Below are 57,671 nucleotides of genomic sequence, written 5' to 3'. Positions count from 1 at the left end.
GACAGTCCGGCCGCCGGCGACTTCCCGACGCCGTCCGACGTCGTCGGCACGGATCCGACATGGGTCGGACGGGTGCGCCGGTCGCTGGACGACCCCCGGGCCCTGGAGCTGTTCGTGTGCGGCGACAACCTCCGCAAGGGGGCGGCGCTGAACGTGGCGCAGATCGCCGAGTCGGTGGCCGCCGAGTTCCCTGCGTCTGATCGAACCTGATCGAACCTGATTTGTGCGGTCTGTGAACACCCTGTGGGCAAGTTGAAGGACTGAACCCCTTGAGCTGGGGTGTCGCGGTGTCCGACGATGACCTTTCGGCCTGCTGCAACCGTCGGTCGAAAGATGCGCGTCTATGCGGTCACTTCTTGCACGGCGGGACGCATATTCAGGGCATTTGGGGAAGAGCGGGTACGTATGAGGGCATGTCGCACTGCGTCGAACGTGGTGTCGCGCGCGTACAACCCTGATGGGGGGAAACGTGTCCAACTGGCGTGGCAGAGGTTCTCGACATCACAGTGGTGGGCCCCTTGCGGGGCGCTACGGTGCGTCCGCTCAGGCGGCCCCGCGCACCCGGCGGCATGCCGGTGATCGCGCCCATGCCCGCCGCACGCCCGGCGCGGCTGTCGTCACAGCGCGAGGGCGCTGAGGAGAGCGTGGCAGCCGGAACCACCGTCGACCATCTCACCGAGACCTATCGCGCCCACTACCGCTCGCTGCTCGGGCTCGCGGCCCTGCTCCTGGACGACACCGCTTCGTGCGAGGACGTGGTGCAGGAGGCGTTCATCCGCGTGCACTCGGCGCGCAGCCGGGTGCGCGAGCCCGAGAAGACCCTCGCGTATCTGCGCCAGACCGTCGTGAACCTGTCGCGTTCCGCGCTGCGCCGCCGCATTCTCGGGCTGAAGCTGCTCTCCAAGCCGATGCCGGACATGGCGAGTGCGGAGGAGGGCGCGTACGACCAGTTGGAGAGGGACGCGCTGATCAAGGCGATGCGGGGGCTGCAACGACGCCAGCGAGAGGTGCTGGTGCTGCGCTACTTCGCGGACATGACGGAGGCGCAGGTGGCCGAGACGCTGGGCATATCCCTGGGGTCGGTCAAGGCCTACGGGTCACGTGGCATCGCGGCGCTGCGGGTCGTCATGGAGGCACAGGGATGAGCCGGCGCGACGGTGGACACGAGAACGGGCACTCGGACGCGAACGTGAACGCGGAGGCGAAGGTGGACGCGGGCGGGAGCGCGGGTATGGGTCCGGACACGAGCGGGAACGCGGACAGGGAGTCCGGCGGGGGCACGGACCCGGACGTGGGAGAGGGCGTCGAACCGGGAGCAGGCGCGGACTCGGATGTTCCTCCGGATACGTGCGCGCGTTCCGTGACGCCCATGCGCGTCGGCGCACGCGGCAGCAGTGGCCCCGGCGGCAACGGCCCCGAAGACGTCGGCCCCGAAGACGGTGGCCACGGCGGCGGTGGCCACGGCGGCGGTGGTTCCGGTGACAGCGGCCTCGGCACGACGGACTTCCTGGACGAGGTCGCGCTGCGTCGCATGCTGCACGGGGCCGTCGATCAGATCGAGCCGGCCGAGGGCGTCCTCGACCACCTGCACCGGGCCGTGCCCGTCCGGCGCGCCAGGCGACGGCAGGCCGTCGTCGGGATGGCCGCGGCGGCACTGCTCATCGGCACCGCGGTCCCCGCCTTCGTCCACGTCGCGAACTCCGACGGCTCGAACGCCGCCAACCCCGCGATGGCCGGGCACGGCGAGCAGGCGCAGGGCGGCAACGGCATGGAGAGCGGTTCCGGAGGCGCCGGGAAGGACGACGGCGGCGGAACCGGCGAGCAGGGCGAAAGCGACGCGAATCAGCCGGCGAGCACGAGCAGCCCGTCCGACGGCGGCGGTCGGGCGGGCGAGGGCGACCCGGTCGGTGGGGCCTCCGACCCGTCCGCCTCCATCGCCTCCTCCGTACCGGCCTGCGACCCGGAACAGCTCGGTGTCGCCTCGGCCGAGACGGGAGCGGCCGGTGCCGACGGCACCGTGTACGGAACCTTCCGCATCGCCAACGTCTCCGGCACGGAGTGTTCGGTGAGCAGCGCCGGAAGCGTGGGCTTCCAGGCGTTGGGCGCGGCCGACCCGGCCAAGATCGCGGTTGTGCAGCACGCTGCGGGCGACGCGGCGGCCCGCCTGCCCGACCCCTCGCGGGAGCGGGCGGCCGTGGAGCTGAAGCCGTCCATGACGTACGAGGTGAAGTTCGCCTGGGTACCGAAGGACACCTGCCCGGCCGTCGGCGGTTCGCCGAGCCCGACGCCCACGGAGGGAGCGGGCGGTGCCGGGGGCGTGGGTGGTTCCGCCGCCGGAGGTGGTGCCGGCTCGGGTTCCGGCGACGGTGCCGCGGAGACGGCTGCGCAGTTCGGCAGCGACGGGGGCGGCGGGATGCTCGACGGCAGCATCGCCGTGACGCATACGCCGCAGGCGGGCGCGCCGGTCGCGGAGGCGAAGATCGCCAACGCCTGCGCGGGCACGATCTACCGGACCGGGGTGCTGGCCCCCACTCCGTGAGGCAGGGGCAGAGGCAGGGCACGCAAGTGCGTCTGCGGGGCACATGCCGACGTCGGCGCATCTTCGCGCGCATACCTGTTTGGACACCCGTCCGGGCAGCGGGCGTGTGTCGTCCGGGCGCGCGTCGTCCGCGGGCGGGCGCTTGTGAGGAGCCGGTCCGGAGTGCCGGAGGGCTCAGACGGCGCCGGTCCTCACATCGGGGCCGGACCGGACGCCGGGATCGGCGGGGTCGGCCTTCGCACCGGCGTCCGTCCCGGTGCCTGTCCCGGCGTCCGTATCCGCGTCGGTACTCGCGTCGGCTTTCGCGGACGTACCCGCGTCGGTGACCGTGCCCGTCTCCGGGACGAGGCCGAGTTCGAGGTCGCGCGCCGCTTCGGCCTCGCGACGGACCAGCCGGAACCACATGAAGAGCACGAATCCGGCGAAGACGAACCACTCGCCGGTGTAGCCGAGGTTCTGGAATGCCTTGAGGTCCAGACCGGTGCCCTGTGCCGCTGCGGCCGGTACCGGCCGCAGCCCGCCCACCCCCGTGTCCTGGAGCGTCACCCATGCGTCGTAGACGTCGTACGGGACGAGGTTGACCAGGGTCGCGGCGCTGATCATGCCGACCTGGCCGGTCGGAAGGCCGCCCGCGGTGTGGGCCCCCGCGGTGCCGGCGTTCTCCGATGCCTGGAGGTCGCCGGTGACCGTGACCGTGCCGGTCGGAGCGGTGGGCACCGCGGTGCGGCCGGGCTCGCCGGGCAGCCAGCCACGTACCACCGGCAGGGCCTTGCCACCGTCCGTACGGAGCATGTTCAGGACATAGAAGCCGTTCTTGTCGTCCAACTCCCGGCCGGGCACCAGGAACTGGTCCGCGTACCGGCCGGTGGCGGTGGCGGGACGGCCGGAGGTCTCCGTATCGACGGGCAGCAGCTCGTCGATCGGCTCGGCGGCCCTCGTGCCCGGCGCCGGCTGCTTCTCGGCGGCGTTGTGCGTCTGCACGCGGTCCTCGAAGCGGCCGAGCTGCCAGGTGCCCATGAGCACGCAGAAAGGGATGGCCAGCACGACGAACAGGTTGATCCCCCACCACCGCGGGGTCAGCAGGAACCGGTACACCCCTCCACGGTACGGTCCCCGCTTCCGTTCCCCCGGCGCGGGGTGCCGACCGACGCGCCCGCCCCACCGCGTTCCGTCACCTCGTCGGCCCTCCCCGACGGCCGCCCTCCTGCCGCCGCTCCCGTTCAGCCGCCGGACACGGGGCCGGGGGTCTCGGAGACCGGGCCCAGGTGTCGGCGGGCGAAGTCGAGCTCCAGCCGGAACTGCTTGATCCGCTCCTCCACGACGAGCGAACCGTGCCCCGCGTCGTAGCGGTAGACCTCGTGTGCCGCATCGCGTCCCTTCAGCCGGTCCACGTAGTTCTCGATCTGACGGATCGGACAGCGCGGGTCGTTGACGCCCGCCGAGATGTAGACCGGCGCCCGGACGGCGTCGACGTACGTCAGCGGGGACGACGCCTCGAAACGCTCGGGGACCTCCTCCGGTGTGCCGCCCAGCAGGGTGCGGTCCAGTGCCTTCAGGTCCTCCATCTCGTCGTGGTAAGCCGTGACGTAGTCGGCGACCGGGACGGCCGCCAGGCCCAGGGCCCATGCGTCGGGCTGGGTGCCGAGCCCCAGCAGTGTCAGATAGCCGCCCCAGGAGCCCCCGGCGAGCACCAGCCTCGCCGGGTCGGCGAGCCCCGACGCCACCGCCCACTCCCGCACCGCGGCGATGTCCTCCAGCTCGATCAGGCCCACGCGGTGCTTGAGCGCATCCGTCCAGGCGCGGCCGTACCCGGTGGAACCGCGGTAGTTGACCCGGACGACCGCGTAGCCGTGGTCCACCCAGGCGGCGGGGCCGGACGCGAAGGCGTCGCTGTCGTGCCAGGTCGGGCCGCCGTGGATCTCGAACACGGTGGGGAACGGCCCCTCGGCCGGGGCGGCGGGCCGCTGCACCAGCGCGTGGACGCGCCCGCCGGGCCCGTCCACCCACACGTCCTCCACCGGCACCGACGCCGGGGCCTTCGCACCGGGCGGGTCGAGCACCACCGCACCCGAGGTGGACCGGATGACGGGCGGCTGCGCGGCCGACGACCACAGGTACTCCACTGTGCCGTCCGGCCGCGCCGTGGCACCCGACACCGAGCCCGCCGGCGTCTCCACCCGGACGGGAGCCCCGCCCGCCCCCGGCTCGTAACGCCAGAGGTCGCTGCGGGCCTCGAAGCCGTGCACGATCAGCAGGGCGGAGGCGTCCGGATACCACTCGGCGGCCACATCACCGGGCAGATTGAGCGCGAGATCGGTCTCCGTGCCCGTCACCGGATCCCAGATCATCGGCTCCCAGCGGCCCCGGCGCTGGTGCCCGACCAGCAGCCGGGTGTCACCGGCGACGGGGGCGAAGCCCAGCACCGACAGGCCCAGTTCCTTCGTCCCGCCCTCGGTGTCGTCCAGTTCCGCGACCGTGGATCCGTCCGGCCGCACCACACGCAGTGCGGAATGCATCGCATCGCCGTGCTCGGTGTGCTCCAGGGCGATCAGCGTTCCGTCATGGCTGAGATCGCCGACCCCCGCCGACTCGCGGTGGCGGTAGATCTCGATGGGAGCGGCGCCGGGCCGCACGACATGGACCGTCGTCCCGTCCTCGTCGGTCGAGCGGCCGATCACCGCCGTCCCGTCCCGGCCGATCGCGAGCCCGGCCGGGTACGAGGCGGTGAGACCCGGAGCCGCCGGTTCGTCCACGGGCTCCTCGCCCTCGGCACGGTGGAACGGCTGACGCATCCACACTCCGAACTCGTCGCCGTCGGTGTCGCTGAACCACCAGATCGACTCGCCGTCCGGTGTCAGGACGCCGTCCGTCGTCCCGTTCGGCCGGTCGGTCACCTGGCGCTGCTCGCCGGTGACGCGGTCCCACGCGTACAGCTCGTACGTCCCTGTCGCGTTGGAGACGAACAGCGCGCGGTGCGGCGCGTCCTCCGCCCAGTCGGGCAACGACACCCTGGGTGCCCTGAACCGCTGCTCCCACGCCGGTACGGACGCGTCCGCCGACCCGGATCCGGTGGTGGACGTGGGCCCGGATCCGGTGGTGGACGCCGGGCGGGACCCGGTCGCGGGAGCGTCGGCCTGTGTGGTGGGGGGCGTGGATCCGGTGATCTCAGTCATGCCCCCATTCTGCGTCGGGGCGCGGACAATTGGTTCGCGCCGTCCGCAGCCTGTGGATAACCTCCCGGGCATGCATGCAGAGCCCCCCGCCGACTGGCGCCAGGCCAATCGAGCACTCTGGGACGAGCGGGTCCCCATCCACGTCACGAGCGACTACTACGACCTCGAATCCTTCCGCGCCGGCAAGGACGCCCTGCGCGCTTTCGAAGTCGCCGAGGTCGGGGACGTGATGGGCAAGTCACTGCTCCACCTCCAGTGCCACATCGGCGTCGACACCCTTTCCTGGGTCCGTCACGGCGCGGCGCGCGTCGTCGGGCTGGACTTCTCGGAACCGGCCGTCGAGACCGCGCGCGACCTGGCCCGCGAGATGGGGCTAGGACAGGACCGGGCGGCCTTCGTCACCGCCGACGTCCACGAAGCGGCCCAGGCAGTCCCCGACGCGTCGTACGACATCGTCTACACGGGAGTCGGGGCGCTGAACTGGCTTCCCGACACCCGGCGCTGGGCCGAGGTCGCCGCGTCGCTCGTCGCGCCGGGAGGGTTTCTCTACCTCGCGGAGTTCCACCCGATCACGGACTGCCTCGACGACACGAACGGCAGGGAGATCGTCCACGACTACTTCAGCCGCGACGCATGGGTGGACGAAACCCCGGGCACGTACGCGGACTCCGACGCGCCGACCGTCCACAACCGCAGCGTCGAATGGCAGCATCCGATCGGCGACGTGGTCTCGGAACTCGCTGCCGCGGGCCTGCGGATCGAGTTCCTGCACGAGCATGACGCCTCGCTCTTCCCCCGCTTCTCGGCACTGGAGCGGCAGGCGGACGGCTTCTACCGTTTTCCCGCCGACCGCCCCCGCATCCCGCTGATGTACTCGATCAGGGCCTCGCGGCCGGCCGCCGGTTCCTGATCGCGGAACGTGTCCGGGGCCCGTTGTCAGTGGTGGGCCTCAGACTCGGACCATGACCACGACTGCTGATCTGCGTGCCGCGGTGGAGACGTACTGGGCCGCGGCCGGTAACCGAGACTGGGACGCATTCGCCGCGACGCTCGCCGACGAGGTGCTGTTCGACCTGCCGCACGTCCGCGAACGCATCCGGGGGAAGGAAAGGTACGTGCGGTTCAACCGGGAGCACCCGGCGGGCCGGGACGTGCGCGTCGAGCGCATCACGGTCGACCGGGAGGGGCAACAGGCCGCCACCCGGTCCCTTTTCACGGTCGGCCCGCAGGAGTTGCACGCCATCCATTTCTTCACGTTCGATGCGGAGGGGCGGATAAGCGCAATCACCGACTTCCGGCCCGAGCAGTACGAGCCCCCGGTGGGCCGGGAACACCTCGTCGAGCGCTACTGAGACTCGGCGGCACTCCTGCCCGTCCGCCGCTCCCGCCCCCGGGTATGCGGGCGGCGGCGAGTGGTCCGGGCGAATACTCCGGCGAGGACGTGTGCCGGGCCGCCGTGGGCTCCAGTTGCCCCGGCGGCCCGGCCGGGCCCCGGTACGGACGGCCGAAGGGGCACGTTCCTCGTGTTCCCCTCGGCCGTGTCCTACGCGGCCGAGCGGAACGCCGGGAGGTAGCCGCCCGACTGTCCGGCCGCCTTGGGGTGGTACGAGTTGTAGACGGGGATGGAGACGCTGTTGAGCCATGCGTCACCGGAGCACAGCTCGTGGCCGGTGAATTCGTCCACCACGCTGGAGAACGTGAACCCGGCATTGGCCGCCTGCTTGGCGATGACATCGTTCAGGACGTCGGACGCGTTGTTGATGGCCTCCCGCTTCTTCTCGGAGAGGCCGGCGATGCAGCTGCCGCTCAGCTTGTAGAAGCGCGGGTATCCCAGCACCACCACATGCGCCTGCGGGGCACGGGACTTGATGGAGCCGTAGAGCGAGCTCAGACTGGACGGAAGGGAGGTCTGCACCTGCGTCACGGCCGAGTTCACGCTGCTCAGGCAGCTGGCCTCGCTGGACAGCACGCAGTCCTGCATGACGGTGGCAAAGCCCACGTCGTTGCCGCCCGCGGTGACGCTGACCAGGCCGGTGGACGAGTTCAGCGCGCCCAGCTGGGTGCTCGCGACCGAGCTCGTCGTCGCGCCGGAACAGGCGACGAAGGAGAAGGACGAGGGCGAGTTCGCAGCGGCCCAGAGGTAGGGGTAGGCATTGGTGCTGCGGCGGCAGTCGCCACTGTCGGAGAGGTAGCTGCCGGCGCCGACGCCGGACGAGTACGAGTCGCCGAGCGCGACGTAACCGCCCGCTGCGGCTGCGGAATTCGCCCAGGCCGGCTGGGCGACGCCCAGGGCGGCTGCGGCGGCGAGGACCAGAGTGGATGCGGACGCCCAGAATCTCCGTACTGACATGGCGGTCAGCCCTCCGAAGTGTGGGGGGTGGGTGGGGGGATGATGGAGCGCCATGTTTCTAGCAGCTGTTGGTACTCGCCGGTAATGGCTGAACAAGAACTGGTCTGATATGCCCGAATGATCGCCGGGTGTGCGAGCTCCGCGCGTAGACCGGCACCGGCCGAGCCCGCGTCGGGGCAGGGTTGGGAGGGCGGCGGGAAGGCAGCGGGGAAGCGGCGGGGAAGCGGCGGGGAGGCCGCGAAGGGGTGGGGGGAAGGGCGTGGGGGGAAGGGGCTGGGGCGGTCCGCGAGGGGGTGGGAAGGGGTGGTGCGGGCACGAAAAAACGCCCCCTGCGGTGGCACCCCGGTGAGGGGAGCCGCCGCAGGGGGCGGTGAGTCTGGTATCTACGGGATCAGTTGTCGTGGCCTCCGTCGGTCATTCGCGGGGCGTCGTGGAGATCAGTTGTGGCCGAACCTCCGCTGTTTCCGGTGGGAGACCTGCTCTGAGATCGAGCGCACCGGATCCTGGGTGGACGGTTGCTGCGTCTTCTCCGTCTTCTCCGTCGTCTCCGGAGGGGCGCTCCGTTCGTGACCGCCGGTGCGGGCGCCGCGATTCTGGCGACTCTGCTTCTTGCCCACGATCGTGCCTCCTGTAGCGGATCTCGGACGATGGGCCACCACCAGACTCGCATGTGCGAATGAAAGGTGCATATCGGATGCTCGCTGCCATGTGCGTATCCGGCAGAACGGTGGGACGGCGGGATGACCGTTTGGCGGAATGGCGGAATGGCGGAATGGCTGAAGCGTGCGCGCGGATCTTCTTGATCTCCTCCGCATCGGCCGATGCGGTCTCCTCCGTCGCACCGGCCCCGTCGTGATCTTCCGTACCGGCTGCCTTGGCCATGCACCGGCTGCCTTGGCCATGCACCGGCTGCCTTGGCCATGCACCGGCTGCCGCGAACCCGCATCGCCCGACTCCCGCATCCGATGCGTATCGTCACCGTCCGCATTGGTCACCACTGCATTGGTAACCGTCCGCATCGGCCTTCGCGTGCATCGGTTCTGCCCTCTCCGCGACAGGGCCCTGTTCGCGACATCGCGCGCGAACTGCCGGGCGGGAGTCTTGGTGCGGGAGCCGCTTATATTCGGATGCGGGCCTTTCGTGAGCCGTTCTAAAGTCGATATTTGTGGAACCGCTCACTGAGAAACAGATCCGTTCATCCTTTGTGAACTGCACCAGGGGCGAGGCCGCGCGGCTCCGCTTGCCGCTCGATTTCGCCGAACTCCCCTGGAGTGACCTGGACTTCCTGGGGTGGGTGGACCCGGGGGCGCCCCTGAGGGCTCATATCGTGCTGCCCGGGGCGCAGGGGCCACTGGGGATCTCGCTCCGAGTGCCCTCCGTGCGGCGTACCAGCGCCGTGAAATCCAGCCTCTGCCGGATATGCCTGACGGGCCATGCCTCCTCCGGTGTCACCCTGCTCGCCGCCCCGCTGGCGGGCGCCCGGGGCCGCGAAGGCAACTCCGTCGGCATCTACGTCTGCGCGGACCTCGCCTGCCCGCTCTACGTGCGCGGCAAGCGGCAGCCGAAGCTGCGCGCCGGTCGGCACGAGGAGAGCCTGGACGTGGACGGGCGCCTTGAGCGAATGAGGGACAACCTGAACGCCTTCGTGGCCAAGGTCACCGAGTCGTGAACGTGCGGTGAGCGCACCGGGACGGCCGGGGACGGTGACACCCGGCCCCGTCTCCGACCGCCTCCGTCTCCGGCCCGGCCCCCGGCCGCCGCGTCGTATGCCCGAACCCCGGCCACTGCGTCGCCGCGCCGCGCCGCGGCCCGGCCGACCGGCCGGGGGCCGGGGCCGGGGATGAGCGCCAAATGAGCTTCCTGCAAAGGGAAATGACGCAGTGAATCCTCTGCTGATCCGACCCGTTCGTGGCTATAGTGACGAGGGATTCAGCAAGGGGGGTGTTCGGGTGTCGCAGGAGGAGTCCCGGGCCGAGGCGGCGAAGGTCGCCTGGCAGATCCACGCCTCGCTCCACGAGACGACCCGTACGGTGGACGCCAAGGCGTCCTTCGCCCTGGCCATGGAGTCCGCCGCGCTGGCCGGAATCGCCGCGCTGTCCGGCACCGGCCACTCCCTCCACCACGTGTCCGGGTTCGCCGGAGCGGTCCTCTGGGTGGGAGTGGCGCTCATCGGGATCGCCGCGGTGCTCGCGGTTCTCGTCGTCATCCCCCGCCACAACGGTCAGGGCCGTTCGCCCCAACCCGGTCAGGACGAGTTCCTCTTCTACGGCCACCTGCGCCACTGGGCCCCCGACGACCTCGCCCAGCGGCTCGCCGGTGCCGATCCGCTGCCCACGCTCAGCAGCCAGATCGTCGTCATGAGCGCGATCGCGTGGACGAAGCACAAGCGTGTCCAGCAGTCGTTGGTGCTGGCCGTCACCGGCAGTGTCCTGGTCGCCGTCGTCGTCGCCTTCGCCTGAAGCGGCCCCGGTGGACAGCGCCCCCCGCCCCCCTCTGCGCCGGATGCCCTTCTGGTCGCTGCTCGACGACGCGGCAAGGGCCCATTTGCGCGCCGTCGGCGACATGGTGGTCTTTCCGCCCAAGGACACCCTGCTGCGGCAGGACGACCTCACCGACCACCTGCTCGTCATCCGGCGCGGCTGCGCCAAGGTCGCCGCGGACTCCGCCGCGGGCTACCAGGCGGTGCTGGCCATCCGCAAGGCCGGGGACCTGCTGGGCGAACAGGCCGCACTGGACGGCGGACCGCGCTCCGCCACACTCACCTCGCTCACCCCGGTCGAGGCGTTGATGATCTCCTCGTCCCTGTTCCGTGCCGCGGCTCAGTCCATGCCCGTCATCGCGCTCGCGCTCCAGCAAGTGCTCTCCGAGCGCCTGCGCGAGGCGGACGGCCACCGCGCCGCCGCCGGTGCCGAGGCCGTCCAGGCCAGGCTTGCCGCACTGCTGCTGGAGCTCGGCGCGGAGTACGGACGCCCGGACGGCAGTGGAGCCGTCCTCATCGCCCTGCCGCTGTCGCAGGACGAGTTCGCCGGACTCGTCCTCAGTTCGCGGCGGACGGTCAGCCGGGTCCTCGAACAGTGGCGCGGGCGGGGCTGGGTGACGACCGGACGCAACAAGGTGACCATCGACCGGCCGGACGAACTGAAACGGCTGTGCGGCACCGGGTATTGAGGAGCACCGGCGGGCGCCGGCCCGGTGGCCGGCAGCCTCCGGGCCGGACGCCCCGTGGTCACAGCTCGTCCCAGGACACCGTGTCCAGCCCGTGTTCTTGGGCCAGGTCGTTCCAGGCGGAGGCGAAGTCCTTCTTCGCGCCGGTGGCCCGGGTGTTGGCGCGGGACGCCTCCTCCCACTGGGACGAGGACGTCACGTCCTCGGGCGTGCAGTCGTACTGCACCTCGTCGGAGAGGCTCGCGTAGGCACGATCGGCGTCGGCCGATGCCCGCCAGCCCGTTTCCAGGCTGTCCACCATGGAACCGGGCAGCAGATCGCGGTCGAGCGCCGCCAGGTCCCGCAAGAGCTCGTCCCGTTCGGTCGCGGCCTTCTCGAACACCGCCTTGGCGTCACGGAGTCCGGAGCTGCCGGGACACGTGGTCATCTGCCGGACGGCCTCGCCGACGCCGCCACGGTTTCCCTTGTTCCGGTCCAGCAGATCGCCGAGGCCGCGTGCCTGGTCCAGTTCGGTGCTCCGATCGGACGTGTCGGTTCCGTCGGTTCCGTCGGTTCCGGTGTCCTGGCCCGGTCGGCCGGACTGGCTCGACCGGCCCGACTGGCCGGAACCGTCGGATCCGAGCCCCTTCTCGGCCTTCTCCAGAAGACCGGGGCCGAAGAGGAGCGCCAGGATGATGAGCACGACCACGAGGAACCACCGGCCGGCCCCGGGCTTGGCTCCCGTCGGCGGCCCTGCCGTGCGGGGCGTCCGCGGCGGAGTGTTGGGCACGGCCTGCTGCGGTGGCGGCGTTCCCGCCGGAGCCGGTCCGGGACGCGTCCCGTTCGGGGGCGCGGGCGTCTGCGGCGGTGCGGCCCGCGGAAGCGTGGTGGGCGCCGTGACGGCTGCTGTGGCAAGGGCGCCCTGCCAGTCCTCCGCGGACGGCCGACCGGCGGGATCGGCGGACAGGCTCCGCTCGGCGAGTTGCCCCACCGCCGGGTTCGCGGCACGCAGATTCGTCAGGTCCTTGCCGTCCTGTTGGCCCGCGAAGAGACGCGCGGCGAGCAGCCCGAGTTTGTACACGTCCCCCGTCGTGCTGCCCAGTCGTTCGCCCGACGGCAGATTCCATTCGGGCGTCTCCAGGGTCGGCAGGGCCGATCTGCCGTTCAGCACCATCGCGTCGCAGTCGATGAGGAAACAACTCGGTGTCCCCTCCAGGGAGAAGAGCACGTTGTTCGGCGACACATCGCCCACGACGACGCCGAGGGAGTGCAGCCGGGCCAGAGTCCGGGCCAGGTCCAGGAGCAGCTCGAACCGCTGGCGGACGGTGATGTCGATGCCCGCCGTCCGGAAGTAGTGCGGCGGGTTCAACAGGTACTGGAAGCCCGCGGCATGGAGTTCGTCCGGTGCGAAGTCGAGCCGCCGGAAATACTGATCCGGGATCTGCCGCATCAGGAATCCGCTGAGTCCCTCGGAGTCCTTCACCAGTACGGCGGGCCAGGCGGTGCACTCGGCGAGCCACTGCCCGGTGGCGTACGGCAGGGACGGGATGAAGGCCACCATCGCGGCAAGGACATCCGGCTTGAGCTCACGGCGGATAACGCTGTGGTACTCCTTGTACGCCACTCGCCAGGATCCGTTCATGACCCGGCCCTCGACCGCCCACACGGCGCCCTGACCACCGGAGTTGAACTTCTTCCCCTTCGCCACCCGGCTGACGTCGAGGGCGTCCGCGTGCACGCCGTTCATCCCGGCGCCCCGCCGGTCCGGGGCGTCATGGCACGGGGACCGCCGCTCTCGTCGAGCAGCCGACGCGGCCAGACCGCGAGCAGGGTCCGGTCGTCGTCGAAGGTCTCGCGCGAGAAGTCGAGCAACTGCGCCAGCGCCTGCGGCTCGCGGGGCGGGCGGCCCAACTCGTAGGCGATCACCGACCCGATGCGGCCGGTGCCGTCGCCCAGCGGATCGCCGAAGCCGTCCGTCCCGATCAGCAGCACCCCGTCGTCCGGGACGGTGTACCAGGTGCCCTCGACGTGCGGCGGTACCCAGGGCAACGCCCGTACCGCGGAGGAGAAGACCCCGTCGGCCCGTTCCTCCTTGCCGCCCAGCAGGGGGTGGAACCCGTTCCCGCGGAGCACCCAGGCGCCGCTGTCCCCGACATGCACCAGATTGGCCGTCAGCTGATCCCCGGCGAGCCGCACGAGGCCCGTCACCAGGGTGGTGGCCAGCTGGGACTGGGCCTCCTGCTTCTGCTCACGGGTCGGTTCCGCGCCACGGCTCATCCGCATGACCAGCTGATACGCCGCCGCGTTGACGGTCCGGTTCCAGTCGACCTGCCGCCGCTCCTCGTCCAGTTGCCTGAGTACGTCGGCGACGGCGGTACGGCAGGCCAGCGCGGCACCCACATGCGACTGGGGTGCCGCCGAGACGCCGTCCGCCACCGCGAACACGACGGTGTCGGTCGGCTCGTGCACCGACACCACGATGTCGTCCTGGCGCGGCTGCCCGCCGAAGCGGTGCGCGTCGCCGCGCACGGATGCCAGCCGGACGGTGAGGCCGGGTGTGGACCAGCCGTCGAAGAGGGTGTCGGGGCGGTAGGGATCGGAGGGGGGCGGCCTCGGTTCGAAGCGGGGGCTCGGCACGCCGAACACGAAACGCGACCAGGCCGGTACCTGGGCCCCCGGCAGCCGGGGTTCCCGCGTCGACTGCACAGGCATCGGGCAGCCGTGGTTCGGTCGCCGGTGCGGCGGCGACGGCCGTGCCGGTGGCAGCGCTGGCGCCGGCGCCGCCGTCGGCGGACGGGGGCCGGCGGGCGGGCCCTGGCCGGCAGGCGTGGCCCGCCCGGGAGGGAGCGCGTGCCGTACCGGGTACCCGGGGCCGCGCCCCGGAAAGTCGGGCCCGCTTCCCGAGAAGTCGGGCCCGCGCTCCGGAACGCCGGGCAGGGTCGGGCTCACGGTGGGCGGGCTCATGGTGGGCGGCCCGTCGGCCGGGAACGGAGCGGGAGGCCGCCCGTCCCCGGGCACGACCCGGTCCTGGTCCCGGTCCCGGTCCCGGTGCTGTCCCCGGTCGCGGTCCCGGTCCCAGCGCTCCGGCATCCGGTCCCATCCCCGGTCCTCCGGCATCCGGCCCGGGTCCCGGTTCCGGTCCTGGCCTCGGCCCCGTTCCCGGTCCTCCGGCGTCCGGCCCCCGGCCGGGGGCCCGTCGGCGCCGAAGTACTCGTCGGGGCCGTCATCGTCCTCGTTGTTCCGCCGCCCGAACAGAGGCGTCACCGTCACACCTCGTCAATCGCGAGCCGGAAGCCTTCCGGTCGTTCCACGTGCAGCTCCGCCTGGCCGGAGGCCATCGCGTTGCCCGACTCCACCACGCTCTTGGTGAGCGCGGTGAAGAACCGGGCGATGGACTCGCCGAGCTGGGCGCCGGGCACCGAGATGAAGGCGAACTGGGACTGCGTGGCGACGCCGAGGATCGTCTCGGCTTCCGCCTCGCCGATGCCGCAGGCGATGATGTTGGGCGCCGCCTTGGTCACCGAACGGTCGGTGAGCTCCCGGTGCCTCTCCTGCCAGGAATCCCCGAGGTTCGGCTGTCCGTCGCTGAGGAAGAACACCGCCGGCCGGTGCACCCGGTAGCCCTGGCTCTTGAGCGTGTCCACATCCTGCGGAATCCGCCGGAGCAGGGCGGAGAACGCGGCCTCGTAGCTCGTGCCGCCGCTCGCCGAGAGCCGCGGCAACTCGTTCTCGGCCCGCAGGTCGGCGAGCAGCAGTCGTTCGGTCACACTGTTGGCGAACCCCAGTACCGAGAAGCGGACCTTCGCCGCCGCCATCGGCTGGCCGAGCATGGCCCGGTGGAGCGAGGCGAGTCCGGCATTGAGGTCGCCGACATAGGGGTGCATGGAACCGGACTCGTCCGCCAGCACGTACACGGGCAGCAACTGCCCGAGAGTTTCCGCCATTTCCTTCGAATCTCTCTACTCGACGTCTTCGATGGGACTCAGCCCCTGCGGGCGGTCCAGCCTCAGCTCGGAGGAGCCGGCGACTGCACTCCGCCCCAGATGGAGCACGGTGTTCTGAAGCAGCATGGAGAACTGGACCGCCGATGCCGCGAGGTCCGCGTGGGGGTGCGCCGCGACGGCGAACCCGGAGTGGTCGGCGATCCGGACCACCGTCCGCCGGTCCGCCGCGCCGATGCCGCAGGCGACGACGTTCGGCCGGTACTGGTGTCGCATCAGCTGCTGGTGCACGGCCGGCCACCGACCGCCGTCCTCCGGGGTCCCCGCGGCGAGGAAGAAGACGGTGGGGCGGCTCACGCGTGCCGCCTGTTGCTTGAGCCGTTCCGTCTCCAGGGGGATGAGCTCCAGCAGCCGGCCGAAGACGGGTTCGTACCGGCAGCCGCTCCCCGCCCGGAGGTCGGGCACGCCGGTCTGCCACGACACCTGCGTGAGCGGCATGCGGACGTCGGCCGTGTCGGAGAAGGTCAGCACCGACAGCCGAACGGCCGACGCCACGTCCGGGCTGTTGGCGAGCAGGGTCTGCAACGACCGGAGCGAGTCCCGGAGTTCGGTGACACAACCGGCCGCGGACGGCGAGGTGTCCAGGACGACGTAGACCGGGGCGAGACCGACCGCCGCCGCGGTCCCACCGGCCGGGAACCCGGAGACGGGCCCACCGGCCGACGAGCCGGGGACGGAGTCGGCGGGCTGATGCCCGGCACCGGCCGGAGCCCCGGAGTCGGGATCGGCGGACCGGCTCCCGGCAACGGCCGCGGAACCGGAGGGCGGCTGGCCCGAGTCGGCCCGGGTGCCGCCCCACGGCGGAGACGCCGGCGGTCGGGGATCGGACGGAGCGGCCGGGGGCACCGGCGGCAGCACCTGCGCGGCCACCGGAGGCGTCGGTCCCGGCGTCGAGGCGCCCGACGGCAGCATCCCGCCGAAGACACTGGTCGACGGGCCGAGCACACCCTCGCGCAGGCCGGGCAGGTCCACTTCCCGCACGATGCCCTTGTCGATCATGTACCGGACCATCTCGACCTGCCGCTGCTCCTGGTCCAGGGCTCGCGTCTGCCGTGCCTCCTCCCAGGCCAGCAGCACACCCATCGCCTTCTCGGTGTCGTCCGGGTGCTTCACCAGGTGTTCGAGGACGAGATCGCGGAAGTCGAGCCGCACGGAGGCGAGGGCGGCGCGTTCCCGCCGCTCCCGCTCGATCCGGGCCTGCTGCTCGATGTCCTTGATCACCGCTTCGTGACGGGTGTTCCCCACGGCGGCGCTGTGGTGGAGACGGCCCAGCTCCGAATCGCGGCCCGCCCTGGTGCGGCCCCGGGTGAACTCCCGCGCCGCCTCGTCGATTTCGAGCTGCACCTGGCAGTAGTAGAGCGTCACGCCCTCGGGCAGCGGGAGGGGCAGTACCAGTGATCCGTTGATCCTGGTCTGGGCCTCGAACGCCTCCTCGATCGCGAACTGCGCCGCGATCGGACGGAACTTGCTGATCAGCTGCGGATAGACGGCGCTGAGCACGTCGGGGAGATTGCTCCGCACCACCGCCACCGGATCGTGCACCCGGAACCCGACATCGATCGTCGCCTCGAACCGGTGCGCCTGATCCTTGCAGGTCAACCGGGTCCTGGTGAGCTTGGCGGTGCGCCGGTGATCGCCCAGGTCCACGACGTAGCAGAGCTTGTTCCTGCCCAGCAGCCGCTGGGTCATCGTCCGGTGCTTGGGCGTCTCGACCTCCCAGCCGCCGCCTTCGAGGGAGTAGACGACGGCGAAGTTCGGCGGGAGGTTGGGCAGCGAGTCGAGTTCCCCGCGCGTGATCGGACGGTTGTTGAGGATGAGTGGGACGGTCACGTCACACCCCTTCCAGATCGAGCTGGGCATGGACGACGGCGGCGGTCAGGGGCAGCGGTGCCAGCTCCTCCGGATCGATCCAGTCGGACGCGCACCTCCTGAGAATCCGGCCGGTCCTCGGGTCCCCGTACGCGATGGCTCCCACCATCAGCTGGAGCATGGAGCGCAGGGCCGGATCGCGTTCGGCGGCGGCCGCCCAATTGCGCAGCACCTGCTGCGCCTCCTCGGCGAACTCCGCCTGGTTGAGCGACTCCCGCCACAGCGCGATGAACGGAGCACGCAATTCCTCGCGCCGGTGGGCCAGATGGAGCAGGGCCGGCCACTGCTCCATGGTGCTGTCGGCCTCCGGGCCGTCCCTGCCCACGACCACTTGGGCGGCGATGATCAGGAACGAGATCAGTGCCGTCGGCCGCCTCCGGTGATCGGCGGACCGCTCGTGCAGGGTGTGGAGCACGAGCCCCGTCGAGTCGGTGTCCTGCGCGAGCAGATCGGTGAGGCTGCGGCCGACGGCCACGGCGACGGCCGCCCGGTCGACGACCGCGAGCCGGGCCAGGGCGGCGACGGCGGACTCGGTGTCCTGGCCCATGCCGTGCACCCGCGCCGCCGTGGCCTGGACGAAGGGCCGGGTGCGATCGGCGAACCAGCCCTCCACCAGCATGTCCGCCCGCTCCTTGATCCAGGGGTCCTGCGAGGCGATGTGCAGGGCGTAGGCGACGGCGTCGCGCCGCAGCGGGCTCTGGCTCTGCGCCCACGGGTGGAAGACCTGGTCGCAGAGGTAGGTGTACGACTCCGCGCCGATGACCCCGAGGGCCGCTGCCGCGTACACGCGGACCTCCTCCGCCGGATTCACGACGAGGTCCGACAGCCAGTCGAGCAATTCGCTCTGGATCTCGTACTGGACCCAGGCGTGCCGGACGATCCGACGCGGGTAGGACGAATCCTTGTACTCCAGGGCACGGCCCGGCTCACCGTCCTCCTTGCCGATGTCGCGGGCACGCAGCCGGGTCAGCTGGGTGCGGCGCGGCACGCCGAACGGATCCTTGGCCCGGGGCGGTTCACCGTCCGGTCCGGGCATCAGCACATGCGGGCGGTCGTCGTCCTCCAGCCGTTCGCGAAGAGCGCGGGCGGCCGTGGCGATGTACTCCTGCGGCAGGCCGTTGAGCACGGCGAGCGCGATCGCGAGACTCCGGACGGCGGGCTCCCGCAGGCTCTCGACCCAGATGTCGAAGTCCTCGTCGGCCTGACGGGCACGACGCTTCTTGATGCCCTCGGAGTCGAGCCTGCCGGATTCCCACTCCTCGACGATCGCCGCCGCGAGATCGGCCGCCTGCTTGCAGGCGGGGTCGCCGTCGAGCAGTTCGTCCAGCAGGCTCGCGATGTCGTCGTCGGCGAGCAGCCGGTCGCGGACGGCGTCGCCCAGCCGCCAGCGCAGGTGCGAGGAGACGATGCCGTGCTGGTCGGGAGCCTCGGTGACATCGACGACCGCGGTCAGGAGTTCGCTGTCGGTGATCTCCGTGCTGGAGACGGTCATCACCAGCCACGCTCCGGCGAGGGCGAGTGCCCCCTGCACCTTCTCGTAGACCTCGCCCCGCAGTCCGCCGATCGCGGACGGCTGGTCGAGCAGGAACGCCGCACCGCGCTCGATGGAGTCCCCGCCGCGTTCCAGCAGGTCGACGAGGGAGGCGAAGTCGACATCGCTGTCCAGGTGGTACTTGGCGGTGGTGTCCATGCCCTGGAGCAGGCGGACGGCCATGGCCGTCTTCCCGTGGCCGGGGGCCCCGCGCAGAATCAGCAGATGCCGGTCCGCCAGCGCCTCCCGGGCGGCGGGCATACCGGGATGCTCCTGGTACGCGTAGCGCACCCGTTCGTCCAGCAGCGGGGAGATGGCCCGCAGGCGTCGCTGGGCACCCCCCAGGAGCAGGACGTACTTGTCGCCGCCGACGACATCGCCCTCGACGTTGGCGAAGGCATTGCGCACCCGGTCGTGGCGCAGGGACCCCTGCCCCATCCGGCTGGTGGCCTCGAAGGACTCGGCTCCGGGTCCCGAACGCGGCGGCTCCCCCCGGCTGCCGGCGTCCCCGCCGTCCTGCGCACCCGGCGCACCGTCCGCGGGCTGCTCGCCGGCGCCCTGCGCCGGGCCGGGCGGGGCGGTGCCACCCGCGTCCCCGCCCGGCCCGCCCCCCGTACCGGCCGCGGCCGGCGCTGCTCCCGCAGCGGCACCCGCAGCCGGCGCTCCCCCCGTCGGTGTGGTCATGGCCTGATCGGACCGTTCGTATGAACGTTGACGGTCTTGTCGCCCTGGAACACGTCTCCGTTGACGGTCCCGACACTGATGCCGGAACCGTTCGGCGGCGGCCGGTTGCCCGGATCGCCCGCGGCCGCACCTCGCCCGTCCGGGGCCGCCGCCGGGGAAGCACCGGCCCCGGGCCCGTCGTTCCGAGCGGGACCGGCCTCTTCCGGGCCGTCCGGTGCCACCGCGGGCAGACCGAGCGGGGCCGGCGATCCGGGCACGGTCACCCAGCTCTCGATGAGCTCACCATGCTTGGTGCGGAACGGCATGGGCAGATACGCGGCCGGGTCGATGGAACGGTGCCCGTGCCGGACGACCGCCCGATGGATCTCGCCGGACACGACGAACACCATGCGCGACGAAGCCGCCGCGGCCAGAACCTCGCGCAACGGCCCTGCGTCGACCAGCCGGCACGCGGTGTTGACGGCGTCCCCGGACCAGCCCTCGCCGTCCCGTGCGGCGAGGCCCTGGTGCAGGGCGACCCGGAACCGCATCGCGTGGGCCGGGCCGTAGACCATCGCCTTCTGCTTCAGTTCGTCGTCGAGGGCGTGTACGAAGGATCCGGCCAGCACGATCGGCGACACCGTCGCGGGGACGATCATGAGCACCCCGTCGCCGCGGTCCTCGGTCACGATGTCGTCGACCGGAAGCCCGGCCCGTACCAGCGCTTCCCGAAGCACTTCGTACATCCCGCTGCGCAGCGATCGCTGGATCGGATCGGGCCGTGAGCTGAAGTTCTCGATGTCCAGCACCACGATCCAGCAGTGCGCGGAGTCACCGGACATGGCGTTCTCCCCAAGAAATGTGGGCGTCAACTACTCGATGAAGGGCTCCAGTTGTATGACATCGAGGTCGCTCGGGTCTACGCCAATTGACCCACAGCGGGAAATCTGCTGCCCCGTACGGGACTCGCTCGGCTTTCGCGCTCCGCCCCCGGGAGCCCGGAGAATCCGCAGGCCGGGCAGAACCCCGGTTCGATACGATGACGTCGGCTCGCAGACCCGTTTCGTCACCTCGTGTGACGCCCATGTGCGGTCCGGGTGACCGCATCGGCTGCAGCTTCCCGACCTGGGCCCGCCGTGGCACCGCCCCCGGCGCCGTACGTACGAAATGGAGCATCCGAGGATGGCTCGACACCTGATCACCAGCGCGCTTCCCTACATCAACGGGATCAAGCACCTGGGCAACATGGTCGGGTCGATGCTTCCGGCGGATGTGTACTCCCGGTACCTCCGCCTGCGCGGTCACGACGTCCTCTACATCTGTGCCACGGACGAGCACGGGACGCCGGCCGAGCTGGCCGCCAAGGAGGCCGGGCTCTCCGTCGCCGCGTTCTGCACGCGGGCCCACGACGCCCAGAAGGCCGTGTACGACGGCTACGGGCTGGCCTTCGACTACTTCGGCCGGAGTTCCTCGCAGCAGAACGTCGAGATCACCCAGCACTTCGCGCGCAAGCTGAACGAGAACGGCTTCATCGAGGAGCGCGCGATCCGCCAGGTCTACTCGCCGGTCGACGGCCGCTTCCTGCCGGACCGGTACGTCGAGGGCACCTGCCCGCACTGCGGCTACGACAAGGCCCGCGGCGACCAGTGCGAGAACTGCACCCGCGTCCTCGACCCGACCGACCTGATCGACCCGCGCTCGGCGATCAGCGGTTCCACGGACCTGGAGGTCCGCGAGACGAAGCACCTCTTCCTGTTGCAGACCAAGCTCCAGCAGGAGGTCGAGGAGTGGATCGCCACCGTCGGCGCGAAGTGGCCGCACCTGTCCTCGTCCATCGCCCGCAAGTGGCTGACCGAGGGCCTGAACGACCGAGCCATCACCCGCGACCTGGACTGGGGTGTGCCCGTCCCGGCCGACACCTGGCCGGAGCTGGCGGCCGAGGGCAAGGTCTTCTACGTCTGGTTCGACGCCCCCATCGCGTACATCGGCGCGACGAAGGAGTGGGCGGACGCCGCCGCCGACGGCGAGACCCGTGACTGGAAGTCGTGGTGGTACGCCGCCGACGACGTCACCTACACCGAGTTCATGGCCAAGGACAACGTCCCCTTCCACACCGTGATGTTCCCGGCCACCGAACTCGGTGTCCGCGAACCGTGGAAGATGGTCGACTTCGTCAAGGGCTTCAACTGGCTGACGTACTACGGCGGCAAGTTCTCCACCTCCCAGAAGCGCGGCGTCTTCACGGACGCGGCCCTGGAGATCCTTCCCGCCGACTACTGGCGCTACTTCCTGATCGCCAACGCCCCCGAGTCGGACGACTCGTCGTTCACCTGGGAGCACTTCACCGCCACGGTCAACAAGGACCTCGCCGACACCCTCGGCAACTTCGTCAACCGCGTGCTGTCCTTCTCCCGCAAGCGCTTCGGCGACGAGGTCCCGGCCGGCCGCACCGCCGGCGAGGCGGAGGCGAAGCTGGGCGCGGAGATCGCGCGCCTGCTGGCCGAGTACGAGGAGCACATGGAGGCGCTCCAGTTCCGCAAGGCCGCCGCCGCACTGCGCGCCCTGTGGTCCGCGGGCAACTCCTACCTGGAGGAGAAGGCCCCCTGGCTGGAGATCAAGACCGAACCGGACGGCGCCGCCCTGACCCTGCGCACGGCGATGAACCTGATCCACCTGTACGCGGTCGTCTCCGAACCCTTCATCCCGGCCTCGGCCGCCGCCATGCGCGGGGCCTTCGCCCTGGAGAACGACACCGCGACCTGGATCGGCGCCGAGCAGGCCAGGGCCCTGGACACCATCCCGGCCGGTACCCCGTTCACCGTGCCGCCGGTGCTCTTCGCGAAGATCACGGAGGAAGACCTGGAGTCCTACCGCGAGCGCTTCGGCGGCGCCCCGGACGCCTGACCACGGTCCCCGCCCCCGTGCCATCCCTGGTCTTCCCGGCGTCGGGCTGTCGTGGTCTCGGGTGGTCCCGAAGGGGCACGGGGAGCGAGTTGGCTCCCAGAAGGCTCCCGGGGATCGGCAGCGCGAGCGGGACCGAGCCAGGTCGGGCACTCCGTCTCCCCCTACGGGGGATCCGACAGATCGTCCACCAGCAGGTCAAGCGTCGCCTCCTCATGGAGCGCCACCCCGAGCGCAGCCATGGCAGGGGCGAGACCCGCGTCCCACTCCGCGCTGACGGGCTGACCGACCAGCGGCAGCTGAGGGATTCCTTCGGCCTGGCTGCGAGTGGCCAGGTGCTCGTAATCCTCTGCACCCATGCGCCATGGCTGGGCTCCGTAACGGCGCATGACCCGGTTCGCCAGAGCGATGCCCGGCCAGTCGAAGTCGCCGTGGTAAGCGAAGTGGCAGCCGGTGGAGGCGAGGGCGTCGAGAAGGGTGAGGACCACCGTCGCGGCGCTGCCGGATGTGCAGACAAGGGTTTGGGAACAGCCCGCCTCCGCTGCGGCCTCCACCACACGTGGGTTCTCGCAGATGTGGACGACGGTTCCGGCGCGCAGGTGAAGCCGCACGTCGAGCAGGTCCCGGGATGTCAGGTGGGTCTCAGCATGGTGATCGGCCCGCTCCCGCAGTGACCTCGCACGCCAGTCCTCGCCGAGGGGCCGTAGGCCGTAGGTCAGCACAGTGCTGGAGACCTCGTCCGGTGTGACCGAGACCAGCCGCCACAGAGCCCGTCGGCCGGCCGCGTCGTCGGGAAGGTGCGTGCCGTGGGCCAGGGCGATGCCGCGCTGGACGAGGCGGGCGAGCCAGGTGCCGTCGTCCAGCCCGTGCGCCGAACCCGTTGCCGACGCGGCAAGTTCGCCGCGGCCCCGGGTGCCGGTGCGTTTCGGGTCGAGCAGCACGCTGAGTACCTGGACCGCCTGCTGAAGCGTCCGTACCGCTGCTTCCGGTGTCACGCCTTTCGGGACGCCGGTACGGCGCAGCACGTCCGACCACTGCCTCGTCCACTCCAGCCCGGCGAGCGGGGACGCGTCGAGGGATGCGGCGAGCGATGCCCGGACATGCTGCCGCTCTGCCGCGTTCTCCTCGCGGGCCGCACGACGGTTGACGAGCGGAGGACCGAGTTCCTCCAGGATCTGCCCGAGTCCGAGCCCTGCTGCCGAGGACCGCAGGCGTTCGTCGAGCGCGTCGAGCCTCACCGACACAGTCGTACCCGTGAGGGGCTTGCCCAGCAGGAGTGACAGGTCGGTCCGTTCCTGGGCGCTCACCCCTGTCAGCCGGAGGGAGCCGGTGGACTGCACGCCGTTGCTCTCCAGCCGTTTGCGTGCCGCACTCCAGAGCCGGACAAGACCGGGGCCCGCCAGCCAGTCGCGCGTGGCGGGTGGAAGGGTGCTCATACCGACGCCAGCCGCCGGTGGCGACCGTTCCATGTGTAGTGCAACGTGGCCACTCCGCGTACATGAGGGTCGCGCAGGCACTCGTAGATGTGCAGGGACGGGACCTCGGCCCAATTGCCCATCAGGCGCTCGCTCGTGAGGACGAAGTCGAGATCCAGATCGACCAGGATGCGGCCCAGGCGCCCGTGCGTGGGTTCGTCGACCTTGGCGAAGGCGTCGTCCAGGAGGATCAGCCGGGGCGCGTGCGGGGCCGAGTCGGCGAGGCTGGTGAAGTGGGCGGCAGCGGCGGCGAAGAGCACGAGGTACGACAGCACGCGCTGCTCTCCCTGGCTCAGGCCGGTGCGGCCGGTCAGCTTCCTTCTGCGCCCGGGGGCGGAGTCCTCGACCACGAAGGTGTGGAAGGTGAACCAGGAGCGGTAGTCCAGCGCGGTGCGAAGGTGGGCGGTGTAGCCGGCCGACGGGTCGGCGCGACGGGCGTCCTCGATACGGCGTTGCAGTACGTCGCGGAGTTGTTCGGTCTGCTCGCGCGTCCGGAGGCTCGACGGGCTGCGCAGCAGTTCGATGGCCACCCGCACGTCGGCGTCGATGTCGTCGCTGAGTTTCCAGAGGAGTTCCACGCCGAGGCCGTGCGAGGTGCGTACGGTTCTCAGCGTGTCGTTGAGTTCGGCGACCAGGTTGGCCGCCGTGATGACCTGCGCGGAGAGGTGGTCGCCGAGCTCGCCGGTCAGGAAGCGCTGGAACACGTCGCTCTCGCGCTCGGTAAGCCTTCCTCGCGCCTCCGCGGCCTCCACAGCGATCCGCTCGCCCACGACCGCGACGTCGTGCGAACCGTGGTCGTCGAGCAGGCGGCACACCTTGATGCCGTCGCGTTCGTCGAGCTGTGCGTCGTAGCCGCCCGCCAGTTGGTCGCGCAGCGTTGTGTGCCGTCTGAGGAGGAGGCCGTCCGATACCTCCTCCCGGTCACGGCCGAGACTCTGATCCACCGCCTCCGCCAGTGCCCGCAGTGCGCGCAGGCGATCGCGTGCGTTGGAACCCGGGTCGTCCGGCACCCGGCCCGGGAGGGACGAACGGTCCAGCCCCGCTCCGTTGACGACTTCCGTACGGCTGAGAGCACCGCGCAGAGCACGGCCGGTCTCGATCACGGCTGCTTCCTGGTCCGCCAGTTCCTCGCGGAGGCGTTCCTCCTTCTCCTCCGCTCGCACACGTTGGTCGCGCAGTCCGTTGTGGGCACGCTCTCTCGCCGGGATGGCTCCCACGGCCGTCGCGATACGGTCCTTGGCCGCCTGCTCGTCGGCGAGGATCTTCTCCTCGGATGATCCGACGGCGGTCTCCCGGGTCCGAAGATCCTGCCGCGCGGTGAGCAGTTGTCGGTGGTGCAGCCGGTAGGTCTCTTCGGCCTCCGTGCGTTTCTCGCGGGCTTGCGCGTATCGCCGGTCGTCCGCCTGGCTTCCGCCGAGCCGAGCCGCCGTGCTGTTGACAGCTCTGCGCAGGTGGCCGACGCCGGTGAGCAGGGAGGCCAGCGCGGTTCGTACGCGGTCCAGGGCGACGGCGTCGGCCGGCAGGTCATGGGCGGTCGCGGTGGCGTCCGCCTCTGAGCGCGCAGAGACGGCCAGAGCGCGGGCCTCCTCGGCCCGGCGTGCCGCATCCGCCGCCTTGGCGGCGAGTGTTCGCGCCGTCTCCTCCGCCGAAGCGTGCCTGTTCCAGGCGGCTGAGAGCCGCTGTGCCCGAGGGAAGTCGCGTTCAGCGAGCGTGAGGGCCCGTCGCCGGGAATCGGCTGCGGCGAGTTCGGTACGGGCCCCGGCCAGCCGCCGTTCCGTCTGGCCGAGCCGGTCTTCCAGCTCGGCCAGTGCGCGCCGCCGGGTCTCGGCCCGCACCGCTGCGCCCACATACTCGGCGACGCTCTTGTGGTGCCGGCCACGCAGGGCTCCCAGCCGCCAGCTGCCGTCGAAGTGGACCGCGCTCGCGGCCGTGGTCCCCGAGGCCGGTGCGAGCGTGATCGCTGACAGCAGGCGCTCCACCTGCTCGGATGTGATGCCGCTCTCCGTCTGCGCGACCGGACGGAGGGCTGAGGCGAGGGTCTGCGGCACTGGCAGCGGTTCGTGGGCCGGGGCCCCGTGGAGGAGGGTGTCCCCGGTGAGCGGGTCGAGAAGGGCGCCGCCCGTGCTGACCCACGCGTCGAGGATTCCACTCGCCTCCAGTGCCGCCTCCAGACCGGCTCGTTCGGCGGAGGCCAGGTGCTCGGCGAAGTCCACCAACCGGTAGAAGGGTGTGCCGTCGGCCGGGTTCCTTGCCGCGCTGCGGTGGTGCGGAGCCGGAGGCTCGGGGTCCGTACGGCGCTCCCGGGCCCGCCTCTCCTCGGTCAGGCGGCCGATCTCCTCACCGAGTCTGCCGACGCCGAGCGCCAGGGTGTCGCGGTGCCGGGTGAGGGCGTCCGCGTACGGCTCCAGGGCCGCGTGTGCCGTCTGCCGCGCGTGGGTGTCGGCGCCGACCGGGAGGGTGCGGTCGGAGAACGGCGCGTCGGGGTCGGCCGTGCAGGCTACTTCCGCGAGGACGGCATCCAGCGGCGGGCACTCGGGGCCTGCTGCGGTCCGCGTCTCCCGCACCCATACGGCGACCTCGTCGGCGTACCCCCGGCTCTCCTCAGCGACCTTCTGGCGGCTGCCTTCGAGACGGTCAGCGGCTTCCTCCGCTTCGCCCTCCAGCCGTTCCCGCTCCCCGTCGGCCCGCACCGCGCCGCTCCGTGCCTCGTCGGCCCGCACGGAGAGCCGGGCCACCTCCTGGACCATCCGCTGCCGGTTCCGTACGACGATCTCGGCGGCTCCCAGCTGTCCCTGCCAGGACCGCAGTCCAGCCTCCGTCGTCGCCGTGTCCACGCGCACCACCGGTCGGTGCCGTACGGTCTGCGGCTCTCCGTCCGGGCCGGCCAGCTCTGTCTGTGTCGACGGGGAGTGGGCCGTACGTGGAAGGGCGACCGCGTCGCCGAGATGCCCGGTGGAAAGCCTCGCCCTCTCCGCCTGGACCAGCAGTTCCCGGTGCTCGGTGGCCAGTTCGGTGAGGCGGGCGCCCACGTCCTCGACGCCTTCCTCCAGCCGTTCGGCCGCGCTCTCCTCGGCTTCGTGCGCGCCGCGCAACGCGCCGAAGGCGGTCATGGCCGTGGTGTGCAGGGCCTCCACTGTGCTGCGGCGCTCCGAAAGCTCGCGCAGGCTGCGGTAGGCGTGGCTGTCGTGCAGGGCGGCAAGGTCCGTCCGGGCGGACTCCTCCTCCTCGCGGAGTGCCCTCAGCCCCTCCTCCGACTCCTTCTCCTGTTCCTTCAGGGCGCTCGTGTGCTGCGCGGCGTCCCCGGCGTTCCGGCGGCGCTCGGAGAGTGCGTCCACTTCCCGGTTCACGTCTCGGGCCGAGGAGCGCAGGACCCCGGCGAGGTAGCGGCGGTAGTCGGCGAGGAACGTGCGCAGGGCCGCGTCGGTGCGCTCCAGGCGACCAAGTTCGGCTCGCACGGTGTCCAGGTCGTGGAGGTTGCGCGCCACCTTCTCGACCACGTCCTCGTCGAGCCCCGGCAGGGTCTCGCCCAGCAGGACGGCCAGACCGCCGTGCTCGATGCGGTCCCCGACCGTGGGTCGCCGCAGCCGGTGCAGGAGCTGGGTGAGGTTGCGGTAGCGCGTTGCGTCCGTGATCCCGAAGAGGTCCCGCGCCACGCGGGCACGGTGCTCGACCGCTCGGTCCGTCGTGTTGCCGGAGCCGACGATCTCCTTGAGCCGCTCGACGGCAAGGGGCTTGCCCGCCTCGACCAGGTGCAGGTCCTCGCCGACGCGCAGCGGGGTGACGAAGAAGGTCGGCACCGCCTTCTGGGTCGACTTCGAGGCACGGACCGCGGCGCCGAGCGTGAGACAGCGGTGAACGCCGGCCTCGTCCATCCCCCGGAATTCCACCCACAGATAGCCGAGCCGGTTGGTCTGCTCGAAGCCGTCCAGCATCAGCCAGGCGAGCGTCGTCCGTCCGGTGCCGGTGGCATCGAGCGCCCGGGAGTCGCCGTCCAGGAGGTACGGGAGCAGCATCTCCAGAGCCTTGGACTTGCCCGCTCCGTTCTTGCCGCGCAGCAGCAGCCGCCCGTCGCCGAAGGCGAACTCCTGCTCGTCGTACTGCCACACGTTCCGGATGCCCGCGCGATGCAGCCGGAAGCGGGTGCTCGCCGTCGGCGTGCGACCTGAACGCGGAAGGGGAACGAGCCCCCGGGCATCGGTGGTCATAGCGGCAACTCCTGCTGAACATCGGTGGAATCGTGTCGTGCGCTGTTCGTCCGCACGGTGACCCGGGTGGCGTATCGGGCCGCTGAGGCGAGCAGCACCCAGCCCTCGCCGTCGCTGGGCCGGGCCGCCCGGACGTCGGTGACCTGGCGTCCCTCCGGCAACTCGTCGGCGTACTCCTCCGGCAACCCCGCTCCCTCGGATCGCAGCGGGCCGGCCGGAGCGATCAAGCGCATGCGGGACAGCAGGTCCAGCACAGCTTCACGCAGGGCGTTCAGGTCTTCGAGGTAACCGCGCTGCCAGTTGCTGCGCCGGCCGTACTCGGCGACCAGTTCGGCCAGCAGCTCATCCACCGCGCCGTCCGGAACGGCGACCCCGACGACGAGTACGCCGCCGGTCGCCGGATGTCCGGGCTCCGGCGGGCGGAGCCGTTCCACCAGCCGTTCCACCAGCAACAACGCGGCCTGGGCGACGGTCCCCGTGCCGGGAAGGTGGAGATCGGTGAGCTCCTCCTCGGGGTCGACCAGGGCCACTCCCTCGGCGCGGATCTCCGTCTCCAGGCCCAGGAGTTCGAGAAACGCCTGGGCCTCCCGGCGCTGGCGGGTGCGGAGCCAGTCGCGTTCGGTGTCGGTCAGCTCGTCGAGGTGGACGACGGGGGTCTCGACGAGCATCCGGCGTACGTAGGTACGTGGCCCTCCGAACCCCGGGTCCGCCGCCCGCCGGACCAGGTCGCCGCCGTTCCGCGACTGGGCGAGCGGTCCGGCAACGACGACGCGGGCGAGCTCCCGGTCGACCGTGATCAGCGCCTCTCCGTCGGCCTCCTGGGCGATGACGCCCACGTGGCCGTGGGTCTCGATCAGGACGCCCCACTCCACGAGCTGCCGCAGAGCCGCGACCAGCGTCCGCTTCCCGGCGGCCCGGCCGGTCTCCTCCAGCTCGACGTCTGCGTCGGCCGCCGCGGCCCGGATGTCGGCGACGAGCTGCGACAACAGCAACTGCTCCGGCGCGGTGACCAGCACCGAAAGAGCCAGCGCCAGACAGGCGTAGGTGTGCGGGGTGAAGGGCGTGCCGGTGGACCGTACGAGCCGGTGCCCAGTCCGGGCTCCGAGCCCGGCCTTGAACAGCCGGGCGTAGGAGCTGTCGACCAGGAGGCGGTAGCCGAGCACTTGCTGGAACCGGCCGCCCAGCCAGTCGGCGTGCCTGCGGACCAGCGGAAAAAGGTCGGCGTGCGGGCCGTCCGACGTGATCAACGGGTGGGCGAGCAACAGCCGTGCCGCGGTGCGGCGTTCGGTTGCCAGAGCCACGTCATGGGCGGAGGGAAGCGTCACGACGCGCTCATCTCGGCCCCGTCGGCGTGCTCGCCGCGCGAACGCGGGAGAGGCGCTTCGCTCCCCGTCGGCTCCGCTTCAACCGCCCGACCGTCCGCCGTGACAGCCGTCCTGTGGACGACCAGTTCCAGGTCGTCCAACAGCAGGTCCCCGTCGGCCGAGCGGAGAAGCGTGCGCGCTCCCGCCGTACGGTGCACGGTGAGCCGGACGCCCAGATCAGCGTCCTCGCTCCACGCCGCGTCCAGCCCGAAGCCCCGCTCCTCCTGCCCGTCCGCCTCGGCGCGTCGCCCGAGCTGCGCGTTCCCGAGCGCCGTGGCCAGTAGTTCCAGGAGCAGACTGAGCGCCGCCGAAGTGAGCCGTACGCCGTCGAAACGGCCGGAGGCGCTGCACAGCTCGTCCGTCGCAGCGCTTCTGTCCGCGGCGTGTTGACGCGCCGCCTCCCGCAGCCGTTCCTTCTGCGCGGAATGGTCCTCCACAGATGCCGTCCGGCCTCGCTGGGCGCGGCTGCCCCTCTCGCGCAACGCGACCGGCACCTCGACCACCGGGCCGGTCCACCAGCTGGTGTAGGCGGGCACCACCTCGTCTGCTGCGGGCGCTATGCCCAGATGGCGGGCGCCGTACAGCCCGAAGGCGGCGACGGCGATGTCGTGCGCGTCCTGCGGAGCGGCCTCGTCGAACCACCGGGCCAGCCGCAACAGGTCCCGGCGCCGCGACATCTCGCCGGTGGCCGAGCGCAGCATCCGCTTGGCGTTGGCCAGCAGCGACTGAAGGGCCCGCAGGGTGGCGTCGCGCAACTGGTCGACCTGGCTGCCCTGCCCGTCGGTGTCCCGGAACCAACCCCGCAGCCCCTCCCAGTCCGCGAGTTCGCGACCCCGGCTGCGCTGCACGCGGGTCTCCGTGCGGCCCTCGCTCTGCGCCGGCAGCCCGGCGAGCCCCTGCGCGTGGGCGTCCAGCTGCTCCAGCAGGCCCGGGAGGCGGGGCCAGAGCGCGTCCAAGGCTGCCGAGATGCGGGGGGCGCGGAAGGACACGTCCTCCGTGATCGCCTCGACGTAGTCCAGGAGGAGTTCCTTGAAGCCCTGGTACTCGCCGCTGTCCAGGTCGTACCGGGCGAGCACCTGGCCGAGATGGGCGTAGAAGTCCCGGACGGAGTCCGCGAACCCGGTGAACTGCACGAACAGGGTGCTGACCCGCTCCAGCCCGTCCTGCGGGGAGATGCCGCCCGGTTCGGCGACCAGTTCGGCCAGCTCCCGCAGCCCCCGCTCGACGAGGGCGAGCAGTTCGTTGCTCACCTCACGGGCGGCGTCGGCCTCGGCCAGCACCCCGTCGGCGTCCCGCTGGACGCGCTCGCCCAGCCGCGACAGCTGGTAGCGGGCGCGGGAACGCTGGTACTCGGTGATGCTGGACGCCTTCACGGTGTGGCTGCCGCGCAGCAGGTTTCCCCACTTCACCAACTGCTCCAGCCGCGCCGTGAGGGGGTCGGCGTCGAGCCCGGCGGCCGTCCCGCCCCCCTCGCGCAGCTTCGCAATGACGTCCGGGACGGCCAGGTCGGCCAGGAGCGTGCCACAGAAGACCCGCATGATCGCGAGGTACTCCAGCCGCTCCGGCGCGCTGAGGTACGCGTAGGCGTCGAGGCGGCGGCGCGTCTCGTCGGCGTCGGGTGCCGAAGGCGCGTCGTCGGAGCGCGGCCGGGTGGCGAGTGCGGGTTCCTCCATGTCCGCGAGGCTACGTGGAGGGGCTGACAGGCGATGCCGGGTGGCCGGAACTGGTAACCAGCTGATCAACTCCGGACACGTGGCGTCAGGCGTACGGACTGGGAGTGTCCTGCCTGGCCAGTGGCCGGGGCCAGAGGTCACCCTCGCCGCTCGTCGGTGTCGTACAGCCGCCAGGCCGGCCAACGCGCCGCTTCGACCTCGCCGTCACCGCTGCCCAGCAGGTTCCGGCGGTGCAGCATGAGCCGGAGGTGGCGTGCCGCGTCGCCGTCCTCATCCATGCCCCGGTCGAGAAGCACGGCTTGGGGGGCTGCCCCGCCGACGCCACGCACCATGGCGTCCGCGGCATGCCCGTGGACGGTCTCGCCCAGCGCGACAGTGGCTTCCTCCGAGCGGGAGAGGTTCTGGTACAGGCGTTTGAGCAGCACGTCCTCGTCTCTGTCACTCGGGGGCACGCCGTCCCGCTCCGCAGCCTCCAGCAGTGCGGCGCCCACGCCTCCCCGCTTTCGCCAGAACTCCTTGTCCCCCACCACGATGAGGTGACCGCGTGCCCGGGTGATGGCGACGTTCCACAGGTTCAGCTGTCCACCGACCCACTCGGCGGCGCCCGGATGAATGCCTTCGCCGGCGACGAGGGAGAGCACCATGACGTCGCGTTCGCCGCCCTGGAATGTGTGCACCGTACCGATGCGCAGGCGCTCCTCGTCGTACGGTCGCAGCCGCCTGCGCAGCGCTTCGGCCTGCCCCGTGAAGGGAGTGACCACGCCGACGGTGGCATCGGGCGGCAACTGCTCCAACAGGTACGTGACGCTGGCGAGCACTTTGCGGATCTCGTCCTCGTTGACCCAGGAGCCACCGAACGGAGGGCGGGCGGCCCGTCCGGTCACATTCGTCCAGATGACAGCGGGGCGGCGCGCCAGAGCAGGACGGCCACGGGTGTCGGTGAGAACGGTCAGCCCACCGTCGTAGAAGAACTCGTTGGAGATCCCGGCGATGTGCGGATGACAGCGGAAGTGCTCGTCGAGAAGCAATGTGCCGCCCGCCGACTGTTCGGCAGCGTGGAAGGCGGAGTGGCGCCGGTAGGCGAGGTGGTGCTTCTCCAGCCAGTCGGACCGCAGCCCGTTCCCGCGCCGGATGAGAGCCTCGCGGTGCGGGCTGGTCTGCGTGATGTGCGTGAGCTGCATGGGGTCGCCGATGACCAGGGCGCGCCGCGCGCGGAACAGCAGCGGGAGGACGTGGGGGATGGCGCACTGGCTGGCTTCGTCGACGACGACGAGATCGAACAGGGCCGGGCCCGGCGGGAACCGCCGGGCGGAAAGGCTGGTGACAGCCCATCCGGCCACCGCGGGCGCGTCCGTGGAGCCGTCCGAGCGACCCAGAACCCTCCGCATCTGGGGCCAGTCGCTGCGTTTGCCGTCCCGAGCCGCCAACAGGTCCAGAATGCGGCGGCGTCCGGCCCGGGCGGCGGCTTGGACCGTGGTGGCGAGGAGCGTGCGTGAAGCGTCCTGCGCGGCGCTCTCCGCATCGCGCAGGACGCGCGTGAGCGCTGTGTCGTCCACCGACGCAGCGTGCCCGCGCCTGTCACGCCACTCCGCCTCGGCCGCGGCGAAGCCGGCGAGCGCGAGGCAGCCCGCGGCGGGATCACCGGTGCACCCCTCCAGACCTGCCTTGCGCAGGAAACGGGTTCGGCGCCACGATCCGAGGAAGCGCGCGCGGGAGAGGCGGTGCGCTTTGTCCTCCAGCTCCTTCGGCCTGGGCGCGCCACCGAGCAGGTCCTGGAGTTCGGTGACGCTGATCCCGAACTGTTCCACGTGGTGGGCGCGGGCTTCGCCTGCTCGGCGAAGCCGCAGTTCGGTCTTCGCGATGTGGGCCAGACCCTGCCGTACTTCTGCCAGGCGGTCGGTAGCCAGCGTGGTGGCCATGGACGCCGTGGGCACAGTGGTGGACGGCTCCGGACCGGTGCGCAGCGCGTGCAGCGCGGCGGCCTCGTGCTCCGCGTTGCTCTTGCCGTTCTTCCGCGCCGAGCCGGTGCGCACGACGCTGCCGGGCACCAACTCGTCGCAGCGGCGCCAGACCTCGTCCACGGCATCGTTGTTGGTGGACGCGACCAGCACGGTCTGGCCCGCCGCGATCGCCGTGGCCACAAGATTGGCGACCAACTGGCTCTTGCCGGTGCCGGGCGGGCCCGTGGCCACGGTGAGGCGGCGGGTCATGGCGGACCGGAGAACCGCGGTCTGCGCTTCGTTGCAGGGCAGCGGCGTCACGAGGCGCGTCGGTTCGGGGTCCGTGTGGGCGAGGGATCGGGCCCGCTGCGAGGCGTCGGGCGCGAGGACACCGAGGGCGGTCTTCCCGATCTGGTCCGTCTGTCCGGCGATGTCGGCGAAGTCGTTGAGAAGACCCTTCGTGAAGCCTGTCTGGGGGCGTGCCGCGAACAGGACCGCGGTGTTGCGGGCCCCGTGGCCGGGCGTGCGGACGTCGATGCGGTCGGCGAGCTGGTCGGGGCGGAGCTCCTGCACGCACGGCAGCTCGAACTCCTGCGTGAGGAGGTTGCGCACCTCCACCGCCATACGATCGTGCTGTCCTCGATGCCAGGACGGCTGAAACGTGTCGATGAGCTGGTTGGCCTCGTCCTCGCCCAGCCAGTCGAGCGCCAGCTGAGGATGCGGCTGGACCGGGCCGTACGGCCTCAGCCGCACTTCGCCCTCGTCCTGAACGATCTCGACCCGGCGTACCAGCAGGGGCGCGAACTTCGGCTGCCGCCAGGGGCGCCCGGTGCGAGGCCCGGTGAGGACCACGGCCGGGTAACCCGCCCAGAGCTCGGCATCCTCCTCGGCCGCCGAATCCACCAGCGGGGCCGCTTCCTCGGGGAGCGCGACGCAGCCGTCGTCATCGACGTCGCCGGAGATGAACTTCTCCGCACCGCCCAGGCACACGTACGACGTGTCCTGATGGCTCACTTCCATCAGAGGTGTCTCGGCGCTCTCGGCCAGGACGCACTCGCGGTAGTAGTCCAGCACATTGGCCCAGGCGGGCTGTGCATGAGCGGACTTCGTGGCACGCGGTTGTGCCGGCTCTCCCGCGCCGGGTCGGGGCCGAGGGCTCAGAGGATCGAGGACGGGGGCCCGGCCGAAGGGGCTGTCCGCGATGACGATGCGGTCGTCGACGCCGTGTGTGGACTGCACCGGCACCTGACGCCCGCCGTCCTGGGCACGCATGCGTCGGTTGACGTAGTGGAACAGGTCGCTGACCGTTACCGCGCTGCCGCCGTCCTTGCTGACCTTCCCCGTGCGCAGCGCCTCGATGACCTCGCCGGTGAATGCCGACGGCTTCACGTCATCGCCGCCGCCCGCGTCCGCGTACGAGTCCTCCCCGGCCCGTGAGGACGACAGGACGTACACACCCCTGCTGGTCAGCGGGGGCTGCTCGCCGGACTTGGACACGGAGCTCTCGGCCCGCCGGTCCGACGTGCGCAGACCCATGGCGAACCCGCCGCTGCGGCAGCAGTCGATCATCACGATCTTCTGCGGGGCGACGCACTCCTCCAGTGCGTCGTTGAGGAACCCGGCGCTGACGCCGGTCGCGGCCACCCGGTCGGAGTCGGTGTCCTTGGTGACGAAGTGGAACTCGCCGCCGTCACGCACCGTGCGTACACCATGCCCGGAGACGTACACGAGGGCGAGTTCGTCCTCGTCGCGCTCCTGGAGGAACTCGCCGATGACCGCTCGCATGTCGTCGGCGGTGAGATCGGATTCGGTCTGGACGGAGGCGAAGTTGCCGATGTTGCGGTGCTTCAGGACCTGGGCGAGCCCCCATACGTCCGCCCGTACGGAAGCCAGCGGCGAGAAGTGGCCGTCGTCGTAGTGCTCGTTGCCGATCAGGAGAGCCCGGCGCTTGTGGAGGCGGGTCATGCCGCGCCGTCATCCGGTTCGGGACCGTCGTCGCCGACGACCCGGTCCTGGAACGCGCGGACCATGCGCTCCTGCGCGGCGTCCGGACGCCCGGTGATCTCGACGGAGTCGTCCCCGATGGTGACCACGACCTTGCGGTGCCGCTCCTTGGCGCACCACTCCTTGATCAGGGCGATCAGGACCTGGGACGCCGGGCGGGCGACGGCGGCGGTGGCAGCCCAGAGAGCCAGCTCGCCCACGCCGGTGCCCTTACGGCCCGGTTCGGTGGGCCCGTCGGCGTCATGGAAGCCGACGACGAGACCGTCCGCCCTGTGCAGGGTGTCGTGCAAATCCCGGGTGAGACGCTCCTGCCGGAGTGTGTCGCCGCCTGTGGGCACGGTGAGTGTCCACGGCGATCCCCCGTCGCGCATGTGCTGCTCCTTGCTTTCGCGTATGTGCTTGCTCGGTCCGTCCGGCGACTTTGGCACGCGGGCCTCCGTAAGAGACAGCCGAGGCCGAACGGGAGGGACGGCATCCGGCCACCTCCGAACTGCTGAGGAGCAGTGTCGGACCAGCCGGCCGGCTGGCTCCCGGCCTGCCCCGAGCCGGTGCGGAGCGTGACGAGCCCGGTCCTCTCCGCCGGGAAACGCGCCGCGTGGCCGGTGCGGTGGCGCGAAGGATTGCGGCCGAGCGGAGACCTCTTCCACGAGAGGGCGGGCGACTTCCACGAGAGGGCGGGCGACGCCTTGCCTCCGGGAATCAGGGTCCGAGCTCGGATGAATGAGGCAGAGCTGCTGCGAAGGGCCTCACACCGTACGGCCTGCGCCAGCTCCACCGCACGAAGACGGAGGACCTCGGTCATGGTCCAGAGCTTGGGCCGGCGCCCCGGGGACTGCGCGTTCACGCTTCTCGACCCACCCGCCGAGGGATCCGCCTCGGCGCAGCTCGCTGCTTGAGCAGCGGGAGATCCGGGAGCCGGATCCGGGGATCGGCTCCCCAATGGCTCCCAAAACGGTTGCGGAAACCATTCAGGGCCACCGACTCGCGTGAGTCGATGGCCCTGACCTGGTGTTTCAGCTGTCGGGGTGGCGGGATTTGAACCCACGACCTCTTCGTCCCGAATGAGGTTCGGGCGAGATCCTGAACAGCCATGATGGGTATCAGTGCTGGTCAGGGGCTTGGTCCCGAATGCTTTCGCGTGGTCTCGGCGGGCTTCCAGATGAAGATCATCTCCCAGATTTCTCCCACGCTGGGCGGCGATGGCGTCTGGGCCGCGATCGTGCGCAACGTTGCGTGAGCAAGTTTGCGCCAGGTGCGGTGATCCTTGACGTGCTGCAACAGTGCGGTTGCCCTCCGGAGAAGACGGTCGACTTGCATCCAGCAGTGATCACGGGGCGTGGGAGGAACCGGGCAAAGCCCAGAGTTGATGGAGCGGCCGGTGGAGGCTACCAGTTTGATCGCGTCCTGCTTGAACTCTTCCGAATACCGGGCTGTACCCACCACGACACCTCCATGCCAGATCCCACGATCTGACCCTCAAGAGATGTCCACAAACGCGGGCAAACCCCATCGCTCAACTACACCTGCGTCCTCTTCAGCCCGGGAGAGCCGCAGTAGCCATCGCGACGGTACGGAACGTGACCAGCCGCCATCCAATTTCGTGTGCCGCGTCGAGCACGGACTTATCTGTCATTTCGAACTCCGTGAGGAGTGCCTCGGTCTCGGTACGGTCACTGCGATATAGAGCATCGAGGAGGCGGAGAACCAGCAGCTTCAATGGTCCGTCAGCCGCTCTGTCCAGGTGCTCCTCGTCGACATGGGCGATGATCTCCGTCAGCCTGTATAGCGAAGGGAGAGCATGGGTCTCGTTCTGGACGAGGGCCATGCCGACCTGCAGACCGACGTTGTGCACAGCAGTTGCGATTGACTGAGGGTTCAGCTTCGATGTGGTCGCGTAGCCGTCGAGTGTTGCGAGCTCGATGGCGACCTCGGTCCAGCGGCCCTGGAATGCTAGGGATTCCGCAAAAAGGGCAACAACGTTGATCCGCTGGACAATGGGCAATTGCGCATTGTCCAACAGCGCCCGACACCGAGTCTCGATCTCGGTGTCATCAACACTTCTATCGCTCAATGCCTGCGTGATATATCCGATTTCAGTAAGGATCTCGGAGACGTTTGTATCCGGCAGTCGTGCGCCAAGTGCTTGCAGGTCGGCGATAAGGCGGACGACCGCTTCACCTGGAACCTCACGATGCGTTGCTGTACGGAGTGTTGTCAGGACGTTGGCGACCGCGTTGGCTGCATCGGTTGGACGGGAGCCAGCGAGTTGTAGAGCTAGCCCGTAGATGCGCTTCAGATGTGGGAACAAGTGGTCCAGCGGCGCGCCCTGCTCCCGCATCACGGCAACGAGCGGAAACAGCGTCTTGATCTCAAGTGCGGGTGCCGGAGCGGTGCGGGCCCTGATGACATTGAGCTCTGATTCGAAGCACGATCGTGCTGCTGCCAGACTCCCGATGCGGAAGTAGGCGCCGCCGAGGTTGCCGTAAAGGACTGCAAGGTCGTCGGAGCTGATCCCGAGCCGCAGGGCATGGCCGGCGATGCTCTGTGCGTGTGGAACCAGCCGATGCATGCGGTGCTCATCCTCATCATCGATGAACTCAGCAAGCCAGCCCTGTGTGTGAAAGGCGGCGCGGCTCAGAATCGGCTCCACGCTGCTGGAGCCTTCCAAGGTGGCCCGTACTACGTGCTGCACGATCTCGTTGATGCTGATCGTCTCGTCGAGCTCGTCAGGATGCTCCGACTTCGCCTGCCGGTGAGGCCCGCCTGCGCTGAGCGGCTCACCCCGCTGCACGAGGGACTCGGTCCGCAAGGCACGGTGGATCTCCAGGACGCTGAGAGGATTCTGGCTCGATTCCACCATGATCAGCGGCCCCTTCAGGCCACTGCGCATGACGGACTCCTTGGGCACCACGGCTGCGGCGACCAGGAGCTGGAGCGGAATCTGGCGAGAGGCCAGGTAAGAGGCGGTGCTGATCGACGCGATTGCCGCGTTCGATATGTCGTGCTGTCGAACGCCTCTCGTGGCGCGGCCGATTCGTTGCAGGGCTACCCGGATTGCCGCGACGAGCGTGCGCGGATACCCAGGCGGGACAGACTGCTCGTCGTCCAAGGCACGATCGCGGATGAGTTTCAGATAGCGAGGTACCTCCGCAAGGCCGAGCCCGCAACTGGCCAGGTAGCCACAGGCCAACTCGATGGCTAGAGGCCAGTACTCCAGGTTCTGCGCAAGCTCGGCTGCTGCCTGTTCGCTCACCTTGTCCCAGACGGAGCCGTCGTCGGATAGACGCAGGCGGATCAGCGACACGGCCTGGTCGGTGGTGAGGTGAGTGATGGGTACTCGTCGGGGGTGGGTGGCCCAACTGCTCTGGTTGGTGGACGTAATGATCAGATGCCCACGCCCGCTGGTGGGCAGCCACGGAAGTAGACGGCGACGGTCCGAGGCGTTATCGACGACCATAAGCCAGCGGCCTGGGAAGGCACTCAGGAGCGCGTGTACGCGGTGGCGTAGGGCAGAAGAGTCCATGTTCGCCTGCGCTTGCTGCGGGGCGAGCCAGTCATGCAAGACGTGATAGGAGGCGGCCAGGCTGGCGTCGCTCTCCGCATCAATCCAGAAGATGTGGTCGTAGGAGTCCGCGACGTCGTGGGCATACGCAGCTGCTGCACTAGTCTTTCCGATACCGGACAATCCCAGCAGTACGCAGGCCCGCACCACTCGATCCTCGGGTGCTTCCGTGAGTGCCTGGTGAATGTGCGCCAACAGGTCGGGCCTTGGGAGATCCGGCGGCGACGGGACGGGGCCCACCATGATGCCCCAGTCGAAGCCGCCAAGGTCATGGGCGAGGTGAGCGGCCTCTGTCAAAAGTTCGAAACGGAAGTCCGCCAAGGTGAGCACTCCATCGAACTCGCCACAGGCTCTACGGAAGATCTCCGAGACCAGGTGATTGGTCATGCGTCCTGCCGAGCGAAGCCCTAGGCCGCTGCGCTGCTGCGAACGGAATTTCCTGATGCGTTCCCTTAGTTGCTCGCGCAGCTCATGTGGCTCGCGGGTATCCGGCACGATGCGGGCGCGATGCAACCGCAACAGCTCGTCATGGTTAAGACCCTTGGCGTTTTCTTGCTGTTTTGAGCTCCGCTCCAGGAGCGCGGTCAGCTCCTGTTGGAGCTCATCGGGATCGGTGAGGCACAGAACCCGGTTCAACTGAACTGCCTTGGAGTGCAGTCTCATATTGGTGATCAAGCTGTAAGCCTTGGCGCTCGGTCTGGCCTTGATCATCCGCATCAGCACAGCGAAAGCAGCCGGAGCAGACAGCTCGGTACCCGGTCCTCCTGATTTCACTTGCGCGGCAAGCACGGGGGACCGGTCGCCATCTACCAGATCGAAGTCGATGGCGTCCGGGTCGTCCACTCCCTGTGCGTCGGTCTCAGTCGGTTCGATGACCGCGGCGTGTACGCCAGGTTGGAGCCCCTCGGCAGCAGCCAGCAACCCCTCCAAGGTGACCAGATACTGGTACTGAAACCCGAAGGCAGCAGCCTGCCCTCCACGCTCCGCCATGCCGCCGCCTTCGTCTCAGTGCTCAAGTCTTCTTGCCGTGATCAACGTGGTGGCTGCTGTGGATGGTTCCGTCGCTGCCGGGGCCTCATGACCAGCCTGACCAAGCACGGAAGGGCGCGCTCGACAGTCCTCTCAGCGCCCGCCTGGAGTCAATCACTGAGAGTGATACCTGGAGCCAGCCTCGACGGCTGGCTCCAGGCAATTCAGGCGCCAAACACGGGCCTTGACCCCGGATCTTGAACACGTCTATGCGGCTCGGGTCAGGGTAGTTGCTGTTGAGTGGAAGGTGTTCTCGTAGGTGATCGGGGATCGCTGGCCGAGCCGGGAATGCCGGCGTTGCGTGTTGTAGCGGGACAGCCATCGGAAGGCGTCGAGTCGGGCCTCACGTTCGTTTGACCAGCCCTTTCGCCCCTTCAGCGTCTCTCTTTTGAAGGTCGCGTTGAACGATTCCGCAGCGGCGTTGTCCGCGCTGCTGCCGATCGCACTCATGCTCTGACGGACACCGGCGAGGCGGCAGGCTTCGGCGAAGGCCCGACTTGTGTACTGGGCTCCGTGAGCGGTGTGCATCACGGCTCCGGCGAGGCTGCCGCGGGTCCGGATCGCGGCGGCGAGGGCGTCAGTGACGAGTTCGGAACGCATGTGGTCGGCGATCGCCCACCCGGCCAGACGCCGTGAACATAGATCGATGACGGTCGCGAGATAGCAGAACTTCCCGCCGCCGACGCTCAGGTAGGTAATGTCGCCGACGTACTTCGTGTTCACCTCGGTCGCTGTGAAGTCGCGGCCGATCAGGTCCGGCGCCTTCACTGCGACCGGGTCGGAGATGGTGGTGCGATGCCGGCGCCTCAGGCGGACCCCTTCGAGGCCGATGGTCCGCATGATCCTTGCGACGCGCTTGTGGTTGACCACCTGGCCGCCCTCGTCGCGAAGCTCGGCGGTGATCCTCGGGGCGCCGTAGGTACCGTCGGAGTCTCGATGGGCCTTGCGTATCCGGGCCGCAAGGCGGTCGTCGGCGGCCTGGCGGGCCGCCCGGTCCGGGGCGGTGCGGCGCCAGTAGTAGAAACTCGAGCGCGCGATCCCCAGGATCGAGCACAACCGCTTCACGCCAAACCGGCGCTGGTGATCGTCAACGAACTGGCAGCGGTTCACCAGCGCGTCTCCCCTGCGAAATACCGAGCCGCCTTGCGGAGAATGTCCCGCTCCTCCTCCAGCTCGCGGATCCTCCTCCGCGCGGCGGCCAGCTCCGCCTGAACCGCGTCACCGTCAGGCTGCGGCGCCACCGCGGGTACGGAGTGGGCACCGGGGCGACGTCCGTCGGCGGCCCGGATCCAGTTGCGCAGCGTCTCGGTGTTCACCCCGAGGTCGGCGGCGACCGACTTGATCGTCGCTCCCGGACGGGACCGGTACAACGCAACAGCGTCCGCCTTGAATTTGGTGGGATAGTGCTTCATCCCCACGGGGACTCCGTTCTCCTGGACCATCAAGATCCAAGTCTCTCCGGTGTCCAGACTCCGGGGTCAGGGCCCCGTCGCCGAACCCCAGAAGATCAAGCTCTGAGGCATCACACAGCATGTGGCTCATGATGAGAGCCGCGATACGCTGCTGGAAGTCGATCCCGGAATGTGTCGCAGCACCGCCGCTGTTTCCCACTGAAGCTCCCCTCCTCGGAACGTGGATGCCTTCATCGTCGGTCAAATCCACTACCTCTTGATTCTGGACGAGGTTCGGTGAAGGTCCTCATCTTCGGATCTTGCATACGTGCAGGTTGGTGGATTGGCGTGCGACGGCGTGACGGGGCGTTGGTTGCTCTCTGAGAGAAGGCCATCTCCCAGGATCCCCCCACGTTTCTTGTTTGATGCAGCGTTTGGTTCATGGGTGCGGGCGGACTGCGATGCACTCGCGGCGGCTTGCTGCACAGAGTCTCCGTCTTCCCCCGGGCCGCGAGGGCCCGGAAGAGCTTGCAGCCTTGAGGTAGACGGCACCCTCTAGGATGCCTGACTTTCCCCCTTCGGGATGAGTTGGCTCCTGCCCCGACCAGGCTCACCGGTCCACCTGGTCACACATTGGCCTTTGCGAGCGTGATCTACCGACCGCGAGAATCGAGGGGAGACGAGTGTGCGGGTGGGCGGGGGCAGAGTGCAGGTCGGAGATCATGCCGCTTGGGAACGGGGCTTCCCGGTGAAGTACCTGCTGGTCCACCAGGACGAAGACGACCAGGATGAGTTCTGGGGACGGTGCGCGGGTGTCGAGGGCATGTTCGTGGACAAGGTGCCGCCGCCGCGCGAGGTCTTGACGCTGCGGGGATGTGATCCCGAGGGGCTGCTCCGCGATGCGCTGATGCCGAGCCGGCCATCAACCGCCTTGCTGGGTGACGTATGCATCGAGGTCTGGGACGAAGATCAGGCATTGCAGTGGTGGTCATTGCTCGACTGCGTCGTCATCGCTCATCAGCCGAACCGGGACGATCAGGCCCTGGTGGACATTGTGGTCGGGGCGGGCGTCGAGGAAGAGCACGCCTGGACACACACCCTTCCGACGCCGCCGCGGTTCAAGCTGTTCGCGGGGCCTACGGGGACGCCCGGTTCGGTCGGCCAGTGCCTGGCTGTGGACGGGCTGTTCGTGACGCGAGGTGCCCCGGCGCCCGTGCCGATGAGACTCGTTGGCTGCGAGCCTGCGGAACCCCTACTTGCTGTCCTGCGACGGCCACGTAAGTGGGACCGGGACTGGGTGGGGCTGTGGGCTTTGGACCGCGCCGGCCGAGTGATGTATCGCCACAACGTCCACCTGCGCATCGAGACCGCCCGGCCGTCTGTACTGGGCGGCAGTCTCCTCGACGTCAAGCTCACCGACGGCGGTGAGGAGAGGCCGCCGCTACTGGCCCGCTCGATCTGGGAGACCTGGTACAGGGGCGCCCCGGATATCAGTAATCAATGGGCTCCGCTCTCCGCCGAGGGCAGGTCCGAATGGCTCGACCTGACCGCCACCGGCATGAGCGGACAGGGCCCGGACCGTTCGGGCGGTGTCCACCATCTCGACGGTGCGTACGTCACGGACGTGCCTGGCCTGCACTGCGCGATGGCGGAGGCGCTGGCGGGACCTGGCGGCTATTACGGCCGGGAATGGAACGCCTTCAAGGACTGCCTGCACGGTGGCTTCGGTGTGACCGCACCCTTCACTTTGATCTGGCACGACGCCGACGTCGCTCGCCAGGCGCTGGCGGACGACATCTGGGACGCCGAGAAGGGGCTGAGCTACTTCGAGGAGATCGTGCGGCTCCTCGAATCCTTCGGCGTCACGGTTGTTCTCCAATGACAAGGGCGCGACGTCCCGGCCTGTTCGCACTCTCACCCGCGGATCTTGTAAACGCGCAGTCAGGGGCTGATCGGCCGCAGCCACGTTCACGTTGGGCGGTTAGGGAACGCTGGCTGCGCTCACGGCGGCCCGGTCACCTCCGTGGGGTCCTCCGGGAGATGGCCGTGCAGGCGATACCCCATCTCGTCGGGGTGCCGGGTGACGCGGGCCAGTCGCCAGGCCGCCTCGTACGACATACGTCCGTGGTTTTGGGCACGAAGCCGCACCGCCAGCAAGCTGGTGACCGGATCGAGAAGCCAGCGCAGGAGCATCAGGTTCACTGGAACTCGCCGGCGATGGCGGTGAGGGCACGGGCGGCGTCCTCGTCACCGAATGCTCTTACGGTGCCTGCAAGTAGGACGAGTAGTTCCTTGCAACCTTCAGGGGTCAGCTTGCCGACGAAATCGTGGATCACCTGAGCGATAACGACCCACTGCTGTCCGGGTTGCCACTGCCTGACCGTGCGGACCAGATCTTCGAGATCCGTACCCGCCGGTGGGCCGCCCAGGCGGGGCCAGTTCTCGGCCGAGCCTTCCAGGGCTGTGTAGAGACGGGCGGCAGCGGGGTTGGCGAGGATGTGTTCTTGGAGAAATTCCTCGCGCGCTTTGGCCTGGCGACGGGCCAGCTCGTCCAGCTCGAGTTCGCGACGCAGCAGTTCTTCCTGGCGACGGTGGTTCTGCTGGAGCTGTTCCGCGGCGAGCGCGGCCTTCTGTGTTGCTTCGTCCACCTCGACACTCACGGTGGCGTCCACGACGATCACCCCCACGCCCCCGAGAGGCAGGGCTTCGGCGAGTGCAGTGCCGATGTCCTGCTCAGCGGCGTCATGGCGCAGGACATCGCAGGCGGCGGCTGCTTCATCGATCACGGCCCTGACGAGTTGCCCGGCTGCGTACGGGGCCGCGGGGATGTCGGTGTCGTCACGTCGCCGCCATGTCGCTCGGACATGCGCGCGGAAGTGGAGCGTCGGGTCCGCGCTGCGTGGTCGGTCGGAGAAGATGGAGACCCAGGTGGCGCCGCCCGGTTGGGCGGCGCCTTCGGGGGCGGGGCGACGCTTCATGCGGCTTCGCGCTCCTCTGACGTGTCTGCCTCGGGGTCTTCCTGCAGCAGGAGGCGCTGGACCTTGGCGAGGTCGGCGTCTAGGAGAGAGGAGAGTTCGAGTTTCAGGTTGGCCCGGTCGTGCGAGTACGGGCGATCTTCGCTCTGAACCCATACTTGTGAGCAGGTACGCAGAGCCTCGCGCAGGGTCGGGCCTTCAGGGCCGCGGACGTCGACGGCCCGCCGAAGGGTGTCGAGGATGATCCGTCGCAGAGGCGGCCGCTCAAGAGCCGCATCGAGCCACAGGAAGATGGCTCGGTCGAGTTCGCGATCCCCCGCCGCTCCGGTTGCCTGACGTAGGAGAGTGCGCCACCCGGTGACAAGGCCGGCGACTGGAGGCCGGAAGTCCTCCTCTTCGTCGGAGTCCGGCGTGGTGTCGCTGTGGAGCACCAGCGGCACTCGGTCGGCTTCTGGCGCAGACGACGCGGCGAGAGCGGTGAACGTACGGTGGCCAACGGTGTCCCGGATCTTCTCGTCGCCGCACCAATCGACGACGTACCCGAAGAGCGTCTTCCGCACGGAGGTGTCCGCCCACAGCACCTGGATCGCTTCGCGCAGGCTGTCCACGACCTCCGGCAGCCCGCTGTTGGCCACGCGCTTCAGGCGGCGTAGCGCCTTCCCGGTGTGACGTCGTCCGAACTGTCCGGTGCAGACCTCGACGACGGCCTGTTGGAGGGAGGCATCCTTGCGCTTGGCCCAGGAAAGTAACAGGGAGTGCACGTACGGAGCACTGGCTGCATGGATCGCCGCGTTGTCGAGCAACTTCACCGCTAAGGGCCACAGTTCTTTGTCCGTGCCATGTGCGTACCACGCCGTGACGATCGCCTCTAGCGGTTCTTGTCTGCGATGGCGTACGGCCCAGCGCAGCGCGAACTCACCGATGCGGGCTGCCAAGGCGCGACGGGCGTCCTTGGTGATGGTCTCCAGGGCTTCCTTGTTCGTCCCTGTGTCATCGATGGGGACTTGGGCGAGCCACTTCAAGAAGGAGGTGCGGGCCAGCGGACGGTCGTTCCAGAAATACTCGATCGCGGCGTCATCCCAGTGCGGCCGGTCGAAACGGAGGGTCCCGTCCTCCTCGCGGCGCGCTTTGATGGCCTTGGTCATGGCGATCACGCCTGGTGCCTGTTGCCCGTGGACAGGGACAGGCGTGTCGCGTTTGTCGAGCGTGTCGGTCAACTCCGCTGCCTTTGCGTACACGTGGCCTACCGGGTCACCGCGCAGGACCGCTGCGGTGAGGAGGAAGTTCCGTTCGAAGCTGGTCCGGACGCGGCCTTCTGGTTCGTGCCACTCGTAGAGTGCGTCTTCCCAGTTGCTGAGGACAGCCACGACATTGGAAATCTGGTCGTCGAGGGAGCGGCGCCGCTCGGTAGGCGTTTGCTGCGCCGAATCCCGAGTTACGTCCGAGAGGGCATCGGCTGCGAGTTGCTCGGCGGTCCGGTGCTCATCGAGCATGAGGGGAGTGACGTTCAAGATGTCCGTGGGCGTCATACCGTCGATGAGCCGGCGTATGTCGGCGCTGCCGAGCCAGGCATTGACGGGGAACGACGGCTCCTGCGCCAGCAGCCAGCGCGTGGCGATGTCGTGAGGATGGATCTCGCCCAGATCTGGCGCAGCACTCGGCGGCGCGCCGTGGCTGATTCGTCGCCACTGTTCCGGTCGGGTCAGGACGATGAGTCGGTTGTCTCGTCGGGCCAGCTGCTCACCGAGCTTCCCCAGGCCGGAACCAAATGTGTCGGCTACCTGGAATTTGTCTTCGTCTGGCGGGAGTTCGATTAGGAATCCGCACCGACGGTCATGAGGCAGACGTCGGGCGGGGAAGTGCTGGGATCCACCGAAGGAGAGGGGCCGTACTTCCGAGATCAAACCTTCTGCCACTAGCTGGTCGAGAAGGGCGTATGCGGTTGTGGTTCTGCTGCTGTTGGGTGGGCGGTTGATGACCAGGACGGAACCTGAAGGTCGCAGGACCTGAAGGGCCTGGGCGAAGGGGCTGCGGGTTCGGTCTGTGTCTTCAGAGCGGGGCTTGGCATAAACCCTGCGGATCACTGCCAAGTATTCGGCGTCGATGGGCGCGTCGGCGTCCAGCGTCTGCTCGAACACGTACTTCGTGCCGATCATCTCGCCCAGGTTGATCAACGCGCGCTGGAGCGTGGCCGCCTGCCCGACGGCTTCGATCGCCTCGGGGGACGGTTGTTCCGTCCTGCCCCGCTCAGCTTCTCGATGAGCGGCGGGTTCCGGGCTGTTCGGTGGGATGGCAGGGGCAGGGGGATACAGCGTGGGCGCGGATCCTGACTGTGAGCTCGCCGACCCGATCACTTCGGGACGAGCGGGCACTGTTGACTCGGTGTCGGCCTCGGAGACTGGGGTGGGCGTGTCGGCGGAGGCGGCGGCCTCTGTGTGTTTGGTCTGGTCTACGTCGCTGTACTGGTCGAGTAGCGGTGGACGTCCGCGCAACTCTTCGGCAGCGCTATATGGGCTTCCGGTAGCCGGAACGGACTGCTGCTGGATGAAGTCCTGCTCATCGTCGAGAGCCATCGGTTGGGCCGCCTCTCAGCCGATGGTTCCGTCGATCTCGACGCCGACCTGTTCCGCTGCCGCCTCGACGACCTTCGCGGACTGGTCCACGCGAACGCGGCCCGTCCTGGAAATTTCCTGCGCACGTACACCGACCTGGTGGCCGGTGAGTTGTTCCGCGCGCTGCGTGACGGAGACGCCCAGGCGCGCGGGCCGCTCCTCCTCGTCGCCGAAAGGTAGCTGGCGCCCGTAGATCTCCTCCAAGTCCAGGCGGAGCGCACCCAACAGATCCCTGAGTCCCGCATCGTCTCCCTGCAGCAGCGCCGGGCGGGTCAGATACACCTGGAGCGCTCCCCGAGCCTCGGTGATGCGCTCGATCCGCGCAGAGGACAGTTCAGCCGGGCGGACGGTCAACGCCCCGATCTGTCCATCGACTTGCTCCGGTTCCTCCACGGGAACCCGACCAGCGCGCCGATCAAGGACCGCTCCGGCCCGGTCGAACAGGAACTTGACCGCCTCGGTGAGTGCGGTGCCGACGAGCATCGGAAACGTCAGTGGATCCACGGATGTGCCCTCCCCGTTGATTGCGCGACCCGCTGTGTACGCGCGGGCGCAAAACCTGACTGACGGTACGGTTGCTGTCACTCAGAGAGAAGGAGCTTCCCGGTCACCCATGGTGATGTCCCAAACACTCCTGGCGTTCATGTGTGCGATGCCCTTGACGTGGGCGCAGTCAGTTGGCGCCCGGCTGGCGCGCATATGGCAAACGCACTTCCAGCCGGAACTATGCGGAATGGCTCAGGCGAGAGCTTCCCGGTATGGCCGAAATATGCAAAAGGAGCGCCCGACTCCGCGTGCCCTCAGGAGGGACGCTGTAGCCAGTTGGCATGACTCAGCGATCGTCGAAGGTCTCAATTGAGGCGCAGAAAAAAAAGCAGTTCGCCGGGGGCAGGCAGAACAGATCTCGAAAGGACTGGTGCGCCGCCGCACGGCATGTGAACGTACAACGCCCTGCTGCAAGAACGACCGTCGAGCTACGGAGGCGCCGCAGTACCCGCATCACCCCGACGAATCCTCCCGCCCTTCCTCATCGGACCCGATGTACTGGGTCACACCGTGCCACTTGGCTGGTGACGGTGGCGCCCTCGCTGAGCGAACCGGCGAGACCCTGGCCGCCGTCGGTTGGCGCATGTGGCCCACAGCCCGTAACACCCTGCTGCACGTGAGTCCGGACGAGCTGTCGGCGTGCTTTGAACCGTGACCCCCTATCGGTCGATGAAAAGTGACCCCTTCCGTGATCGAGTGATCAGTCTGGCTCCATGGGAGTCAGGTGGAAGAGGTGATCGGTGTGGAGGACTGGGCTGAGATCCAGCGGCTTCACCGTGCGGAGGGAATGTCGATCAAAGGGATCGCGCGGCATCTGGGGATCGCCCGGAACACTGTGCGGCGGGCCGTGGCCAGCGACGATCCGCCGAAGTACCGGCGGGCGCCGAAGGGCTCGATCGTGGACGTGGTGGAGCCGGCGATCCGCGAGTTGCTGGCGGAGTACCCGCGGATGCCCGCCACGGTGATCGCCGAGCGGATCGGATGGGAACGGTCGTTGTCGGTGCTGAAGCGGCGGGTGCGGGAACTGCGGCCGGTCTACCTTCCGGCGGACCCGGTCTCGCGGACGGCGTATCAGCCCGGCGAGCTGGCCCAGTGCGATCTGTGGTTCCCGCCGGTGGATATCCCGCTGGGCTTCGGGCAGACCGGGCGCCCGCCGGTGCTGGTGGCGGGATATTCGCGGGTGATCACCGCGAGGATGCTGCCGTCGAGACAGGCCGCCGATCTCGTGAGCGGGCACTGGGACCTGCTGTTCGGTTGGAATGCGGTGCCCCGGGCGCTGGTCTGGGACAACGAGGCGGCCATCGGGCGCCGCCGGGAGGGACGGGTCGTGCTCGGTCATGAGTTCGCTGCCCTGGCCGGGCTGCTGGCCTGCAAGGTGATCCTGTGCCGGCCCCGCGACCCGGAGGCCAAGGGTCTGGTCGAGCGGGCCAACGGCTATCTGGAGACGTCGTTCGTGCCCGGCAGGGTGTTCACTTCCCCGGCCGACTTCAACACGCAGCTGGCCGCGTGGCTTGAGGTCGCCAACCGACGGGTGCACCGCACTCTGGAGGCGCGTCCGGCCGAGCGGTGGGAGGCCGACCGGGCCGCGATGGTGCCACTGCCGCCGACCGCGCCGCCGCGCTGGTGGCAGACATCGGTGCGGATCGGCCGGGACCACTACATCCGCCTGGACACCTGTGACTATTCCGTCCACCCGGCCGCGATCGGGCGGATCGTGCGGGTCGAGGCGGACACCGAAACGGTGCGGGCTCATCTGGACGGCCGCCTGGTCGCCGAGCATGCGCGCTGCTGGGCCCGCCACCAGACGCTGACCGACCCGGACCACGCCGATGCCGCCACGGCGATGCGGCGCCAGTACCGCCAGAGCGGGGCCGTCGCCGCGGCGGTGGAGGTCGCACAGCCGGATCTGCCGGCCTACGACCGCGTCTTCCATCTGATCGAGGGCGGAGGAGGAGAGGAGTGAAGCCATGGCCACCCGCCCCACCACGTCCCGGGACATCGCCGCGGAACTGGCCTTCCTCAGCCGTGCGTTGAAGGCACCGGCCCTGCTGGACGCTGCCGACCGGCTCGCCGAACGTGCCACCGCCGAGTCCTGGACGCATCAGGAGTATCTGGCCGCGTGCCTGCAGCGCGAGGTCGCCGCCCGAGAGGCCCACGGCGGAGAAGGCCGCATCCGCGCGGCCCGTTTCCCCGCCCGCAAGACCCTGGAGGAGTTCGACTTCCATCACCTGCGCGGGCTGAAACGGGAGGCAGTGGCCCATCTGGGCACCCTGGACTTCATCACGGGCAAGGAGAACGTGGTCTTCCTCGGCCCGCCCGGCACCGGCAAGACTCACCTGGCCATCGCGCTGGGCATTCGCGCCTGTCAGGCCGGTCACCGCGTCGCGTTCGCCACCGCATCCCAGTGGGTCGACCGCCTGGCCGCCGCCCACACCACCGGAAAACTCCAGGACGAGCTCTTGCGCCTCGCGCGCTTCCCCGTTCTGGTGATCGATGAGGTCGGCTACATCCCGTTCGAACCGGAAGCAGCGAACCTGTTCTTCCAGCTGATCTCCGGCCGCTACGAACGCGCGTCCGTGATCGTGACCAGCAACAAGCCCTTCGGACGTTGGGGAGAGGTCTTCGGCGACGACACCGTCGCCGCCGCCATGATCGACCGTCTCGTCCACCACGCCGATGTGCTCTCCTTGAAGGGAGACTCCTACCGGCTGAAAGACCGGGACATCGGCCGCACCCCGAACGCGGCAACCGGCTGAACAACTGCACACGGGGTCAAAAATCACCGACCCCAAAGGGGTCCAGGTTCGAAGACCGCCGACACCAGACACGTGAACTGAGTATCTGAGAGGTGTGATCCCGTGAAGTCAGCGCCTCCCGTCCGCACCGCCGAGATATTCGATGCGGAGCGTGTTGACCTCATGGCGGTACGTCGTGAGGAAATCTCGAAGGGTCACGAGCTTTCCCCCGTAGGTGTTGAGCTGCCAGGCCATGACGAACTCCGGGGCGTGGGATGAGTATCGGGTCGCCTGCCCGTCCTCGACCAGCCAGAGTCCGCGTTCGTCTTCTGGGGCTGGCGGCCCGGGGCGGTCGCTGATGATCTCAAACATCATGTAGCGCAGCCCGAGGCGGCGAACAAGATCCAGATCAGTCATCCAGGTGGTGCCGCCGTGTCGAGTTGCCATCCAGTTCCCCAGATCGCGGTACACCTCGTGGACGTAGTGGTGAAAGCCTGGCGCACCCCCGGTGCTGTTCGCACACAGCCTGCCCTCGGCGACGGAGCGACTGCCGTCAGGGAAGCGGGCGACGGCTTTGATGCGTGGTTCCCACAGGGTGAGCTCATCCGGCCATCCATAGATGACGGTCTGAATCAGGTCGCAGGGGTTGTAGATCCACAGGACGACGTCGATGTCGCCTGGTTGCTCGGCAACTCGCTCCAGCCACGCCCGGACGAGCATCTCCCACTCGGGGTTGCCGCCGAGGCTGGTCATGGCCTGATCTACAAAAGAGTGCCACCGGCTGGTGATCCGGGGGTTGGCAGAGCCGATGTACTTGAATTGCCCGTCCCCGCGATCATGGCCAGCCAGCATCTGCAGCCAGTCGCGTTCCTCATATGCCCCGTTACCCAGGGCAAACGCTCCGGTGCCCCGATACCCGGTGATCTCCCAATCGGAATTGCCTAGGAGGGTGCCCAGCACTCCCGGGTAAGCCGACTCGACTTTGACGCATCGAACGCGCGCGTTGATTTCGCACCACGCCTCGTACTCGGCCGGGTGCTCCGCACCGTACCCGTCTACTTCCGTGGAGTCCGACAGCGCGCTGCCCCACTCCACGGTGCCGACACCCAGGTACAGGCCGTAGTGCGCGATGACGCTGTCTTTGGCGCTGATGCGTTCAAAGTCGGCAGCAAGAAGGTTGGGCGCGCCGATCTCCGCAGCGATCTGCCGTATGTGTTTCCATCCGTGGTCTCGGTCTTGGGGGCTCGCGTAGAGGTAGATGCCGTGCACCGGTGTGATGTACTGCTCAGGGGACAGTGGAAGCATCGCGACGCGCTCAGCGCTGAGCGTCCCGTCGTCATGCACCTGGAGTTCGTAACCGCGAAGATCATGGCTCCAGTCACGGGCCATGTTGCTCACCGGGACGAGTAGTTCGCGCCAGTCGGTCGACACGATGAGGGCGCGGATGCGGTCAGGCGCGACCTGCTTGTCGCGCTGGAGAAGCTCTGCGTACTTTGCGACCTCGTGCAACGCCTCACGGGACGTGGAAGTAGCACGCTTCAACTCGATGATCACCCACAGACCGTGTCGGTCACGAGCAAGGATGTCGATCCAGCCCCTCGTACGGAGCGGCGGGTCGCTCAGCGCAAACTCGCATCGGACGAGGGTCAGTCCTGGTTCGAGAACGTCTAGCTGCTCCGCCAAGAGGTCCCGGAGCTCACGTTCGAGTAGCGCGGTCATGAACGAAGACAGTAGTGGTGCGGGCTGACATGGACCCCAAGGCGGCGGGAGCTCACCATTCGGCGGCTCCGCCGGCACGGCGGAGCCATCAGGCGCGGATGAGGTACGGTCGCGGTCGAGTCGACGACTGGTCGTTCGCGAACGTGCAGGTGTGGGTCGGCGCAGCCGAGGCATGTTGCTACTGCTCGACGATCACCTGCTGGGAGACCCCGACCAAGATCTTCTCCCAGATTTCTCCCAAACGATCTCCAGAGACGCAGGAAGGGCCTGATCCTCGGTGAGGATCAGGCCCTTGACCTGGTGTTTCTCTGTCGGGGTGGCGGGATTTGAACCCACGACCTCTTCGTCCCGAACGCGATTTCGCGGTATCTGGGCTTGTGGGGTCGCGAGTTTGCCTGGCCGGGTGGCTTCGGAGGTGTCCGTGGTCGTCCATAGCGGTCCGTCGTCCGCTGTGGCGTTTGGCCCCCTGTTTGGCCCCCTGGGATCTGCTGGCGCACCCGTCGGGCCGCACTGACGAGAAGAGGAGCATGGCAGGCTTGAGGCAACTACGACGGAGAGAGGGAAGACGCGTGTCGCAGCAGGCCAGCCCTCGCGGGACCTTCCTGAAAATCGCTGATGTTGTCAGAGCTCAGATCGAAGACAACAAAGACATGACCGAGTTGCCGTCGGCCGCGGAACTGATGCGTGACCACGGCGTGTCCCGCGGCGTCGCGCTTCGGGTCTTCGGCGCTCTCCAGAAGGAGGGGATCGCGGAACCGGTGCCCGGTGGGCGCTGGCGGGTGGTGCGGCGAGGAGAGTCCATCGACCGCCGACCGTTGGCTGAACGTCTCGCCGACGTGATCACGGATGACGAACTCTCCGTGGGGGCGGCTTTCCCCAGCGCGTCGGCCTTGTCCGCGCGCTTCAACGTCTCGCGGCCCACGGTGAGCAAGGCACTCGACAAGTTGCAGGCCGCCGGACTGGTATCGGAAGGGAAGCAGGGGAAGCAGCGCACAGTGCTGGCCCTGCCGGGAGAGGAGAGTGTGAAACCTTGAGTTCCACGACGCTGACCGACTGGGCCTACCCCCTCGCCGAATCGCTGCTCTCGGAGCCATTGCCACGCCGTTGGGCCCATTCGCAGGGGGTGGCGGAGCGGGCCCGCACGATCGCCTCGATCCTGGGTCCGGACGCAGACCTCATGGAGGCGGCCGCGGTTCTGCACGACATCGGCTACTCGCCCGACCTCGCCAAGACCGGCTTTCACCCGCTGGACGGGGCGCGGTATCTCCGAGACGTCGCCCACGCCGACGAACGCCTGGTGCGCCTTGTTGCGCACCATTCCTGCGCGTGGATGGAGGCTGAGGCACGCGGCATGCGTGACGAGCTGGAAAACGAGTTCCCTCGGGAGCAACCTCACCTCGCGGACGCTCTCTGCTATTGCGACATGAACACCACGCCGGACGGCACCCCGACGAACCCTGTGGACCGGGTGAACGAGATCGCAGGCCGCTATGGTCCGGACAGCTTGATCGGGAAGTTCATCAGGCGTGCCGAGCCCGAGATCCTTGCCTGCACGGCACGCGTCGTCGATCGGCTTTCCGCTGCGAAGCGTCAGCCGATGTAGGGCGCGGTGCGCGTCTGGTCCATCGCGTGCTCGATCCTGAGCCGCATGGTGGGGTGGATGTCGAATTCTGCGAGGTCCGCCGGGGAAACCCAGCGGACCTGTGTCGTTTCGTCGCTCGTACGGACCGCACCACCGACCGGGCGGGCCCGGAAGCAGATACTGAACTGCTGCCGGGCTTCGCCGTCGTCGTACAGCATCACGTGGCCGGGGTCGGTGTAGATCCCCGACATGTCGACGACTTCGGCCCTGATCCCGGTCTCTTCCCAGACCTCGCGGACAACCGTGTCGCTGATGGACTCGCCCACGTCGTGGCCGCCGCCGGGCAGCGCCCAGCGTCCGTTGTCCGAGCGTTGGATGAGCAGGATGTCCCCGGCATCGTTCTGTACGAAGGCGACGACAGAGGGCACGACCGAGTTGGCCGGCGGGGCGGCGGAGTCGTGGAGGTAGTCGATGCGTCCCATGCTCAAGCTCCCGCGATGTCGTGTTCCGTGACCGGGCGTGCGCCGACCCACGCCTGTTCGATGCTATTCGCGTAGGTGTCGAAGAGACCGCCGCCGGGCAGTCGCCGCAGGTGCAGGACGGGTGCCATGTACGCGCCGATTCCGTAGACGTGGGTGTTCACGAGAATCTCGTCATCGGAGCGGAAGATCGAGTTGTAGAGGGTTCCGTCGTGCAGACGGAAGCCGATGCCCGGGTGGCTGGTGAAGAGCGGCCGGTAGTTCACCAGGGCGTTGCGGATCTTGCCGTCCATGATGCGGTGACCTTCGTCTATGCCGCGCTGCTGCACCGCAGCGCAGCCGGGGTCGCCGAGCAGGATTCGCACCTGGACGACCCCCTCCGCCTTCCTCTTCAGGAGGTCATGGAAGAGAGGGTCCTCCGACAGCCACAGCCCGGAGTAGACAAGGGCGTCGATGCGCGATTCGGCTTGCTCGTAGAACTCGCGCCACAGGGTGTTGGGCACCATGTGGCGGTGCGGATAGATCGTGACGATCTCCGCCTTGCTCAAGTCGGCCGCCGTATCGACGGCACGCGAGTCGTTCCACAGCGTCGTCACGTCGACGCCGAGCGCGGACGCCGCGGCGTACTGGTGCCTTCGGTACGGAACCTTGCCCTGGGTGATCCACCGCTCGACGGTCTTCGGGTTGACCTCGATCGCGTCGGCCAGGTCCTGCACGGTCATGCCCTGTGCCAGCAGAGCCGACCGGAGGCGTTCGTTGGACATCTCAACCTCCGGGGACGTCTTGGGACCTCTTGAAGGTATCCAGATGACTTCAAGGTGTCCACGTATGGGGTAACCAACGCCCCTGACCAGCATCGATGCTGATGGTGCGCCAGGAAAGCCCCGGCGCGAACCCAGGAAGTTCGGCGCCCCGCTTGACGAACCCCTGATGTAGGACCTGTAATACAGGTATCGCATCGGCTGTGAGGCGGAAGCGAAGAGGGAGCCCTGTTTGGGCTGCTTCGAACTGTGCCCGGAGGGCCCCGGCAAGGGAGTGAGCCCGAAGGAAGCCCTGTTGTTTGAGAACTGAACAGTGAACTGAGGCGAGGTGAGAGTCCTCGCTCCCGTGACGGCCGGGTGATGTCGTCGGCAGTGGTGCGGCGCGTCGGCGCTGTACGCACGATCCTGCGGCCCTGGAGAACGCCCCCGGGCGCCACCCGCAGCGAACTGCCCTGCTGAGCGCCAGGCAGAGAGATGGCGCACCGATCACAGGCTCGGGACCGATCGGCCGTGGCAACGGCCGACCGGCGAAGCCCCTGGTTCTCCGTCCCTTCGATCTACGGAGTCCTGATGTTTCTACGAATACACAGGGCGCTGTTCGTGCTGGACCGGCACGGGCGGTGATGCCCTTTGCGTCTGCCTGATCTGCGGAGTGCACCGGCTATCCCGGTGATTCGCGGACTCAGGGTCACCCTCGCAGCCGATGGCTGCGCCGGTTGCCTCCCCCAGCCGTCCGCCCTGTTTTACGCGGGGCGTACGGCCGGGCGGCGGGGAGCCGGTCCCCGGTCGACTCCTGCTGTGGAAGCAAGTGCAAGGCACGGCGGGTCCGGTGTTGCAGCTCCGGACCCGCACCCCACACACATTCCAAAACGGCCGCAGCCCCGGTGGTTGGACACCGGGGCTGCTGTTCGGGCCGTTCCTCTCTGGAAGGAACACACCCAATGAAGCACATCGTTGCACTTCAGGCCGCTGTTACGGTCCCGCCGCCCGGCGGTGAGCCGTCGGCTGCGGACCTGGCCGCGATCGAGCGGGAGATGCCGCTCATCGCGGCTGAGGTCGAGTTGCTGGACGTGCAGATCGCATTGCTGGACCGGGCCCCGTCCGAGCTGGACGAGCGCCGCATCCGCCGCGCCCGCAACCGGGTCATGGCGGCCCGTCGGGACCTGACCAACCGCACCGAGCCGCTGCTGGGCGGTGCCGCATGAACCTGATCGCTTTCTGGTTCCTGGCCCTGGTCTGCATCGCCGTAGAGGTCTTGGGCCTGGTCATCGGCCGTCAGGACGTGCACTACGCCGGGGCCCTCGCCGCGGCCGGTGTCGTCGCCGTGCACATCCTCCTCACCCGTGCGGAGGGGCGCCATGAGTGACCGGCCTGTTCTGGATGAGGCGGTCAAGGATCTGCTGGCCGCAGCCGCCGCCGCCCTCGATCTGCCCCTGCCGGCACTCGGCAGGGAGTCCGAGGTTGCCCACTACCACCTGCTTGAGCTTCGGGCCATGGGCGTCCGCGCCGCGCTGAGCGCGCTGGCCGACTTCTGGCACCCGGGGTCGGTCGCGGACACTGCGGCGGACATCCGGCGCTTGGCTGACAGGCAGCCCGTCGACTACACCCCGTTCGTGCCCCGCGAGGAAGAGGGGACGGGATGAGTACCTACGCCGAGGAGATGCGCGTGGTCCGGGCTGCCGATGCCGAGCAGCGCCGTATCGACCTGGCTGCCGCCGACAACCGCCGTATCGAGCGGGAGAAAGCGGCGGACGAGCGTGCGGCGCGGCTCCGCGCTGAGAGGCGAGCTGAGAAGGACCGGGCCAGGCAGGACCGGGCCGCGCGGCGAGCGGCCCGCGGCGCGGCACTGACTGCGGGCAATGTGTACCGCAAGGGCACCCTCGCCCTGGTCACCGCGTCCGCGCTGGGGTCCCTGCCCGCGCAGGTACTGCACTTCGTCAGCATCTCCCCGATGCTGCTCCCGCTCCCGTTGGCGATCGAGGGAGCGGCGTGGGTGATGGCGGCCGGTGTCGCCTACGCCGACGAACGTCATCTGCCGGGCTGGGTGCGCTGGTTCCTGCGGGCCCTCGTGGTCGCCGCGGCCGGGTTCGCCGCGTCCGTCAACTACGACTACGGCACGCACCTGCCTGGCCTGTCCGAGGCGAACGCGTGGGCCGCAGGCGTCGGGCTCGCGGCGGTGACCCTGCTCGGCCCGGTCCTGTTCGAGATCCGGCAGTGGGTGACCACCCTCTCGGCGGCCTCCGGTGACGCCGAGGACAGGGCGCGGCGCAAGCACGAGCGCACGCGCCGCCGCCAGCACCGCTCGGTCGCCCGGCTGGCTGACCGGCTGGTGTCCGCCGCGTCGTTCGGCGAGGTGTCGTTCGAGGACGCGTTCACCCGCGCGTGGGAGATCGAGACGGGCACGGCCACCCCTGGCATGACCCCCGCGCTCCATCGGCGCGCGGCCCGGTCGAACGCCGCTCTCGCGCAGGCCCGGCACCCGTCCGCGGGGCGGTCCCGGGCGGGAGCGTGGTGGGGCGGCCGGTGGCGGGACACGGGTTCCGTGGTCACCCCGGTGCCGGTGCCCGCCCTGGTGCCTCACCCGGCCGAGAGTGCCCCGGATACCGCTTCGGAGGTGACCGAGCCCCCGGCCCCGGCCGAGGTCCCGTCTCCTGCCCCCGAAGCGGTATCCACACTGGTCATCTGCGGTGACCGGCAGGTGTGGCCCCTGGTGGTCCCCCCGCTGGACACCGATGAGGGGGTGCCCGATGACAAGGGCGGGAGGTTGCCGACCGAAGCGGCAGCAACCGTGATCCGTGCCTGCTGGATGACGGGCACCACGGTCACGGAAACCGCCCGCCAGGCCACCCGCAGCACCTCGTACGTGAAGAGGGTGTTCAACCGCCTGGAGACTGAAATCGGTCCGCGGCCGTCACCCGGTCAACTCGCCCTCGTCTCAGACGAGGCCGCCTGATGAGCGCGCTCCCCGTCTACCGGTGGCGCCTGGCCCCCGACGGCTACGCCACCCGCCGCCAGCTCCGGGCCCTCGGGCTGCGGCCCGGCGGACAGGACGTCGCCGCCCAGCTCGAACGCCCGCGGCGCCGACGGGGCCCGCTGGTTGCGTACCTGTACCGGGTCGACCTGGCTCGGCCGGTCCGGCCGATGACCCCGGCCCGGCGGGTGGCCCTGGCCAAGGCCATGACGGCCCGCCGTACCTGCCCCGAATGCCGCCGCGATGCCGGGTACTGCATCCCGCGCTCGCTCGGCATGTGCGTTCCCTGCTTTGACTCCCCGGCCCGAAAGGACCTGTGTTCATGAAGTACTCCACCCCCGTGGGCGGGACCACCGAGGTCCGCACCCGCGTGTTCGGCAAGTCGACCGTCCTGTGCACCTGCGGGTTCCACCGGACGGTTTCCACCCGCGACGCCGACCGGATCGCCAACAACCACGCTGGATCGTGCCGCCGTGG

Annotated in this window: 46 protein-coding genes (2 of these 46 running past the window's edge); 21 read left to right on the top strand and 25 right to left on the bottom strand. The window is 69.3% G+C overall.

Annotated elements, in window-relative coordinates; translation table 11 throughout:
• The 3 genes from ACFC79_RS15350 to ACFC79_RS15340 form a co-directional block, all read left to right on the top strand.
• A protein-coding gene (locus ACFC79_RS15350; RefSeq protein WP_376240021.1) for an aspartate-semialdehyde dehydrogenase crosses the window boundary here: on the top strand, positions 1-210 show its final stretch. It extends 867 nt beyond the left edge of the window; only the last 210 of its 1,077 coding nucleotides appear in the window; the start codon falls outside the window, past its left edge; its stop codon occupies positions 208-210.
• Between the two features lie 359 nt (positions 211-569).
• Entirely contained in the window at positions 570-1,145 is a 576-nt protein-coding gene (locus ACFC79_RS15345) for a SigE family RNA polymerase sigma factor (protein ID WP_376240190.1), read from the top strand.
• Positions 1,142-2,539 carry a hypothetical protein gene (locus ACFC79_RS15340; RefSeq protein WP_376240019.1) on the top strand — a complete coding sequence of 466 codons (1,398 nt, stop codon included), beginning with the start codon at positions 1,142-1,144 and terminating at the stop codon, positions 2,537-2,539. Before ACFC79_RS15345 ends, ACFC79_RS15340 begins: the two co-directional genes overlap by 4 nt.
• Positions 2,540-2,713: 174 nt before the next feature.
• Here ACFC79_RS15340 and ACFC79_RS15335 read toward each other — a convergent pair whose 3' ends face one another.
• Together ACFC79_RS15335 and ACFC79_RS15330 are read right to left on the bottom strand one after the other, a co-directional pair.
• Positions 2,714-3,634 carry an SURF1 family protein gene (locus ACFC79_RS15335; RefSeq protein ID WP_376240016.1) on the bottom strand — a complete coding sequence of 307 codons (921 nt, stop codon included), beginning with the start codon at positions 3,632-3,634 and terminating at the stop codon, positions 2,714-2,716.
• 125 nt (positions 3,635-3,759) lie between these two features.
• Entirely contained in the window at positions 3,760-5,712 is a 1,953-nt protein-coding gene (locus ACFC79_RS15330) for a S9 family peptidase (RefSeq protein WP_376240014.1), read from the bottom strand.
• 70 nt (positions 5,713-5,782) lie between these two features.
• On the opposite strand from ACFC79_RS15330, the gene ACFC79_RS15325 reads away from it, so the two are divergent.
• Both ACFC79_RS15325 and ACFC79_RS15320 read left to right on the top strand, forming a co-directional pair.
• Positions 5,783-6,622, top strand: a complete 840-nt coding sequence (locus tag ACFC79_RS15325) for a class I SAM-dependent methyltransferase (RefSeq protein WP_376240011.1) — start codon at positions 5,783-5,785, stop codon at positions 6,620-6,622.
• A 52-nt stretch (positions 6,623-6,674) separates the two neighbouring features.
• Complete coding sequence (locus ACFC79_RS15320; protein ID WP_376240009.1) at positions 6,675-7,064, top strand: nuclear transport factor 2 family protein; 390 nt, start codon at positions 6,675-6,677, stop codon at positions 7,062-7,064.
• A gap of 191 nt (positions 7,065-7,255) precedes the next feature.
• Here ACFC79_RS15320 and ACFC79_RS15315 read toward each other — a convergent pair whose 3' ends face one another.
• Both ACFC79_RS15315 and ACFC79_RS15310 read right to left on the bottom strand, forming a co-directional pair.
• The gene (locus ACFC79_RS15315) at positions 7,256-8,062 is read right to left on the bottom strand and encodes an SGNH/GDSL hydrolase family protein (protein ID WP_376240006.1); all 807 of its coding nucleotides are present in this window, start codon (positions 8,060-8,062) and stop codon (positions 7,256-7,258) included.
• Between the two features lie 437 nt (positions 8,063-8,499).
• Positions 8,500-8,679 carry a hypothetical protein gene (locus ACFC79_RS15310; protein ID WP_376240003.1) on the bottom strand — a complete coding sequence of 60 codons (180 nt, stop codon included), beginning with the start codon at positions 8,677-8,679 and terminating at the stop codon, positions 8,500-8,502.
• A gap of 548 nt (positions 8,680-9,227) precedes the next feature.
• On the opposite strand from ACFC79_RS15310, the gene ACFC79_RS15305 reads away from it, so the two are divergent.
• The 3 genes from ACFC79_RS15305 to ACFC79_RS15295 all read left to right on the top strand — a co-directional run bounded on the left by ACFC79_RS15305 (position 9,228) and on the right by ACFC79_RS15295 (position 11,230).
• Positions 9,228-9,731: an FBP domain-containing protein gene (locus ACFC79_RS15305; RefSeq protein WP_376240001.1), complete on the top strand. Its 504-nt coding sequence runs from the start codon at positions 9,228-9,230 to the stop codon at positions 9,729-9,731.
• A gap of 280 nt (positions 9,732-10,011) precedes the next feature.
• Positions 10,012-10,521, top strand: coding sequence for a Pycsar system effector family protein (locus ACFC79_RS15300; RefSeq protein WP_376239999.1), 510 nt, complete (start codon positions 10,012-10,014; stop codon positions 10,519-10,521).
• A gap of 43 nt (positions 10,522-10,564) precedes the next feature.
• Positions 10,565-11,230, top strand: a complete 666-nt coding sequence (locus ACFC79_RS15295; protein ID WP_376239996.1) for a Crp/Fnr family transcriptional regulator — start codon at positions 10,565-10,567, stop codon at positions 11,228-11,230.
• Between the two features lie 58 nt (positions 11,231-11,288).
• On the opposite strand, the gene ACFC79_RS15290 is transcribed toward ACFC79_RS15295, so the two are convergent.
• The 6 genes from ACFC79_RS15290 to ACFC79_RS15265 form a co-directional block, all read right to left on the bottom strand.
• Positions 11,289-12,953 (bottom strand): hypothetical protein, encoded by a 1,665-nt coding sequence (locus ACFC79_RS15290; RefSeq protein WP_376239993.1) that lies wholly within the window; start codon positions 12,951-12,953, stop codon positions 11,289-11,291.
• On the bottom strand, positions 12,950-13,918 hold the full coding sequence (locus tag ACFC79_RS15285) for a protein phosphatase 2C domain-containing protein (protein ID WP_376239991.1): 969 nt from the start codon (positions 13,916-13,918) through the stop codon (positions 12,950-12,952). The genes ACFC79_RS15290 and ACFC79_RS15285 overlap by 4 nt, the downstream gene beginning before the upstream one ends.
• A gap of 554 nt (positions 13,919-14,472) precedes the next feature.
• Positions 14,473-15,150: a hypothetical protein gene (locus tag ACFC79_RS15280; RefSeq protein ID WP_376239989.1), complete on the bottom strand. Its 678-nt coding sequence runs from the start codon at positions 15,148-15,150 to the stop codon at positions 14,473-14,475.
• Between the two features lie 15 nt (positions 15,151-15,165).
• A complete protein-coding gene (locus ACFC79_RS15275; protein WP_376239986.1) occupies positions 15,166-17,037 on the bottom strand; it encodes a hypothetical protein in 1,872 nt (623 codons plus the stop codon).
• A 1-nt stretch (position 17,038) separates the two neighbouring features.
• Positions 17,039-19,291: a hypothetical protein gene (locus ACFC79_RS15270; RefSeq protein ID WP_376239985.1), complete on the bottom strand. Its 2,253-nt coding sequence runs from the start codon at positions 19,289-19,291 to the stop codon at positions 17,039-17,041.
• Positions 19,288-20,112: a hypothetical protein gene (locus tag ACFC79_RS15265; protein WP_376239982.1), complete on the bottom strand. Its 825-nt coding sequence runs from the start codon at positions 20,110-20,112 to the stop codon at positions 19,288-19,290. The genes ACFC79_RS15270 and ACFC79_RS15265 overlap by 4 nt, the downstream gene beginning before the upstream one ends.
• 340 nt (positions 20,113-20,452) lie before the next feature.
• Here ACFC79_RS15265 and metG point away from each other — a divergent pair, with 340 nt between their 5' ends.
• On the top strand, positions 20,453-22,174 hold the full coding sequence (gene metG, locus ACFC79_RS15260; RefSeq protein WP_376239980.1) for a methionine--tRNA ligase: 1,722 nt from the start codon (positions 20,453-20,455) through the stop codon (positions 22,172-22,174).
• Positions 22,175-22,335: 161 nt separating this feature from the next.
• Here metG and ACFC79_RS15255 read toward each other — a convergent pair whose 3' ends face one another.
• The 6 genes from ACFC79_RS15255 to ACFC79_RS15230 all read right to left on the bottom strand — a co-directional run bounded on the left by ACFC79_RS15255 (position 22,336) and on the right by ACFC79_RS15230 (position 35,203).
• The gene (locus ACFC79_RS15255; protein WP_376239979.1) at positions 22,336-23,607 is read right to left on the bottom strand and encodes a TIGR02679 family protein; all 1,272 of its coding nucleotides are present in this window, start codon (positions 23,605-23,607) and stop codon (positions 22,336-22,338) included.
• Entirely contained in the window at positions 23,604-27,851 is a 4,248-nt protein-coding gene (locus tag ACFC79_RS15250) for a TIGR02680 family protein (protein WP_376239976.1), read from the bottom strand. The genes ACFC79_RS15255 and ACFC79_RS15250 overlap by 4 nt, the downstream gene beginning before the upstream one ends.
• Positions 27,848-29,176: a TIGR02678 family protein gene (locus ACFC79_RS15245; RefSeq protein ID WP_376239974.1), complete on the bottom strand. Its 1,329-nt coding sequence runs from the start codon at positions 29,174-29,176 to the stop codon at positions 27,848-27,850. Before ACFC79_RS15245 ends, ACFC79_RS15250 begins: the two co-directional genes overlap by 4 nt.
• Positions 29,173-30,888: a TIGR02677 family protein gene (locus ACFC79_RS15240; RefSeq protein ID WP_376239972.1), complete on the bottom strand. Its 1,716-nt coding sequence runs from the start codon at positions 30,886-30,888 to the stop codon at positions 29,173-29,175. The genes ACFC79_RS15245 and ACFC79_RS15240 overlap by 4 nt, the downstream gene beginning before the upstream one ends.
• Positions 30,889-31,025: 137 nt before the next feature.
• Positions 31,026-34,793: an AAA domain-containing protein gene (locus tag ACFC79_RS15235; protein WP_376239970.1), complete on the bottom strand. Its 3,768-nt coding sequence runs from the start codon at positions 34,791-34,793 to the stop codon at positions 31,026-31,028.
• Complete coding sequence (locus ACFC79_RS15230) at positions 34,790-35,203, bottom strand: hypothetical protein (protein ID WP_376239967.1); 414 nt, start codon at positions 35,201-35,203, stop codon at positions 34,790-34,792. The genes ACFC79_RS15235 and ACFC79_RS15230 overlap by 4 nt, the downstream gene beginning before the upstream one ends.
• Before the next feature lie 719 nt (positions 35,204-35,922).
• Between ACFC79_RS15230 and ACFC79_RS15225 the strand changes: the two genes are divergently transcribed.
• Entirely contained in the window at positions 35,923-36,069 is a 147-nt protein-coding gene (locus ACFC79_RS15225; protein WP_363145565.1) for a hypothetical protein, read from the top strand.
• A 297-nt stretch (positions 36,070-36,366) separates the two neighbouring features.
• Here ACFC79_RS15225 and ACFC79_RS15220 read toward each other — a convergent pair whose 3' ends face one another.
• Positions 36,367-39,384, bottom strand: coding sequence for a hypothetical protein (locus tag ACFC79_RS15220; RefSeq protein WP_376239965.1), 3,018 nt, complete (start codon positions 39,382-39,384; stop codon positions 36,367-36,369).
• Between the two features lie 246 nt (positions 39,385-39,630).
• Positions 39,631-40,841, bottom strand: a protein-coding gene (locus ACFC79_RS15215) for an IS3 family transposase (protein WP_376239963.1) whose coding sequence is annotated in 2 segments (ribosomal slippage) — positions 39,631-40,550 and positions 40,550-40,841 — 1,212 coding nt in all. Because the reading frame shifts where the segments join, the coding sequence is not laid out codon by codon here.
• A gap of 721 nt (positions 40,842-41,562) precedes the next feature.
• Between ACFC79_RS15215 and ACFC79_RS15210 the strand changes: the two genes are divergently transcribed.
• Positions 41,563-42,696, top strand: a complete 1,134-nt coding sequence (locus tag ACFC79_RS15210; RefSeq protein WP_376239961.1) for a barstar family protein — start codon at positions 41,563-41,565, stop codon at positions 42,694-42,696.
• Positions 42,697-42,815: 119 nt separating this feature from the next.
• Here the strand turns inward: ACFC79_RS15210 and ACFC79_RS15205 are convergent, their stop codons facing one another.
• From ACFC79_RS15205 to ACFC79_RS15190, 4 genes are read right to left on the bottom strand one after another with little or no spacing between them, the layout of a single operon-like run.
• Positions 42,816-43,007: a hypothetical protein gene (locus ACFC79_RS15205; protein WP_376239959.1), complete on the bottom strand. Its 192-nt coding sequence runs from the start codon at positions 43,005-43,007 to the stop codon at positions 42,816-42,818.
• 5 nt (positions 43,008-43,012) lie between these two features.
• Positions 43,013-43,792 (bottom strand): hypothetical protein, encoded by a 780-nt coding sequence (locus ACFC79_RS15200; RefSeq protein WP_376239956.1) that lies wholly within the window; start codon positions 43,790-43,792, stop codon positions 43,013-43,015.
• Positions 43,789-46,362, bottom strand: a complete 2,574-nt coding sequence (locus ACFC79_RS15195; RefSeq protein ID WP_376239954.1) for a hypothetical protein — start codon at positions 46,360-46,362, stop codon at positions 43,789-43,791. Before ACFC79_RS15195 ends, ACFC79_RS15200 begins: the two co-directional genes overlap by 4 nt.
• A 15-nt stretch (positions 46,363-46,377) precedes the next feature.
• Positions 46,378-46,905 (bottom strand): hypothetical protein, encoded by a 528-nt coding sequence (locus ACFC79_RS15190; RefSeq protein ID WP_376239952.1) that lies wholly within the window; start codon positions 46,903-46,905, stop codon positions 46,378-46,380.
• Positions 46,906-47,680: 775 nt separating this feature from the next.
• On the opposite strand from ACFC79_RS15190, the gene istA reads away from it, so the two are divergent.
• Together istA and istB are read left to right on the top strand one after the other, a co-directional pair.
• On the top strand, positions 47,681-48,910 hold the full coding sequence (gene istA, locus ACFC79_RS15185) for an IS21 family transposase (RefSeq protein WP_376240188.1): 1,230 nt from the start codon (positions 47,681-47,683) through the stop codon (positions 48,908-48,910).
• 4 nt (positions 48,911-48,914) lie between these two features.
• A complete protein-coding gene (gene istB / locus ACFC79_RS15180) occupies positions 48,915-49,703 on the top strand; it encodes an IS21-like element helper ATPase IstB (protein ID WP_376239949.1) in 789 nt (262 codons plus the stop codon).
• Positions 49,704-49,811: 108 nt separating this feature from the next.
• On the opposite strand, the gene ACFC79_RS15175 is transcribed toward istB, so the two are convergent.
• The gene (locus ACFC79_RS15175; RefSeq protein ID WP_376239947.1) at positions 49,812-51,401 is read right to left on the bottom strand and encodes an endonuclease NucS domain-containing protein; all 1,590 of its coding nucleotides are present in this window, start codon (positions 51,399-51,401) and stop codon (positions 49,812-49,814) included.
• Between the two features lie 569 nt (positions 51,402-51,970).
• On the opposite strand from ACFC79_RS15175, the gene ACFC79_RS15170 reads away from it, so the two are divergent.
• Both ACFC79_RS15170 and ACFC79_RS15165 read left to right on the top strand, forming a co-directional pair.
• Complete coding sequence (locus ACFC79_RS15170; RefSeq protein WP_376239944.1) at positions 51,971-52,435, top strand: GntR family transcriptional regulator; 465 nt, start codon at positions 51,971-51,973, stop codon at positions 52,433-52,435.
• Complete coding sequence (locus tag ACFC79_RS15165; protein ID WP_376239941.1) at positions 52,432-53,004, top strand: HD domain-containing protein; 573 nt, start codon at positions 52,432-52,434, stop codon at positions 53,002-53,004. The genes ACFC79_RS15170 and ACFC79_RS15165 overlap by 4 nt, the downstream gene beginning before the upstream one ends.
• Here the strand turns inward: ACFC79_RS15165 and ACFC79_RS15160 are convergent.
• On the bottom strand, positions 52,992-53,465 hold the full coding sequence (locus tag ACFC79_RS15160; RefSeq protein WP_376239938.1) for an NUDIX domain-containing protein: 474 nt from the start codon (positions 53,463-53,465) through the stop codon (positions 52,992-52,994). The genes ACFC79_RS15165 and ACFC79_RS15160 overlap by 13 nt on opposite strands.
• Positions 53,466-53,467: 2 nt before the next feature.
• Positions 53,468-54,226 (bottom strand): XRE family transcriptional regulator, encoded by a 759-nt coding sequence (locus ACFC79_RS15155; RefSeq protein ID WP_376239935.1) that lies wholly within the window; start codon positions 54,224-54,226, stop codon positions 53,468-53,470.
• A 938-nt stretch (positions 54,227-55,164) separates the two neighbouring features.
• Between ACFC79_RS15155 and ACFC79_RS15150 the strand changes: the two genes are divergently transcribed.
• The 6 genes in view from ACFC79_RS15150 to ACFC79_RS15125 are tightly spaced (each overlapping or abutting the next) and all read left to right on the top strand, a layout consistent with a single transcriptional unit that may run on beyond the window.
• Positions 55,165-55,428, top strand: coding sequence for a DUF6284 family protein (locus ACFC79_RS15150; protein ID WP_376239933.1), 264 nt, complete (start codon positions 55,165-55,167; stop codon positions 55,426-55,428).
• The gene (locus tag ACFC79_RS15145) at positions 55,425-55,589 is read left to right on the top strand and encodes a hypothetical protein (RefSeq protein WP_376239931.1); all 165 of its coding nucleotides are present in this window, start codon (positions 55,425-55,427) and stop codon (positions 55,587-55,589) included. The genes ACFC79_RS15150 and ACFC79_RS15145 overlap by 4 nt, the downstream gene beginning before the upstream one ends.
• Complete coding sequence (locus tag ACFC79_RS15140; protein ID WP_376239928.1) at positions 55,582-55,866, top strand: hypothetical protein; 285 nt, start codon at positions 55,582-55,584, stop codon at positions 55,864-55,866. The genes ACFC79_RS15145 and ACFC79_RS15140 overlap by 8 nt, the downstream gene beginning before the upstream one ends.
• The gene (locus ACFC79_RS15135) at positions 55,863-57,176 is read left to right on the top strand and encodes a hypothetical protein (RefSeq protein WP_376239926.1); all 1,314 of its coding nucleotides are present in this window, start codon (positions 55,863-55,865) and stop codon (positions 57,174-57,176) included. The genes ACFC79_RS15140 and ACFC79_RS15135 overlap by 4 nt, the downstream gene beginning before the upstream one ends.
• The gene (locus tag ACFC79_RS15130) at positions 57,176-57,520 is read left to right on the top strand and encodes an RRQRL motif-containing zinc-binding protein (protein ID WP_376239923.1); all 345 of its coding nucleotides are present in this window, start codon (positions 57,176-57,178) and stop codon (positions 57,518-57,520) included. The genes ACFC79_RS15135 and ACFC79_RS15130 overlap by 1 nt, the downstream gene beginning before the upstream one ends.
• A protein-coding gene (locus ACFC79_RS15125) for a hypothetical protein (RefSeq protein WP_376239920.1) crosses the window boundary here: on the top strand, positions 57,517-57,671 show its 5' portion. It continues 49 nt past the right edge of the window; the window shows 155 of its 204 coding nt (coding positions 1-155); it begins with the start codon at positions 57,517-57,519; its stop codon lies off the right edge, out of view. The genes ACFC79_RS15130 and ACFC79_RS15125 overlap by 4 nt, the downstream gene beginning before the upstream one ends.

It is taken from the genome of Streptomyces sp. NPDC056061 (assembly GCF_042266885.1).
Lineage (GTDB): Bacteria > Actinomycetota > Actinomycetes > Streptomycetales > Streptomycetaceae > Streptomyces.
Note: the sequence above shows the minus strand (reverse complement) of the source record. Positions and strands in the feature narration are given on the sequence as shown.

Excerpts from the sequence above, each read along its gene's own strand:
- ACFC79_RS15250 (WP_376239976.1), bottom strand. The coding sequence starts at position 27,851 with ATGACCACCGATGCCCGGGGGCTCGTTCCCCTTCCGCGTTCAGGTCGC.
- ACFC79_RS15205 (WP_376239959.1), bottom strand. The coding sequence starts at position 43,007 with ATGCTCCTGCGCTGGCTTCTCGATCCGGTCACCAGCTTGCTGGCGGTG.
- ACFC79_RS15270 (WP_376239985.1), bottom strand. The coding sequence starts at position 19,291 with ATGACCACACCGACGGGGGGAGCGCCGGCTGCGGGTGCCGCTGCGGGA.
- ACFC79_RS15130 (WP_376239923.1), top strand. The coding sequence starts at position 57,176 with ATGAGCGCGCTCCCCGTCTACCGGTGGCGCCTGGCCCCCGACGGCTAC.
- ACFC79_RS15320 (WP_376240009.1), top strand. The coding sequence starts at position 6,675 with ATGACCACGACTGCTGATCTGCGTGCCGCGGTGGAGACGTACTGGGCC.
- ACFC79_RS15235 (WP_376239970.1), bottom strand. The coding sequence starts at position 34,793 with ATGACCCGCCTCCACAAGCGCCGGGCTCTCCTGATCGGCAACGAGCAC.
- ACFC79_RS15225 (WP_363145565.1), top strand. The coding sequence starts at position 35,923 with ATGATGGGTATCAGTGCTGGTCAGGGGCTTGGTCCCGAATGCTTTCGC.
- ACFC79_RS15280 (WP_376239989.1), bottom strand. The coding sequence starts at position 15,150 with ATGGCGGAAACTCTCGGGCAGTTGCTGCCCGTGTACGTGCTGGCGGAC.
- ACFC79_RS15150 (WP_376239933.1), top strand. The coding sequence starts at position 55,165 with ATGAAGCACATCGTTGCACTTCAGGCCGCTGTTACGGTCCCGCCGCCC.
- ACFC79_RS15255 (WP_376239979.1), bottom strand. The coding sequence starts at position 23,607 with ATGAGCACCCTTCCACCCGCCACGCGCGACTGGCTGGCGGGCCCCGGT.
- ACFC79_RS15340 (WP_376240019.1), top strand. The coding sequence starts at position 1,142 with ATGAGCCGGCGCGACGGTGGACACGAGAACGGGCACTCGGACGCGAAC.
- ACFC79_RS15290 (WP_376239993.1), bottom strand. The coding sequence starts at position 12,953 with ATGAACGGCGTGCACGCGGACGCCCTCGACGTCAGCCGGGTGGCGAAG.
- ACFC79_RS15135 (WP_376239926.1), top strand. The coding sequence starts at position 55,863 with ATGAGTACCTACGCCGAGGAGATGCGCGTGGTCCGGGCTGCCGATGCC.
- ACFC79_RS15230 (WP_376239967.1), bottom strand. The coding sequence starts at position 35,203 with ATGCGCGACGGGGGATCGCCGTGGACACTCACCGTGCCCACAGGCGGC.
- ACFC79_RS15295 (WP_376239996.1), top strand. The coding sequence starts at position 10,565 with ATGCCCTTCTGGTCGCTGCTCGACGACGCGGCAAGGGCCCATTTGCGC.
- ACFC79_RS15240 (WP_376239972.1), bottom strand. The coding sequence starts at position 30,888 with ATGGAGGAACCCGCACTCGCCACCCGGCCGCGCTCCGACGACGCGCCT.
- ACFC79_RS15175 (WP_376239947.1), bottom strand. The coding sequence starts at position 51,401 with ATGACCGCGCTACTCGAACGTGAGCTCCGGGACCTCTTGGCGGAGCAG.
- ACFC79_RS15330 (WP_376240014.1), bottom strand. The coding sequence starts at position 5,712 with ATGACTGAGATCACCGGATCCACGCCCCCCACCACACAGGCCGACGCT.
- ACFC79_RS15160 (WP_376239938.1), bottom strand. The coding sequence starts at position 53,465 with ATGGGACGCATCGACTACCTCCACGACTCCGCCGCCCCGCCGGCCAAC.
- ACFC79_RS15345 (WP_376240190.1), top strand. The coding sequence starts at position 570 with ATGCCGGTGATCGCGCCCATGCCCGCCGCACGCCCGGCGCGGCTGTCG.
- ACFC79_RS15145 (WP_376239931.1), top strand. The coding sequence starts at position 55,425 with ATGAACCTGATCGCTTTCTGGTTCCTGGCCCTGGTCTGCATCGCCGTA.
- ACFC79_RS15200 (WP_376239956.1), bottom strand. The coding sequence starts at position 43,792 with ATGAAGCGTCGCCCCGCCCCCGAAGGCGCCGCCCAACCGGGCGGCGCC.
- metG (WP_376239980.1), top strand. The coding sequence starts at position 20,453 with ATGGCTCGACACCTGATCACCAGCGCGCTTCCCTACATCAACGGGATC.
- ACFC79_RS15285 (WP_376239991.1), bottom strand. The coding sequence starts at position 13,918 with ATGCCTGTGCAGTCGACGCGGGAACCCCGGCTGCCGGGGGCCCAGGTA.
- ACFC79_RS15315 (WP_376240006.1), bottom strand. The coding sequence starts at position 8,062 with ATGTCAGTACGGAGATTCTGGGCGTCCGCATCCACTCTGGTCCTCGCC.
- ACFC79_RS15155 (WP_376239935.1), bottom strand. The coding sequence starts at position 54,226 with ATGTCCAACGAACGCCTCCGGTCGGCTCTGCTGGCACAGGGCATGACC.
- ACFC79_RS15140 (WP_376239928.1), top strand. The coding sequence starts at position 55,582 with ATGAGTGACCGGCCTGTTCTGGATGAGGCGGTCAAGGATCTGCTGGCC.
- istB (WP_376239949.1), top strand. The coding sequence starts at position 48,915 with ATGGCCACCCGCCCCACCACGTCCCGGGACATCGCCGCGGAACTGGCC.
- ACFC79_RS15325 (WP_376240011.1), top strand. The coding sequence starts at position 5,783 with ATGCATGCAGAGCCCCCCGCCGACTGGCGCCAGGCCAATCGAGCACTC.
- ACFC79_RS15220 (WP_376239965.1), bottom strand. The coding sequence starts at position 39,384 with ATGGCGGAGCGTGGAGGGCAGGCTGCTGCCTTCGGGTTTCAGTACCAG.
- ACFC79_RS15195 (WP_376239954.1), bottom strand. The coding sequence starts at position 46,362 with ATGGCTCTCGACGATGAGCAGGACTTCATCCAGCAGCAGTCCGTTCCG.
- ACFC79_RS15265 (WP_376239982.1), bottom strand. The coding sequence starts at position 20,112 with ATGTCCGGTGACTCCGCGCACTGCTGGATCGTGGTGCTGGACATCGAG.